The sequence below is a fragment of the Actinomycetes bacterium genome, from assembly GCA_022599915.1.
In the GTDB taxonomy this organism is placed as follows: Bacteria; Actinomycetota; Actinomycetes; order S36-B12.
Map to the genome: position 1 here is coordinate 1 of JAHZLH010000026.1, position 57,671 is coordinate 57,671.

A 57,671-nucleotide genomic window follows, 5' to 3' on the forward strand; every position below is an offset into this window, starting at 1 on the left:
CCCTCGCCCGGCTGAGGATCCCTACCGCTACCTGCCCACGCTGGGCGACGTTGACCTGCATCTACTCGGCGAGGGCCGTCACGAACAGCTATGGCAAGCGTTGGGTGCCCACACTCGGATCTACGGCAGCGACCACGGGCCCGTGACCGGTACATCGTTTGCGGTATGGGCACCGTCGGCACGGGGCGTGCGCGTCGTGGGTGACTTCAACTACTGGGACGGTGCCGGTCATCCGATGCGCTCACTGGGATCATCGGGCATTTGGGAGTTGTTCGTTCCCGACGTCGGCGATGGCACCCGCTACAAGTTCTCGATTCTGGGTGAGGACTATGTCTGGCGGGACAAAGCCGATCCCGTCGCCTTCGCCACCGAAGTACCGCCGCAATCAGCCAGTGTGGTGTTCACCTCCGACTACGACTGGGGAGATACTGCCTGGTTGGAACGCCGAGCGGCAGCGGATCCGTTGACGTCCCCGATGAGCATCTACGAGGTGCACCTGGGTTCTTGGCGGCGGGGCTTGAGCTACGAGCAACTCGCCGACGAACTGACCGACTACGTGCTCGCACAGGGCTTCACCCACGTGGAGTTGCTACCGGTGACCGAGCATCCATATGAACCATCTTGGGGGTATCAGGTCACTTCCTATTTCGCTCCCACCAGCAGATTCGGCAACCCTGATCAGTTCCGGCATCTCGTGGACCGGCTCCATCGCGCTGGCATCGGCGTGATCATGGACTGGGTGCCCGGTCACTTCCCGAAAGACGATTGGGCACTGGGCCGCTTTGATGGCACGCCGTTGTACGAGCACCCGGACCCCCGCCGAGGTGAGCAACTCGACTGGGGCACCTTTGTGTTCAATTTTGGTCGCCGTGAGGTCCGAAACTTCTTGGTAGCCAACGCGGTCTATTGGTTGGAGGAGTTCCACATCGACGGCCTGCGCGTTGATGCCGTCGCTTCGATGCTCTACCTGGACTACTCCCGCGAAGAGGGGGAATGGCTACCGAACGAATACGGTGGTCGAGAAAATCTGGAAGCAGTGGGGTTCCTGCAGGAGATGAATGCCACCGTCTACAAGCGGGTGCCAGGCATCGTGACTATTGCCGAGGAGTCCACCACCTGGCCCGGGGTCACGCGCCCCACACATCTGGGTGGTCTAGGTTTCGGCTTCAAGTGGAATATGGGTTGGATGAACGACTCGCTCGGCTACATCGGTCGAGATGCGATCTACCGGCAGTATCACCACTCGGAGATGACCTTCTCGCTGGTCTACGCCTACGACGAACACTTTGTGCTGCCGATCAGCCATGACGAAGTGGTCTACGGCAAAGGCTCCCTGGTGGGCAAAATGCCCGGCGACCGCTGGCAACAACTCGCTGGTACACGCGCTTTCCTGGGGTATATGTGGGGGCATCCCGGCAAGCAACTGCTGTTCATGGGCGCAGAGATCGCGCAGTCGTCGGAGTGGAATGAGCAACACTCACTGGACTGGTGGCTGCTGGAATACGACGAGCATCGCGGCGTGCAGCAGTGTGTGGCAGACATGAATCGCGCGTACACCGACAGCCCGGCATTGTGGCAGTTGGACGGTGATCCCACCGGCTTCGAATGGATCGACGCCAACGACGCGGTGAACAACGTCTTCTCGTGGGTGCGTTTTGGTGCTGACGGATCGATGGTCGCCTGCGTTGCCAACCTAGCCCCCGTGGTGCGAGATGCCTACCGGCTGGGGCTGCCCCGATCGGGTCGGTGGACCGAGATCCTCAACACTGACGCGGGTGACTACGGCGGTTCCGGGGCTGGGAATCTCGGCGGTGTTGAGGCCGTCGCTGGACCGTGGCACGGCCGGGAACATTCAGCCGAAGTTGTCTTGCCGCCGCTGGCCACCATTTGGCTGCGCTGGGACGGCTAGCAACGTAGTGACCGCTTTTCCCAGCCGCCTAACCAGATGTGAACTACTCCCGGGCGAACCACGCTTGCAGCAAAGCGGTGATCGCCTCCGGTTGTTCCACCATGGCAAGGTGACCGCTGGCAGGCACTACCGTCAGGTGGGCTCCAGGGATTGACTGCTGGATGAATTTCGCTGATCCCAGATTGAAGAAGCCGTCTTGCGCAGCATGCACTATCAAAGTTGGGCAACCGATCTGTGGCAGGGCAGCGGTTTGATCCATGTTGTCGGCGATGAAATGACATTGCGCAACGAGGTTCTCGTCATTGACTTGCCGTTGACAGGCAGTGACCTCATCGACCAGCTCTTGTTGATTAGGGTGCCCGGAACCCAGTGCCTGACTTAGCAGACCGCGGCGGGCGGCGTCGATCTCACCAGACTGTACTTGCTCGATAAGAGTGGACATGAACTCTTTGATCGGCGGCATGAGCTTTGCCATGGAACCTTGCGAAACCAACCCAGTCACTCGATCGCCAAACTCCGCCGCGGCGGCGAATCCAGCAAGGGTTCCTCCCGAGTGGGTGCCGAGGTAGAACCGGTCGCCGCCCGCCTGGTCGATCTGTTCCAGCACCTTCGCCATATCGCGATTATCGGGAACGACCACCACAATGTCGGCGACATCGGCAAGGTGCTTGTGCTGGTAGGACCACAGGTCAGCGCCGTAGCTGAGACCAGGGATAAGGACGAGACATGGTCGAGCCATAGCGACTCCTCAGACAGCCGGGCTTAGGGCCCAACCTATCCACTCCCCGACCGGCAAGTCTTCGCCAGTGAAGTCTTGCGTCTACGGAAGTGACTTAACTGCGCTCTGCCCAGGCGATCATGCCTTCAATATTCTGCTTCAACACATCACTGGCCATGGCATCTGCACCCTTGGTCATGGCCATGTACTTCAAGGTACCGACGTCCTTCTTCACTGGCGCCGACGACAGCGCATAGGCGATCGCGTCGTCGCGCAGCAGCCAGGCCCCGAGGTTATAGGCAGTCCGAGCGCCCTGCTTCTTGTCCAACTCCTCAGTACCGGCATCGTTTTGATCCCAAGCAATGATCCGCCAACCATCTCGGGACGGGATTTCAGCGAGATCGATCTGCACCTGCATCTTCCCCAGTACCGGCAGACTCATCCGCTGGATGTAGCTAACGTCAGTGGGAGAGCGACGATCGACGATCTCGACTGACTCCACATACTTCACGTTCTCTGGATAGTGCTCCGCATCCAAAATGCAACTGGCCATAATGTCGAGATTCACCTGCGCAGGCAAGATTCCGACACCCTCACTAGTTGGTCGGTTCTCGTAGCGCCACGACGTGTGATTGAACTTGTCGGTGGGCAGTTTAGTTAAATGCGGCATGACCCGGTCAAGGAAGTCGGCTGCTCCCATATCAGTACTCCGTTAGTCCAGGGACAGAATGCCTAGCAGTCTAGGAAACCGCAGCAGTACTTTGCCTCCCGGGTGGCAAGTTGGGCACGTATGCTGATCTGGCCCAGGTTGCGACCGAACTCACCGTCTCTACGCTGAAGCCATCGTCGACCACCAAGGAGGGTGCTATGGCGCCACCCACACGTCTCGCTGTCATCCTGGGTAGCACCCGCAGCAATCGCCAGGGCGAACGAGTCGCGCGCTGGTTTCGCGAGCAGGTTGAAGATAGCGGGCTGTTTGATCTCGACTACATTGATTTGGCTGAGCAGGCCCTAGACGACCGGCAAAGTCAGCACCATCCCCGCAGCGGCAGGTATTCACCAGGTGTACAGGCTTTCGCCGATCGCATCGCCGCCGCCGATGCCTTCGCATTGCTCACGCCGGAATACAACCACGGCTATCCCGCTGCCCTGAAACACGCGCTGGACTCCTGCTACGCGGAGTGGAACGGCAAGCCCGCAACAATCGTTGCCTACGGTGGCGTGTCTGGTGGGGTACGCGCCATCGAACAGTTGCGGCCAGTGCTGGCCAGTTTGGCGGTGGCTACCATCCGCGATGCGATTGCGATTCCCATGGTTGGCAAGAAATTCCCCGCCGATAGTCCGCCGGTTGACCTCGCAGGCACCGAAACAGCGACTGCGGCAATGCTGACCGAATTGGATTGGTGGTCGCAAGCACTTGCTGCCCGTCGTCAGCAACAACCATTCCCCTAGTGAGGCGCTCAGTACTGGATCCGGCTCAACACGGTGAGGAGATAGCCGACTAGAACAGGGCGTTGGCCAGTGCGATCCGGGCCTGAGCGACCTGGGGATCCTCCGGCCCGACTACTTCGAACAGTTCCAACAATCGGTTGCGCAGCTGAGCACGGTCGTCGCCGGCAGTGCGGCGAACCCCGTCGATTAGCCGAGCGAAGGCACTAGCGAAGTCGCCACCTGCTGCCTGCAAATCTGCTGCCGCAAGCGCATTGGTCACATCGGTGGGATCAGCGTCAGCGGCCGCCACCGTCGCAACTGGATCAGTTGTTCCAGCCCGCTGATACAACTGAGCTGATGCCAGTCCGACTTTTGCTGCGGCATCGGCCGGGTCCTTTTGTAGCAGTCGTTGGAAAGCCTCGACCGCCACATCCCACTGCGCGCTCTCCATCGCCTGATAGGCCGATTCCTGGTCCGGGTCAATCGGCTCCGGCTCAGGTTCGCTTTCGGCCACCGGTTCGGCCGACACGCTGCCGGTCACGCCGGCTTTCTCAGCCTCAGCCAGGACGGCATCCAGATACTGTTTCACCTGTTGCTCCGGCAATGCTTCTTGAAACAGTGGCAGCGGTTGCCCTTTGATCACCGCAAAGACGGCCGGGATCGACTGCACCTGAAATGCTGCGCCGATCCGCTGCTCTGCTTCCACATCGATCTTCGCCAGCACGATGCGGCCGCCGTACTCACTCGCTAGCTTTTCCAGAATCGGCGACAAGGTCTTGCAGGGTTCACACCAGTCTGCCCACAAGTCGATGATCACGGGCACCGTCATCGAACGTTCGATGATCTCGGTCTGGAAAGTAGCCTCCGTGACGTCGACGACGACACCGGCAGGGGCTGTGGTAGCCGCAGTGGCTGCTTCCCGTTGGGCGCTCAGCGCACCTAGGTCAACGGCGCCGCGCAGGGACATGGGATCACTCATGGCCCCATTGTGGCAAACGAGCATTGACTGCCTCACCAGTGGACATGAGCCGCCACCGACCCTTCATCGGACAGAGCGTGTCGTTCACGATGTTTGAGCCGGCCTGATTGCGGGAACTAATATGGCGCTATGAAAGATGCAGCCGGTAAGCCACAGGCCCCGCTGACAGTTGTTCCCACTGCTGGTCCGTGGCTGCAGCCAGGCGGTGTACTTCTGCATGTTGGCCCACCAAAAACTGGCACAACGGCATTGCAGACCGCCCAGTTTGCTGCGCGCCGCGAACTCGCCGAGCAGGGTTTCCGCTATCCGGTACGCAAGGATCGCGGCCGATTGGTCAATCAACATGGCTATGCCGGGGCTGCTCTGATGGGCCGGCAACGGCAAGGAGTTGACTCGGTAGAGCCCATAGCTGTGTGGGAGGCCCTAGTTCGCAAGGTGCAGCGCCGAGATGACCGGGCGCTGTTGAGTTCCGAGTTCTTTGCGGAGTTTGAGCCGGAACACATTGCCCGCGCTATCGAAGACTTCGGTTCGGAAGATTTGCAGGTGCTGATCACGCTGCGACCGTTAGCGAGTCTGCTTGCGAGTACTTGGCAGCAGGATTTGAAAGGTGGCCAGCCGCAGAGCTTCGACCAATGGCTCACCGAACGATTGGAAGGGTCTGAAGATCAAGTCTTTTGGTATCGGCACGCTCACGACGAACTCGTCGAACGATGGGTCTCGCAGTTGGGCGCGGACCGAGTGGCGGTGTTGGGCGTTGATCCCTCACAACCAACTGAGTTATTGCGCAATTTTGAGCAGTTGACTGGAATCACCAGCGGAACGCTGCAACCCAAGCGGGGTAATCGTTCGCTTACGCAACCAGAAACTGAGTTGATCCGGGAGATCTACCGACTGCTCGATGACGAGATCGACGAACAACAGTTTCATCTGCTCGTACGGTGGGGCGGTTTCACGGGTCTCGTGGAGCGACGTGATGCTCCCGCCGCAGAGCAGCGGATTATCGCCCCGGACTGGGCGATACGTCGGGCCAGTGAAATTCATGGTCCGATGCTGGATCGGATCGTCGAGCTCGACGTGACACGATTCGGCGACTTCGACGCGTTGCGGATCCCCCCGACTCCTACAGATGCCAAAGCCATAGTGGGTCTCCGCGATGAAGCAACCTCCCAAGTTCCGGTAGATGCGGCCGCGCAACTGGCGCTGGGTATCTATCGGGCAGCACTACGACAGCAGATGGCTAATCGACCTACAGACACTGGTTCCGCCAAGCCTAGGTCTTGGTGGCGCCGTCGATCTCGATCCGGCTAACGTGCCCGGGATCACTGCAAGCTGCTGACCTCGAACTCGCTAGCGCCACCACTCTGTTTGCACCCCAGCAGCTGCGGACACCCGCTGTGCGATGGCGTGCATGCTGCGGTAGCGGCGGCGTTGCCCACCAGCGGAAAAGGCCAACTGCAACTGTCCGCCATCACCCATTAGCAGCATGTTGTTCCAATCTGGGGTGACGGCGAGATAGCTGATATCGCTGTAGGGGATCCGCCACAACGGTGATTTGCCAGCGCGATCGCGGCTGATCACGACTGCGTCTTCTCGCACGGCCGCCTCATACTGCAGCGCGTTCACCGTGATCTTGCCGAGTCGCCGCGGCGGCAAGGCGCTGTCACCGAGTTCGGTGCGCTCGTACGGAGTTAGCGAATCCGGACCCGGCCAGTTGCGCTTGACGTACAACACGATGAACGGCGAAGCGACAGCCATCAGGATCAGACCGACGACGATTTGCGCAACGAAATCGGCAGCCGTATTCGGGGCTGGGGTCTCTTGCGCAGCATCACCAGCGGTCAACACCACCAGCAACACCAGACCGTTGTTCAACGCGTGCATGACAATCGGCGGCCACAGCGACCGAGAACGCAAGTAGACCAACGCCAGTACCAAGCCGAAAACGCCGGCACCAATCGGGTCGACATGCAAGATTCCGAAGAAGACCGCCTGCACGATTACGGCCGTTCCCACCCGCCAAGCAGCAGCCCACCGTTCCAGCAGCAGACCCCGGAAGATCAACTCCTCCACAACTGGTGGGATGACCGCCACGGTCAGGGCTAGGGCCAACGCGTTGGTGCCGGTGTCGATTTCCGCGTTCTCCACGTAACTGGGGAAGAAACTGGCAGTGAGAATGCTGGCACCCAACGAAAAGACCAACAGCACCGGGACCATCCCCAGCACAACCCACCAGTACTTCCCGATCCGAGGTAGCGCAAACAGGGTGCGCAGCCGAACCTTGTTACGCCACTGCACAAAGAAAGCCCACAACACCAGCGGCAGGTAAAACAGTGCCGCAAAGATCGGTCCAGCAGATGGATCGTCACCGAAGATGAGCGATAGCAGCGCGCCCATCAGAAACAGCAGAGCTAGGCCACCAACGGCGAAGAGCACGAGCCAGCGAGCGCGCACTGCAGCAAACACTGATGGACCAGTGACGTGGGGAACCTGCCAGGTTGTCGTTGGCTGCGGCTCGGGTTGCTGCGGTGGAATGACCTCGGTGGCATGTACCGGCGGTGACACGGCTTCGGTGGGCTGGGCTGCCGGATCACTGACCGGCTCAGTCCATTGCTGGTCTTGCCCGTCCGACTCCGGCTCGACTGGCTCATCCGTTGGCTGCTCATCGGGGTGGTGCGGTTCGTTCATCGGCCCTCTCCAGTCACGCCAATGTCAGCTAGCAACTGATCGGCGGCCGCGTACGGATCTAGCTCCCCCGACAGCACTTGGGCCGACAGTCCGGCGAGATCACCGCGACGGTCAGCAATCCGTTGTGCAACCGACTCCTCCGCGAGTGACGTGATTTCCGCCGAGGTTCGGGCCGCCCGCCGCACCGCCAGCTGACCGCTGTCCATCGCGGTCTGATGATGGTCCGCCAATGCTGTCGCTAGTTTGTCGATTCCGACACCTTCGGCAGCGGTAATCCCCAGCACCGGCGGTCGCCACTCCCCCTCATGCAGAGGCTTAGCGCTGATCATGGCCCGCAGTTCCCGGCGGGTGGCGTCGGCACCGGGGCGATCGGACTTGTTCACCGCGATCACATCTCCGATCTCCAACAACCCAGCCTTGTTCGCCTGAATCCGATCCCCCATTCCTGGGGCCATCGCTATCAGCACGGTATCGGCGAATCGCACTACATCGACCTCGTTTTGCCCGACTCCTACGGTTTCCACCACCACAATGTCAAAGCCACAGGCATCCAGCACTCTGATCGCACCCGGAGTGGCCGCCGACAGGCCACCGAGTTGGCCGCGAGCGGCCATGGAACGAATAAAGACTTCCGGATCAGTGCTGTGTTCAGTCATCCGGATTCGGTCACCCAGCAGGGCACCGCCAGTGAACGGCGACGAAGGGTCAATCGCCACTACCGCGACCCGATGACCCCGCGAACGCCACAGCGATACCAACGCTGATGTCGTGGTGGATTTCCCCACGCCCGGCGCACCCGTAATTCCCACTACGTGAGCAGTGCCGGCAAGTGGTGCCAGTCGGCGCCCGATCGCCACTGCGGCATCGGAACGTTCTTCAACCGCGCTGATGAGTCGCGCCAGGCTGCGCCGATCCCCAGTCAGCGCACGATCCAGCGTCTCCCGCGGGTCTACAACCCGCGAGGAGCGTGCCGTGGGGGTTTGCTCCACTCGATCAGGAAGCGGGAACTCGCACGATCAGGGCGTCGCCCTGGCCGCCGCCGCCACACAGCGCGGCCGCACCGGTACCGCCACCGCGGCGCTGCAGCTCCAGCGCCAGATGCAGCACGATCCGAGCGCCGGACATGCCGACCGGATGACCCATGGCGATCGCACCACCATTGACGTTGACCTTGTCGTCTGACATCCCCAGTTTGTCCGCCGACACCAGGCCGACAGCGGCGAAGGCCTCGTTCAGCTCCACCAGATCCAGATCGGCCGGAGTGATGCCCTCCTTGTCGCACGCCTTCAGCACTGCGTTGGCGGGCTGCTCCTGCAACGAAGCATCCGGGCCAGCCACGACGCCGTGGGCGCCGATCTCAGCGAGCCATGCCAGGCCCAACTCTTCGGCTTTTTCTTTGCTCATCACAACTACCGCGGCGGCACCATCACTGATCTGGCTCGCGGAGCCGGCGGTGATAGTGCCGTCTTTGGCGAATGCCGGGCGCAGTCGGCCCAAGGTCTCCGTGGTGGTGTCGGCGCGCACGCCCTCATCCACGGCGAACACGATGGGATCGCCCTTACGCTGCGGAATCTCCACCGGAATGATCTCGTCGTCGAACAGACCGTTCTTCTGCGCTTCAGCGGCCTTCTGATGGGAGCGGGCCGCGAAGGCGTCCTGCTGCTCACGAGTCAAGTCGTACTTGCTGTTGTAGCCCTCGGTGGACTGCCCCATGGCCATCTGATCAAAGGCACAGGTGAGTGCGTCGAAGGAGGTGGAGTCCTTCAGCGTGGTGTCGCCGTACTTGAAACCGGCCCGACTGTTGGGTAACAGGTGCGGCCCTTGGGTCATCGACTCCATGCCACCGGCAACCACAACGTCGTACTCACCGGCACGAATCAACTGGTCGGCCAACGCGATGGCGTTGATGCCGGACAGACACACCTTGTTGATGGTGAGCGCTGGCACCTCCATGCCGATACCGGCCGAGGCGGCCGCCTGCCGAGCAGGGTTCTGACCAGCGCCTGCCTGGATAACTTGACCCATGATCACGTAGTCCACCACGTCGGGGTTAACTGCGGCGCGCTCCAGCGCACCCTCGATGGCAATGCCACCTAGGTCAGCGGCGGAGAAACCTTTGAGTGATCCGGTCAACCGACCCATGGGGGTACGGGCACCAGCAACGATCACGGTTGACGTCATGAGAGCCTCCAGGCAATTCGATCCGGGCGGCCGTTGCTACGGCTGAGCGCCCGACAGTTCCTCCAGAGTATCCCCACCAGTTGCTCCACCCAAACCCCCGCATTGGCAACACGCGGTCAGAAGATGAACTGCCAATCATTCATCCGGGCATTCAGTAGGACGATGCCCACACCAAAAAGCAGCGAGGCAACGATTGCGACCTTCGCGAGTTGTTTGATGATGCCCACGATGAAGAGCAGCGCAATTCCGGCTGCGATTGCCCATCCCAGCGGCGTCATCGCCGAGATCATGTCCCCAGCGGTGGCCACAATGCGGTCGAGCTCCATGCCACCAGTGTGTGACATCTAACAGGTCTGGCTGGCTGCGACACGCGCCGGTATCCGGCGCGGCCAGCCGGCAGCATTTAGCGGCCGAGCACGTCGCTGTATCGGCGACACGACCTCACTACCGTGACTCCCGTTAGAACAGCGCCGAATGCCGCGTTATCGGTCAGTGCAGGTCGCCGCTGGACTCAACCAGTTCAACCAGCACCCCACCGCAATCCTTTGGGTGCACAAAGTTGACCCGGGAGCCGCCAGTGCCGGTCTTGGGGACGTCGTACAACACCCGCACGCCGGCGGCGCGCAGATGTTCACCGGCCGCATCAATGTCTTCCACACCGAACGCCACCTGCTGAATACCCGGGCCGCTGCGAGCCAGGAACTTCCCGATTGGCGAATCGTCACTCAGCGGGGCGAGCAGTTGGATGTAGCCGTCGCCGATGCGCAACATCGCTTCGCGAACGCCCTGCTCCTCATTCACCTCTTCGTGCACTGACTCCAGACCGAAGGCATTGCGGTACATGGCAATCGCCTCATCGAGGTCCGGGACGGCGATCCCGACGTGATCTATTCGGGTGGCTATGGCAGCAACAGCACTATTCATGGCCTCTATTGTGCGTCGCGAGCTCTCGCATATTGCGCTGAGGTCCAGTCTGGCGGGCAACCGGTGCACGTGCGCTTCGCTCGCTAGGGTTGCGCTATGGCCGATCCTCGCCTCTTCGTACCGCCTGCGCGCGGCGCGAAAGTGCGCTCGCTGGGTGAGAAGTTACCGCTCAGCAAACTGCTGCCGCAGCCAGTCCACTTCGTGCTGGCCGGCGGCGGCTCGCGAGGTGCGGTGCAGTGGGGACTGCTACAGGCACTATCGGAAACCGACCTGATTCCCGACTCACTGATCGGGACCTCGGCCGGAGCCTTGACCGGCGTGGTCGTTGCCGAGGATCCGGGTTCGGGAATGAACCGGCTTTCCTACGTCTGGGCGCAACTGGATACCCGCAACGTCATTGGTGACGGCTGGTGGGGCAGTCTCGGAAACGCTCGACAAAACGCACTTATGGACAACGCCGCAATTCGAGAGACTTTGGAAAGTGTCATCGGTGCACAAACTTTCGCCGACCTCGCGCTGCCCTTCGCGACCGTATCCACCGATCTGGCCACCGGGCTGCCGGTCGTTATCGATAACGGACCACTGATCCCGGCGCTGCTAGCTTCCGCAGCCATCCCGGGCCTGCTGCCACCCGTTGAAATCGATAGCCGGCAACTGATCGACGGGCTCGCCAGCGCAAACCTGCCAGCAGTTCAGGCAGTAGAGCGCGGAGCTGGCTCCATCGTGGTGCTGGATACCGGCGCACGTGAGTTGGGTGAGGTCAATCCATCAGGACGACGAGTACTGGCCCGGCTGGCAGCATCGCTCTCGATGACGCAGCGGCGTCACCAACTCTCGCAGGCAGCCGGAGACGTCCCACTCCTACTACTACCCACGCCACACAACTTGGGTGGGGTACTGGACTTTGGTGCGACTATGTCGGCCGCCAGTGAAACCTACGCAATGGCCCGGTCGTTCCTGCTGGACCTGGTGGCCGACCACAGCGGGCGGCTGCGGCCTGGGTTGTATTCCCGACCGGGTGCCCCAGAGATCGCGACCATCGAACCACAACTGTGGCATCGGGTGGGCCCATGACACCACGGATTCTCGATGCGCTTCCTCGACCGGTGGCTTGGGTGCTGACTAGTGGTGGCGGCCGAGCCGCCGCCCAAGTGGGTATGGCTGAGGTCCTGTTGGAACAGGAATACCAGCCCGATCTCATCGTGGGCTCGTCGTTTGGCGCCATCAATGCCGCAGCCCTACCCGGTCCCGACCCAGATCTGGGTCGGCTGCGGGTGTTTTGGGAGAAACTCCCCGAACAATCGGTGTTTTCGTCACTGGGCACCGCAGCAGTCCGCGGGCTGGGTCCGCGAACCAGCAAGCACGCCCGCGAGTTTCGTTCGCTGATTGCTTCAGCACTCGCCGCCAGCAACGACACCCAGATTCCAGCCGAACTCGTTTTGGTAGCCAGCGACTTGGAGACGGGCCGACCGGTAATGCTGCGCCAAGGCCAACTCGTGGAAGCAGTGGCGGCCGCCTGCACGCTGCCAGTGGTGCTTCCGCCGGTGGAAATCAATGGGCGACTCCTGATCGATGGCGGCATGAGCGCCTCTGCCCCACTGCAGCAGGCTGTCGACGCCGGTGCCAAGTCGATCGTGCTGCTGGACACTGCCACTTCGGCTGTTCCGGAAGCGGAGCTGAAGGACATTCGCTGGTGGCAGATCGCCGCGTTGTCCTACAACCACCAGATCCGCTCCCAGATCGGGTTGGCGCTGCCCAACGTCGCTGGTCAGGTACCAGTTGCGCTGATCTCCGCCGATGAGGGCCGAATCCTGGAATTCACTGAGCCGCAGGAACTGTTTCAGGCGGGTCGTCGAGCAGCTGCTCGGGCCTTGGCGAGTGAACTTCGGGACCAGAATCTGGCTCGACCGGGCGTTCATGGTGTGCTGGCGCGGGAGCGATTGGCCCAGTAGTCACAACTGAGTCTCGCGTCCCACAGTGTGACTGAAGTCGCCTCTGATCACCCCGAGGACATCCGGCCAGTAAGGCTTGTCTTACCGTTGCAGGGCATATCCCTTGATCTTTTGGAGGCACCCGTGCAGGAAATCCGCGACGCAATCATGGCTGGGGACACCCCTGCTGAGGAGTTCGCCAATATTGAGCTTCCGGATTCGTACCGGGCAATCACCTTGCATAAAGAGGACGAGGAAATGTTCGTTGGGATGGACTCCCGCGACAAGGATCCCCGCCAGGCGCTCCATCTCGACGATGTGCCGCTGCCGGAACTGGGCCCAGGCGAGGCCCTCGTGGCCGTAATGGCGACTGCGATCAACTACAACACCGTGTGGTCAGCCCTGTTCGAGCCGGTGTCGACGTTCGGGTTCTTGAATCGCTACGGCAAGCTGAGCCCGCTGGCTGCCCGCCACGACCTGCCCTACCACATCCTGGGTTCCGACTTGGCGGGCGTCGTGCTGCGCACTGGCCCCGGCGTTCACCTGTGGAACCCAGGCGACGAGGTGGTGGCACACTGCCTCAGCGTGGAACTGGAAGACAGCGCCGGCCACAACGACACCATGCTGGATCCGGAGCAGCGGATCTGGGGCTTCGAGACCAACTTCGGTGGACTCGCCGAGGTGGCGCTGGTGAAGAGCAACCAGCTGCTACCGAAGCCCAAGCACCTCACCTGGGAAGAGGCCGCCTCCCCCGGTCTGGTGAACTCCACCGCCTACCGGCAGTTGGTTTCTCGCAACGGCGCCGGCATGAAGCAGGGCGACACCGTGCTGATCTGGGGCGCTTCCGGCGGTCTGGGTTCCTACGCCACGCAGTACGCGCTGAACGGCGGCGCGGTACCGATCTGTGTCGTCTCCAGCGAAGAGAAGGCGGAAATCTGCCGCAAGATGGGCGCGAAGCTGATCATTGATCGCCGGGCGGAGGGCTACAAGTTCTGGAAGGACGAGACCACCCAGGACCCCAAGGAATGGCTGCGGTTCGGCAAGCGCATCCGCGAGCTCACCGGTGGCGAGGACCCGGATATCGTGTTCGAGCACCCCGGTCGCGAGACGTTCGGCGCTTCAGTATTCGCCACTCGCAAGGGCGGCACCATCGTGACCTGTGCCTCCACCTCCGGTTACATGCACGAGTACGACAACCGCTACCTGTGGATGAACCTGAAGCGGATCATTGGCTCCCACTTCGCCAACTACCGGGAGGCCTTCGAGGCCAACCGGCTGGTGGACAAGGGCATGATCCATCCAACGGTGTCACAGGTGTTCCCGCTGGAAGAGGCGGGAGAGGCCGCCTCGCAGGTGCACCGCAACCTGCATCAGGGCAAAGTGGGCGTGTTGGCGCTTGCCCCCGAGGAAGGTCTGGGTGTTTCGGACACCGACAAGCGCGACAAATACATCGATGGGATCAATCGCTTCCGCGGCGTGTGAGCCACGACCGACCTGTCAACAGCACAACAATCGGCCCCGCCCTCCGGAATTCTCCGGCTTGGCGGGGCCGATGTCATTGCTACTTGGGCAGAGCGCCGGCAGCACCGCAGCCAACTACTCAACTCGCATCATTTCCACATCTGCCTCCAGCCCCGACAGTCCGTCATGAGCGCCAGGGGCGAGTAGACCGCCGGTGTAGTAGCCCATATCCCATTCCAGACCAGGGATCTCGGTTTCGAAGTAGGCACTCCCTTGGCCCTGCCGAGTGTTGAAGGGCAACTCGATACCGAACTCAATATTGGGCCCGAACCGATCGACCCACTCGACCGGATAGGCCTTGGTGCTAGTCACGCCATCACTGTTGCGGTAGAGCAGCTTGATTTCGCCAGAGTCGGTGGCAAAGTCAAAGTACCCACCACGGATCCGCAGGTGAGTGAGAGTTTCTCGACCCTGCTCATCTTCCGCCTCAATCAAAATGGCACCGGAAGCAGCGATATCCGCCCGGTTGGCGACCGCAGTTTCTTGGTACTGCGTGGTGTGTGCCTGCTCACCGTTGCCACTGCCAGTAGCGGTTGATGCCTGCGCTGGGCTGGCGGTGGCACCGATCAACGGCAGCGCCAGCGCGAGTGCCCCAGCGGCAATGGCCCACCGTAGTGTCGTCTTGCCACCGGCGTTGGTCGTGATGACTTCTTGCATGTTCTTCATGGGTTTCTCCAAGGTCGTGGCCAACTCTTTGTTGACGCAACGAGTTCATCCCCGAGATCTGCTGGCTCACACCGCCCTACGCTGCCGAATCGTTTCGGCAGTTTTGCCACCCACATCGTCGGCTCAAGACGATCGTCACCGTCACCGATGACTAGATATGGCGGCAACAAGTGGTGGGAGCGGTATCGGTATGAGCAAGGTGCAACTGAAGGGTCTGGCGGCGGTCGCCGCGGTCGTCACGCTCGCTACGCCCGCAGTTCCCGCCGTGGCTGCCGAGAGCGAATCCAGCTGGCGAACCAAACCAAACGGCGCTGTGGCAGCAGCCGCAGTAGTGAACAGCAAGCAACGCAGCATGCTGCTCTTGCGTGGCCCACGCGAGGTTACTGAAGGCGCGGCAATCCCATTACGAGGCAAACTCCGCGGCGCGAAGGGCCAACGCCTTCGAGTCAAAATTCAACTGCTGGCGTCAACTGGTTGGCAGCCGATTGCAAACACTCGTACCAAATCCCGCGGAAAATTCCGCAGCGACGTCACCGTGGCTGCGGCCGACAGTGCCACGGTGCGAGCGGTAGCGAAAGCCCAGCGCCGAAAGCAACGAGCAGTCAGCAAGCGTGTAACCGTCACCTTCACGCAGTCATCAGCACCAGCGAGTTCACCCGCACCCGCTCCGCAGCCGGCCACCAGCCCCGGTCCCGCTAGCCCGACTCCCGATTCGGCGATGGCCGAAAAGGAACTGCAAATGGTCACGTTGGTGAACGAGGCGAGGGCTACCGGTTACACCTGCGGGCAGTACGGCTACTTCCCGCCGGCGCCACCGTTGGGACCACAGGATCTGCTAGCAGCAGCGGCACAGGCACATTCTGACGATATGGTCGCCAACGACTTCTTCTCCCACACAGGCTCTGACGGCTCCGAGCCCTGGGACCGCATGAGCGAACAGGGATACCGCTGGTCTCGAGCGGGGGAAAATATCGCTGCTGGATATTCTGATGCTGCCGCAGCAACTCGTGGTCTGCTGGATTCTCCCGGCCACTGCCAGAACATCATGAATCCCGCGTTCACCGAAATCGGAGTGGGAGTCGCCACCGGCGATTCTGACTACGGCATCTATTGGACGCAAAAATTCGGCACCCCGCGCATTTCATAACGCCAGCCACCGGTGATTGGCGTTGCCACGATGTGGTCTGACGGGATTGCACCTCACCGCTGTCGAGTAGCTCATCACTGCGAAAGCCGGACTCGTGGCGCACTCTCGCACCCGGCTGAGCTCCGCGACCACCACATATGGTGGATCTGGGATTTATCAACCACAACTGCAGCGTGTCGCGGCAGCGTAGTCGGACGCCGGATCTAGACTTCCCGGGACTGGCATTGCACGAGTGAAGATCAGCTATTCGCAGCGACCTGACGGGTCGTCTCACAAGTGCTGACCCAACTGCGACCGGGAGGATTGGAGGAGCAGTGGCGACAATCGACGCGACGCGGGATCCCGCCGCCAATGTCGCTGCGCCTCACTCGTCTGACACCGGAACCAGGGCTGGCGCCGCCGGCGCACCTGGGACCCGCGGCCTGTCCTACATCCCCGGCCTCGACGGGATCCGCGCGCTAGCAGTCCTAGCCGTCCTGCTCTATCACGCGGACGTCAGTTGGATGCCGGGTGGCTTCCTCGGCGTGGACATGTTCTTCGTGCTCAGCGGTTTCCTGATCACTTCGATCGTGTTGACCGAACTTGAACGTAATGGCCGGCTGAACTTCAAACAGTTCTACGTGCGCCGGGCTCGCAGGCTCCTGCCCGCACTGTTTTTGGTACTCGCCCTCGCCGCCGTCCTCGCGGCGTTCCTGGCCACGGACGCAGCCGCCAATGTGCGCCGAGACATTTTGGGTGCGCTGACATACACCACCAACTGGGTCTATATCTTCACAGACCAGTCCTACTTCGAGGCCACCGGCCGACCACCCATGCTGCAGCACCTGTGGTCGCTAGCGGTCGAGGAGCAGTTCTATCTGATCTGGCCAGCAATCGCGGTTTTGGCCTGGCGGAGGGGCGGTCGTCACCGAGTCCGAGATTGGGCGCTCATCGGTGCGCTCGTCTCGACGCTGATCATGGTGGTGCTGTCGCTTATGAACGGCTACCCGGAGACCAGCGACGGCAGCCGGGTGTACTTCGGCACCGATTCTCACGCGATGGGCCTGCTGATCGGGGCGGCACTTGCCGCGGTTTACCTGCCGAACCGACTCAAGACCGACCTGATGAGCGGGGCTAAAGCCATCCTCAATGCCAGCGGCTTCGTTGCCCTCGGGCTCGTGGTGCTCATCATGATGAACACCCACTCCAACGCCTCCTGGCTCTACTGGGGTGGATTCCTGATCTTCTCCATCCTGGTGGCTGTGGTCATTGCCGTGGCCTCGCATCCAGCCTCGATTTTGGGCAACGTACTGGGCGCCCAGCCGCTGAAATACATTGGGCAACGCTCATACGGGCTGTATCTGTTCCATTGGCCGGTCTTCCTGGTGCTTCGACCAGAACTCGACGTGCCATTCGAGGGACTGTCGAACTTCCTGCTGCGGATGGGAATCACCTTCGGTCTCGCCGAACTCTCCTACCGCTACGTGGAGATGCCGGTGCGCCGCGGCGCCATTGGCCAGGCCTGGCGCAACTACCGCGCCCTGCCAGCCGAACATCGTCAGCCAATCCGGAAACGGGCAACCATCATCGGAGGCGTCGCGCTGGCATTGACGGCACTGATCGGGTTGCGACTGGTCACGATCGACGAAGAGGTACCGGACTATCTCGGTGGAGTTACCGAAGTTTCCGCGCTCGATGCCCAAACAGGTTCGGCGCAAGACCCTGCTCCCGAACCACAACCCGGAGATCCAGAGCTTTCTGGGACAGTGACCAACCCCGGCAGCACAGTAGAACTCAAGCCCGGGGTGTTGGCAGTCGGTGAATCCGTGATGCTGGGCGCCCAAAGCGGACTGCGCTCAACCTTCAAGAAGGTGTCAATCGACGCAGCAGTAGGCCGCCAAGCGGTAGACATGGTGGCTCGGTTGCGGCAACTGCGCGACGCAGGCGCCTTCCGAGAGACGGTGATCCTGCATACCGGATCCAACGGCTACGTCACCGAACAGCAGCTGCGAACCATGCTGGACGTCCTGTCGGAGGTGCCCCGGGTAGTAGTGGTCAACGTGGACGTCCCCCGGGAATGGCAAAACCCCAATAATGAACTTATTCGCGAACTAGTCGCGGAAACTCCCAATACGGTGCTGGCTGATTGGCATGGCTACGCCGAAGCCAACTCCGGACTGCATGTCAAAGACGGCATCCACCTGACGACTAAAGGCGTCAATCGGTACTCCCAAGTCTTGGAAGGCGCAGTCGATGCGCTCGCTGAAGCGCAAGATCAGCAACCAGCGCCCGTTCCCACGACCGAACCGGAACTACAAGACCAGTAGTTCGGCTCACTATCGGCTATCGGCCGAAACTCCGGCAACCATCGCTATCCGGGCCGCCCCGGTGCTGGCGACATTTCGTAGGTCACTACCGCTTTGACTGGTCCTGTGCGGCCAGAAACTGCAATAGCGCTTCAGACACCGCAGTGGGGCGCTCCACCGCCGACAGATGACCAGCGGAAGGAATTCGGATCAAGACGCTGTTGGGAAGTACTGCAACCATCGCCTCTTGCTCACCTAGCGGACTCAGTACGGTGTCTTCCTCCCCGTAGATCACCGCTGCTGGCCGATTGAACTGCGACAAGCTGGCTAGCGAGTCCGGTCGTTGCGCCATGGCTCGTTGGTACCAGGCCACTGTGGCCGGGGCTGCTGCTCGAATCCATGCCGCAGTCCGATCGACGACCTCCGGGCGCTCCGAACGAGTGGTCTCCCCCAACAGTCCTGGAATCATGGCCTCGACGAGGAACTCGGTGTTGCCGTCAGCCTCGGCTCGCTCGGCTACTGCCAGTCGATTGGCCAGTGCTGGTGGGGGGTCCGCTGTTGCCTTGGTATCCACCAGCATCAGCGCGGTGATCCGTTCTGGGGCCTGGCGCAACAGCGCCATGGCGGTGTAGCCACCCAGGGACAATCCGGCTACGGCGCACTGCGTGACTTGCTGCTCGTCCAACCACTCGATGAGTTGGCCGGCAACGACGTCGAGGTCTGGTGCCACCGCAGGCAGGGCAGCGCCGCCAAAGCCTGGCAGATCTGGTGCGAGCACTCGGTATCCGGCGTCGGTCAACTGATCCGCTTGCGCGGACCACATGGTGTGGTCGCAGGGAAAGGCGTGCAGGAGCAGTACCACCGGCGCTACTGCGCTAGCTGTCGCGGACATCAGGGCATGACCGCCAAACCACCGTCAACGACCAGGCTTTGCCCGGTCATAAACGACGACTCATCACTGACGAGGAATAGGGCCGCGGCGGCGATCTCTTCTGGGCGACCCCATCGATGCATCGGAACCCGATTCAAGACCGCTTCTTCGGTTTCGGCCTCGTTGCGCAAGAAGTCAGTCAGGTCAGTTTCGATCCAGCCCGGCAGCAGCGCGTTTACTCGGATGCCACTGGTGGCGCACTCGACGGCGAGACTTTCCGTGAGCGAGATGATCGCTGCCTTCGCTGCCGCGTAGTGCGCCATCAACGGAGCTCCACGCAGCGCAGCGATGCTGGACAGGTTCACCACCGAACCAGACTGCTGTTGCAGCATCACCGGCAGCACCACCTGACAGGCATGCACCACGGAGTCTAGGTTCAACTGCTGGGTCTTCTGCCAGCCAGAGAACCGGGTGGCGACCAACGGCATCGAGAACGAGTTGCCACCGGCGTTGTTGATCAGGATGTCCACACCACCCAGTTCGGAGACTGCGGAATCGAGCACCCCGCGAAATGCCTCCGGATCCATCACATCGGCTGGGCGGACAATGCAGTCGCCGCCCTCTCGACCGATACCGGCAGCAACTTCCGACAGCATCTGTTCGTTGCGAGCCAGGATCGCCACCGATGCCCCTTCTCGGGCCAATCGTTCAGCAATGGCGCGGCCGATGCCGCGGGATGCTCCGGTGATGACTGCTCGACGACCCGCAAGGCTGCTCATAAATCACTCCATCTCACCATCGGTCCGTCCCACTCAGTGGCAAGCGGATGGGCCGCAGGTGTCACTACCCTAGCGACCTCGTCCAGCACCTCCCGGACAGCCCGTTCTCCCACCCACAGATGACCAGCCTCCGCTACCGGGATCAGTTCCGCTTGCGGCACCGGCGCGAAACGCTCACGTGCGGCATCGGGTCGCAAATAGTCATCAAACTCCGGAACCAACACCACCATCCGCCGACCGGACCTGGCCCAGCGTTGCAGGTCGGAGTCTTCGGTAAACCGCACTGGTGGCGACAGCAAAATCGCCCCTTCGACGGGGTCACGATCGCCGTGCTTCAAGATCACATCAGTGCCGAAGGACCACCCCACCAGCCACGGCTCTGGGAGTTCCCGCCTCGACACCCAGGCCAACGCTGCGCCGAGGTCCAGTCCTTCCCCGCCGCAAAAATCGAACTCGCCTTCACTACGGTCAGCCCCCTCCCCGGCTCCGCGGAGATTGAATCGCATCACCGCCAGCCCGGTCAGGGCCGGCAGCCGCCACGACAGTTTGCGAAAGACGTGGGACTCCATCGAGCCACCCTCGGTGGTAAGTGGGTGGACACAAACCAGTGTGGCCACTGGGTCGCACCAATCTGGCAGCGTCAACTCGCCGCGCAGTCGCAACCCGTCGGCAGTGGTCATCGCGAACTTTTCTCGCCGCGCCGGTAACACGCTGTTGGCGCGAATCTTGCTCATCGCTGACCTCGCCGCCAGCAGCGGGTGTGCCAGTGCCGCCGTTGACCTACCCCGTCATCTTCATCCGCAGGCCACACCACCAGGTGTGGCTCACTCACCGCAATCCGGTCAAGACACTGCGGGCAGGTGTAGGGCTTGGTTGCGTTCTGGCCCGGAATTGCTCGGACAAAGTACTCCTGGCCATCTCGCTCTTCCAGTTGTTGCGGCCCGGAAACCCCGCCCAGTGGTCGCTGGGCGGGTCGGTTGTGCTTGCGGTGGGCCATAGCGCGAATCCAAGCATCTAGGCTACGGGTGTGCCAACTGTTGCCGATGATCTCCGTGCTCTCATGGCGAGCCGCCATAGTCTGTTGGTGGTAGACACCCGGGATGAGCAGACCCTGATCGCCACCGCTACTGAAGCAGCGCAAGCGACTGGCGGGCAGCTATGGCTGTGGACCCCTGCCGATGGATTGCGGGTCAGCGGCGGCCAGCCGCAGTCCGGCACCCGTGATCCGGAGCATGCGCTGGCTTTTCTTTCCGACCTGACCCAACGCCACATCACGCTGCTCCTTGACGCTGGCCAGATCCTCGATGATCCGGCCGCTGCTCGGCAGCTCAAGGAACTGGGCCAAGCCGGTAGCTCCGGCAGCATGGTGATCATCACCGGAATCGGAAGTGACGTGCCCGACTCACTTGCCGGTGCTGCAATTCGTTGGGATTTGCCGCCGCCTAATCGGGAACAGATGACGGCCCTAGTGAAAAGGACCGTCGCGGGTCTACCTCGACAGGGCTGGCATGTGGCGGTTAAAGATCTTGAGCCGCTGGTTGATGCGGTGATGGGTCTGACTCCTACGGAAGCAGAACGCATCATCCTCAAGCAGGCGGCAGTCGACGGTCGGCTGGATGCCGCTGACGCTGAGGCAGCCACCAAGGCTCGAGCTGAACTGCTCAGCGACGGCCCACTGGACTTGATTGACACTGACAGCGACTTTGACGATGTGGCCGGCCTGGAATCACTGAAGTCCTGGCTGCAACTGCGCGGTCGTGGCTTCGCCCCCGAAGCACGCGAGTTCGGCCTGGAAGCACCGCGGGGCATCATGCTGGTGGGTGTTCCCGGTTGCGGTAAGTCGTTGATCGCGCGAGCGTTGGCGGGTAGTTGGGGAATGACGTTGGCCGCCCTAGACGCCGGCCGGCTCCACGGCTCCTACGTCGGTCAGTCAGAGAAACAACTGCGGGAGGCTTTACTGGCGGCAGAGGCCATGAGTCCGGTGGTGCTTTGGATCGACGAGATCGAAAAAGCGTTCGCGGGCGCCGGCGACAATGACAGCGGCGCCTCCCGTCGCGTACTTGGGGTGCTGCTGCGCTGGCTGCAGGAACGGCCTGATGGCATCTTTGTCGTCGCCACCAGCAATGACGTCACCTCATTGCCACCAGAGCTGGCTCGCCGGGGTCGATTCGATGAGCTGTTCTTCGTGGATCTGCCCGATCCGTTGGAGCGCAGCGCCATCTTGGCCTACCACCTACAGCAGCGGGACCGCGATCCGCGCCAGTTTGATGTGAATGCGCTGGCGACTGCCACCGACGGGTTCTCCGGCTCGGAGATCGAGTCCATGATTGTTGCCTCGCTCTACACCGCATTCGCCGCCAACTCACCGCTGACCACCGACCACCTGCTGGCGGAGACGCACAGCACGATCCCGTTATCGGTCACTCGCTCCGAAGACATCACCGCGTTGCGGAACTGGTCGGTGGGGCGAACCCGACCGGCGGGTGGCCATCCACCACCCACGCCCGTCCGCTGACCCCACCGGTGCTCGATCACCGGATGACCCCAACCTAGGAGAACAATGTCGGAGACCGCAGCTGAACCGGTAGTGCTCTACACCGATGGCGCCTGCAAAGGAAACCCCGGCCCTGGCGGTTGGGGGGTGCTGCTGGAGTGGGGTGACCACCGCAAAGAACTATGCGGCGGTGAAAGCGACACGACCAACAATCGTATGGAGATTACCGCCGTGATCGAGGGACTGCGGGCGCTTTCTCGGTCGTGTCAGGTATTGGTGGTGACCGACTCCATCTACGTCCGAGACGGCGTCACCAAATGGATGGCGGGCTGGAAGCGAAACGGCTGGCGTACCGCAGCCAAGAAACCGGTAAAGAACCGAGATCTCTGGGAAGTCCTCGACGAAGAACTGTCCAGCCACACCGTGGACTGGGAATGGGTGAAAGGCCATGCTGGCCACCCCGGCAACGAACGAGCGGATGAACTCGCCAACGCCGGGGTCCCCAACTAACCGTCAGCTGTAGTCGTAAAACCCGCGGCCGGTCTTGCGACCGAGGAACCCAGCCGCCACCACATCATTGAGTGACTTCGCCGGGGTGAATCCTGGGTTGTTGAACTCTGCGAGCAGCACTTCCTGGATCGCCAGCGACACGTCATTGCCGACCACATCGAGCAGTGCAAACGGACCCATCGGGAAGCCGGTGGCAGCCTTGATCGCCTCGTCGATCTGCTCCTTATCGGCGTAGTGAGCATCCAGCAGCCGCACTGCATCGTTCAAGTAGGGGAACAGCAGGGCGTTGACGATGAATCCACCCCGGTCACCGCATTCGACCGCTACCTTCTTGGTGCTGGCGCAGATCTGCCGGGAAGTGGCAATGACGTCGGGCGCGGTTTCCACCGTGGACACGATCTCCACCAGTTTCATGATGGGTGCCGGGTTGAAAAAGTGCAGGCCAACAACGTCCTGGGGTCGCGAGGTGACTGCGGCCATCTCAATCACCGGCAGGCTGGACGTAGTGGTGGCCAACACCGCTCCGGGCTTGCAGATTCGATCCAGATTGCGGAACAACTCAACCTTGATGTCGAGGTCCTCGGCGATCGCCTCCACCACGAGATCGACCTGATCCAGCGCGGACACGTCAATGGCACCAGTGACCCGGCCGAGCACCGCATCGCGATCCTCTTCCGACAGTCGACCCTTGGCTACCTGCTTCTCCAGTGACTTGGTCAAACTTGCGATGACGCGAGCGACTTTCTCCTCACCTCGAGCGATGAAGGTGACGGCGTAGCCGGACTTGGCAAACACCTCGATGATCCCGGTGGCCATGGTGCCCGAACCCACCACACCGACTGTCTCCACGACGCGACCGGCATCGGTATCGTCTGCGGCATCAGCATCAGCCACGATCTCCGCCGACCCGGGGGCGGCGTAGGTGTAGAAACCGCGACCGGTGCTCTGCCCCAGATGACCGGCGGCCACCAGTTGCTTCAGCACCGGGGACGGCGCATGCACTCGCTCGCCAGTCTCGGCATACAGGGCGGTCAGGGTGTCGGTGAAACGGTCCAGACCAATCGCGTCGATGGCTGCGATCGGACCCACCGGGTAGCCGCAACCGAACCGCATCGCGGCATCAACGTCGTCGGCAGTCGCGTAGCCACCTTCCACCATGCTCACGGCGTGGTTCAGGTAGCCGTAGAGCAACCGAGTAGTGATCAGGCCGGGTCGGTCGCCCACCCGAGCGACGGTGCGTCCGGCTGCTTCAGCGAAGTCCGCCACCGCTGCGACTGCAGCAGGTGCGGCCAGTGGGGTTTCCACCACTTCTGCCAAGGTGCGCGAGGCCACCGGTAGGGCCAAGTTCAGGCCAACCAGGCGACTGGGAATACTGGCTGCCAGTGCTAGATCGGCAACACCGAGTACCGAAGTGGTGGTCACCAACACCGCATCTTCTGGTGCAGCCTTAGCAAGCTCGGTCAGGGTGTCCTGCTTGGCGCCGAACCGCTCGGCCACTGCCTCGATGACGAGACCGGAACCATCAAGGGCGGGCAGGTCACCGGTGGAGGGGGCCGACACCACCTCGACACCAGCCTGACCGGCTAGTTCCACAATCTGAGTGGCGAGGTTACCGTCGCCGACGACGGCAATTTTGGTGACTGAAGACATGAGTCGCTCCGTTTCGATGTCGATTCGTACCGCTGCTCGATGCGCGACGGGGTGAAACCCCGGAATCCCAACCCAATAAGTGTGGCAGATGCAGCTGATCTGCCGTCGGTGAGGTCGCAGGAGACGACATCTCGCGGCCTGGCAGCTGGAATGCGACTTATACCGCTAGGTCCGCTCTAGGGCTTACTCGACTCGGGAAGCCCGAATCTCATGGCCGGCGCTAGTCAGACAACGACCTGAGGGCAGATCGAATTTCCAGCCATGCAGCAAACATTGCAGCGTGTCGCCTTCGATCTCGCCGAACCGTGATAGGTCAGCCTTGAGATGGGGGCAGCGACGCTGCACGACCCAATCGCCCAACTCGATGTCTTCGGCGTCAGGCTGCTGTTCGGCATACCAACCCTCGACGTAGTTGACTCGTTCGTCGGTGAGGCATTTGAAGAAGGTGTAAACAAACTCGTTGTACTGACCAATCCGCTTGGCACTGAATCGGGCCGACAGGAACAGGTGGTTCACCCAATCCTCTTCTTCCGTGTACAGCAGATGTTCGATCAAGCGTCGCTGAGTCCGGAACCGATAACGCGGCTTGTCCTCAGGTAGCGGCCGGCGAACTTTACGAGTGGTGAAGTCGAAGACCACCTCTTCAAGCACCGGCGGATCCTCACCCTCCTCTGGCAAGGGGGCGGTCAGTTCGAACAGGACGGGGCCGCCGATGCCGTGGGCAATCTGTTCGGCCTGTTCCATGATTGGCTCAAACCGCTCTTGCAGCACTGCCAGCACGTCGATCTCCGGGTGTGACCAGGAGGCCCGTTCCTCGGCGATAACGATGCGCTGCCGATCGCGGTAGGCCTCTAAGTGCTTGCGCTTGCTTTCGGTGCTGAAGAAATCACGCACGTTCTCGACTGGGTGTTCCACCGCAACTGCCTCGGTGTTCAACTCTGCCACCGATCCGGGGAGCAGAATGATGCCGTTGTCGTGGCCCTGATCCACCATGAAGTCGGTGAATACCTGCTGGTCGGGGAAGATATTTCCCTCGTCCTCGAAGATGTCGTTGAACTGCCACAACTCGTCATCCAGGAAGCAGGGCGGACCGGCCATTGGGAACACCCAACTAGCCCGCAGATCCTCTACGTAGCGCAGTGAGCGGTCTAGTTGCCGCTCTCGCTTTTGCTTGCCGAACGCCTGCTTCGCAGCGGGCGGTAGGTCGTAGACCATCGGGTACCAAATGGCGCCGGAGAATTGCAGGAAGTGCGCGTGCACGTGACCCAGTTCCGCGAACATGGCGAGTTCGGCGGGCCGAGCATCGTTTTGGTTCAGCACTCGCAGGCCGTTGTCATCGATCCAGATCGACGAGTCACCCAGCGGCCCGTCGGTGGGGGCGGTCATGGCCTGAATCATCAGACGAACACCACTGCCGACATCGACAACTTCTTCGTTGGGCAGCCGTTCCAGGTTGTTGAAGCCCAGTTCGCGCAGTTCGTCTTCCATCGAACTGGTCGGGAAGTCCGGGAACAGCACCGTGGTGTCTTTGCGGATGTTCTCGGCCAGATTCTTGGCGTCGAAGTGATCCCGATGCAGGTGCGAAACGTACAGGTAATCGCACTGCCCGAGTTGTTGCCAATCCAACTGTGAGTTGTCGGGAAACGGGAACCACGAAGCGAAATAGGCCGGGTTCACCCACGGGTCGCACAGGATGCTGCCTGCGGAGGTCTCCATGTACAGGCTGGCGTGACCGGTACCAGTGATGCGCACTCTGCCTCCCCAAGTTCGACGCTAGCGAATACGCTCGGAAATTCGCTGCTGCCCGCCCAGTATCCCCCCTCTGCAAACTATCGCTCAAATTACCGCAGCCCTACGCTCCGGAAGTCGGCCCACCACGAGACGCAAAATGTCGCCGTCGATATTCACGGAAACACAACCATCGGTGATTATTCGCCTACGGTGGGGGAAACACCAAGCACTGGAGCGTCATGCCGACGACTGACCACACTTTTGCTAGCACATCACCCGCCGATAACCGGGTTATCGGGAACTACCGGCTGATGAATAGCGAGGAGGTCGCCGAGGTCGTCGATCGGGCACGTATCGCGGGGAACTGGTGGCGCGAGTTGGGATTTGCCGAGCGGCGCAAGCGAATCCTGCGATTCAAATCGCTACTTGTTCGCCGAGCGGAGGAGATCGCTGAACTCGTTCACGCCGAGAACGGCAAACCTCGCGAAGATGCACTGCTGGAAGTTGTGCTCACCGTCGATCACTTGAACTGGGCAGCCAACAACGCTGAGGGCACCTTGCGCCGCCGATCGGTGCGACCAGGCCTGCTGACCTTGAATCAGGCCGCCACCGTGGCGTACCAACCGCTGGGCGTCGTGGGAGTCATCGGCCCGTGGAACTACCCGGTGTTCACGCCCATGGGCTCCATCATCTACGCCCTCGCCGCTGGCAACGCCGTGGTCTTCAAACCTTCGGAATACACCACCGCTGTTGGCGAGTGGCTTGTCCAAGCTTTCGGCGAAGTCGTCACCGAACAACCAGTCCTGCAGCTTGCCACTGGGCGCGGTGACACCGGTGCAGCGCTCTGCCAAACAGGCACCGACAAGATCTCCTTCACCGGCTCGACGGCTACCGGCAAAAAGGTTATGGCCGAATGCGCCGATTCGTTAACACCGATCGTGTTGGAATGCGGTGGCAAAGACGCGGTGTTGGTGGACTACGACGCAAACCTGGCCAAGGCAGCAGATGTAGTCGCCTTCGGCGCCTTTTCTAACGCTGGTCAGACCTGCGCTGGCGTGGAACTGGTCTATGTCCACGAAAAAGTGGCAGACGAGTTCATCCAACTGCTCGCGGAGCGGACCGCATCGGTACGACCGGGCACTGCAGCGGATGCCGACTTCGGCCCCATGACGATGCCAAGACAGATTGATGTGGTGCACCGGCATCTGGACGCGGCCCTCGCTGACGGCGGCAAGGCCGTCGTTGGTGGCACGGGCAGCATCCACGGCTCATTGATTTCTCCGGTATTGCTCACGGAAGTCCCCGAAGACAGCGCGGCGGTGCGGGAGGAAACCTTCGGTCCGGTGGTAGTCGTCAATCGGGTACGCGATCTCGACGAAGCCGTTGACCGGGCTAACGGCTCCGAATATGGACTAGGCGCCTCGATCTTTTCCGGTTCACGCGAGCGCATGGAACAAGCTGCCAGTCGTCTGCAGGTCGGCATGGTCAGCATGAATGCGTGGCTGATGTACGCCGGTGCCCCGGCCTTGCCCTGGGGTGGCGTCAAGCAATCTGGCTTCGGCCGACTGCATGGCGTCGATGGTCTACGTGAGTTTGCCCGCGCTAAATCAACCACCCGCGAGCGGTTCCCTATCCCGTTGAAACTGACCAGCTTCGCTCGCCACCCCCGCACCACCAACGTGCTGTTGCAGATCAGCCAACTGCTGCACGGCCGCCGCAGCTAGTGCCGGTCTCGCTAGTCGAAGCAACAGCAGACAAAACGCTCCAAGTCGGCGCGGCACTCCTCTGACCGAGCCACTTGTGGGCGGAACGTGACGAAAGTTTCAGAAAGTCATCGATTGGCCTTAATTCGTGTAAGTCACCGTCCGATGGAAGGGGTGTTAGTACCCACGGGGTCCCGAAAGGTACATCGGCGATGCAGTCAATACTCGTCCGAGTTGCCCTACCGCTATTCGCGGCGGTCAGCCTGATCTTCTCAGTCACTGCGGCACCGGCGGGAGCTACCGCTCTGGTACCGCCGTCACCGAATCTCTACGACGAAGCGGAGGTGGGGCTGGGTGAATTCACGGCCGTGTGTGACTACACCGGCCTGCGCGACACTATCGACCCCATCGTGGCACCGGGCAGCACCGCATTTGCTCATGCTCATGACTTCTTCGGCAACACCGAAGTCGCCGCCGATTCCACAACTGCCAGTCTGCGGGAAAACTCCGCCACCAACTGCGATCCAGTCGAAGACGCCTCGTCGTACTGGATCCCGAGCCTGTTACAAAACGGGCAACCATTGGACGCTACATCGCTGACGGCCTATTACTTCGTCAAGCAGCCGATGGATCCAGCGCAGTTGCAGGACATGCCGGCGGGTATGAAGTTGATCGCGGGCAACGCCAAAGCGCAGTCACCGCAGCCGCTGGATCGAGTTGCTTGGACGTGTTTGGGGCAGTCGGAAATGCACCGCACTATTCCCGATTGCGGCGGTCGCACCTTGCAGTTGGCAGTGTTCTTCCCGCAGTGTTGGGACGGCGTCAACACTGACTCGGCCGATCACGTCAGTCATGTCGCCTACGCACAACCTGCAGTCGGCTGCCCGGACTCGCACCCTTACCTGATCCCACAACTGGAACTGCAGTTCCGTTGGCAGCCAGAGCCGGGTGCACAGTTGGACGTCGCGAGCGACGTCATGATGGGTCAAAGTAACGGCATCACCGCGCACGCCGACTTCATGAACGGCTGGGAACTGGCCACCCTCAAGGACCGCACTGACAACTGCCTGCGCTGGCCAGTGGTGTGCTTGACCAACGGTGAGGATCGCCGGATCAGTCAAGGCACGATGCCACCCGATCTGGTGCAACCGCCCACGCCGGTACCACCGCCGCTACCCGGTGACGAACCAACACCAACACCAACACCAACGCCGGAACCCAGCGAGGAGCCCGTCCGTTCAGCCTTTGACCGCGTTGAAGCGGAATCCTTCGATGATCAGACGGGCGTGCTGACCGAAGGCACGAGCGACGCCGGTGGCGGTGAAAATATCGGGTGGTTGGCCAACGGCGACTGGGCTCGCTACGACCGAGTTGACTTTGGTGACGGCGCCGACGAGCTGCGGGCTCGGCTAGCTAGTGCGGCAGCTAGTGACGGTCGACTAGAGGTGCGATTGGACGCCGTCGACGGCCCCGTGGTGGCCTCGGTCCCGATGGTCAATACCGGCGGGTGGCAGTCCTGGGAATCGGTTGATGCGCCGCTGACCGAGACCGTCACCGGCGTTCACGACGTCTACCTGCTGGTAGTCAATGAGCCTGCCTGGCAGGAGATCGGCAACGTCAACTGGCTGAAGTTCGGCGCCGTTGCACCGGAACCGGAACCAACCCCAACCCCAACCCCAACTCAGGAGCCAACCCCGGAGCCTTCACCCACTCAAGAACCCACACCCACGCCAACGCCGGAACCGACCCAGGAACCGACGCGCTCGGCGTTTGAGCGGATCGAAGCGGAGTCCTTTGCCGACCAAGCCGGTATCCAGACCGAGGGCACCAGCGACGACGGTGGCGGTGACAACGTCGGTTGGTTGGCCAATGGCGACTGGACGCGGTACGACCGCATCGACTTCGGTGAAGGTGCCGCCGAGGTAGACCTACGCGTAGCGAGTGCCGTCACCACTAACGGTCGACTGGAGGTACGTCTCGACACCTTGGACAGCCCCTCGGTAGCGAGCGTGGCGATGCCCAACACCGGTGGCTGGCAGTCCTGGCGCACGGTGACCGCGCAACTCTCCGAATCGGTGTCTGGCAGCCACGACGTCTACCTGGTCGTCGTAAACGATCCGGCGTGGCAGGACGTCGGCAACGTCAACTGGATCACCTTCACCGCCACTCAACCACCGGAGTACGGCCTGTTTTACGGCGAGGGCCGAGTGGATAATCGCGACTTCTGGGACTCCCAGCGCGGCATCGGGTTCTCAGTGGCATCCCAAGGCGCCCACCCTGGCCAGCAACGGCTGGAAGATGCACTACAACGGGTATCGGATCTTGGGTACACCACCATCCGCACCTGGGGAGCTGGCGGATACACCGAGCGGATTCTGCAGGCAATCGAGGATCTGAATCTTAACTTGAAAGTGCAGGTGGGGGTGTGGATCAGCACCGACAGCGGTTCGCGTGACCTGCTTGATCGAGCGCTAACCACGGTCGAGGGCCACGAAGAACACGTACTGTCGTTGTCCTTGGGTAATGAGCAACTGGCTGACTGGAACACCTCGGATATGACGCCAGCTCAGCTAGCAGATCAGATCGAGTACATCCGGCAACGCTCGACGGTTCCGCTGACCTACAACTTCTCCGACGCTACCTTCCGCTCCGGCAGTAGTTTCTGGTCCCGGGGCGGGGCAGACGTGCTTCCCCTTCTCGACTACGTGAATGTGCATGACTACGGCGCAACCTTCGCCTACGACAACCGCTGGAACCCGAGTTACACCCCGGCGGTACAACTGCAGATCATCCGATCGGACTCGGATTGGGTTGCGGGTCTATTCGACTCACTGGGGCTGGCAGCAATGCCAGTCGTGCTGGGTGAGACCGGCTGGCAAAGTGCCGGCTATTCTCCGCAAGTCACCAGCGCCGCTAACGCCGCTGCCTACGCCGAGGGGGTAGCGCGTTACTTGTACGCCGAGGACAGCCGATTTGACTCGATGTACTACTTCAACTTGTCCGATGAGTCCTGGAAGGGTGGCGACGATCACTGGGGGCTGTATCGGGAAGGAATCGACGAGTCACTCGGTGAGGCGAAGTTCGACTTGGCTGAACTGCGTGCGATCAACCGTGGCTCGATGAACTAGGCGGCCGGCAAACCACTAGGGCGGAGCAGGGAGCGTGGCGAGCCAGCGAACTGGCAATAGCACCGACTTGTAGACCCCGTAATTCGGATAGCCCGCGGGAGCCGTGCACCACGAGGTCGGCTTCTCGGGCCCGCACTTCAGCGAAGATCAAATCGCGCACGTGGTAGAAGACTTGATCTGAATCGGGTTCCAGTATCACCGGATCGACCGATCGGGCCAGCGGCCGCAACTGCGCTACTGCCGGGGCGATAGCGCTCTCCGGATCGAGATCAGGTTCGACCGCGGTCACGACGGCGACATCGCATTGGGCAAGCCAGGGCATCGACGCGAGTAGCGCTATCGCGGCGGTGGCAGACTCCGAGCCGTCAGTGCAGGCCACGACTTGCCGGATTGGGCGCGGGTGGCGGATCACGAAGAGAGGTCGCGGCATGGTGTGCAGCAGATGTTCGGATGTACTGCCTAGCGTGAGAGCTCGGCATCGCCCATGTCCGCGGGGTCCGACCGCCAGTGCGGTCCCACCGACCGAAGGCAGTACTTCCCGCGGATCACCCACACCGACTAGGTGCTGTACCTCCGCAAGCTCCGACCCAGGCAGCGCCGGTCGCGGATGTGGTGGGTGCCATTCGCAAACATCGTCGGCATTGGCCGCACTCACCTCAGCCGGCAGTCGGTCGGTCGCGGTCACCACCTTGACCGACCATCCCGGCCACTGCTGCTCAGATAGCCACAGCCACACCGCATCAGCACCCGGCGAGCCGTCATCAGCCACCACTAGCACCTGGTTGTTGGCCTGCATTGTGCCTCCTACTACGCTGTCATGAACGTCCCATACTTGGACGCCAGCGCACAGCCCTTGCTGCCGGCGTTGCTCCGTTTGGCGTTACCGGCCAGTAGGAGTTGGTCGCTCTCCAGAGCTCGTGGACACAGTGGGGCAAAGGACGGTGATGTACGTGCCCATTTCTCCACTACTGAACGCCCATTGCTGTGATCACTTTGACCTCGGAGTGGATCATCTGGCCTCACCGGATGAGATAAGTGACATGAGTGATCCGTGGACCTCGGCGATTCCACCCCAGCAACGCAGCGCGGAGTCGGCACCTATGCAAGTTCCCCCGGGGGAACTGGGGGTTTGGGCCCGCGACTTGGATCTGCCGGGTACCGGTGGCTAGCGGCTGGGCTGCTCAGACCCGCTAGAACAGTTTCATCCCGCCGGAATCGAGGCCGCGCATCTCGTCGTAGTCCAAAACGACGCACTCGATATCTCGATCCTCGGCTAGCGTGCGCGCTTGCGGCTTAATCTCTTGGGCGGCAAACACACCTCGCACCGGCGATAACAGCGGGTCGCGATTGAGCAGATCTAGATAGCGGGTCAGTTGCTCCACCCCATCAATTTCACCTCGCCGTTTGATTTCGACGGCCACGCTGGCCCCGGTGTGGTCTTGGCAGAGCAGATCAACCGGACCAATGGCCGTGGGGTATTCCCGCCGAACCAACGACCAATCGGAGCCCAACGGGTCTAGCCGGTCAGCGAGCAACTGCTGCAGGTGAGCTTCCACGCCATCCTTTTGCAGCCCCGGATCCTCACCGAGTTCATGGCTACTGTCGTGCAGTACCTCAACCACTTCAATGACTAGCTGCTCGTCACCCTTGCGATTGACCACCCGCCATTGCCCGACGCCGCCTTCCGGTTCGGCCACCGTGCAGGGCGGGTTCATCCAGTTCAGCGGCTTATAGGAACCGGATTCGCTGTGGATCAGCACGGAGCCGTCGCCTTTCAGCAACAACAGCCGGGTGGCTTGCGGTAGATGAGCAGACAGCTTTCCGGCATAGTCCACCGAGCAACGAGCGATCAGCATACGCACTCGGTCAGGGTAACTCTGACCGAACTGGCCATCGCCACGGGTGCTGCGACACGAGGGCTGGCAGCCCTGCCAGGCGATCAGCTAGGCCGCTGCCGGGTCCATTCCGTGGGCGGCTCGGATTGTATCGACAATGCGACCCATGATCTCGGTGGCGTCATAGTCCTTGGGGGTGAACACCGCCGCAACACCGTCGGCCAGCAGCCCAGCACCGTCGCTGTCCGGAATGATGCCGCCGACGACCACCGGCACATCATCTAGCCCAGCTGCTTTCAGGCCCGCCACCACGTCGGGCACGAGTTCCATGTGCGAACCGGACAGGATCGACAAACCCACGACATGAACATCCTCAGCAACTGCCGCTGCCACGATCTGCTCCGGAGTCAGCCGAATGCCCTGATAGACCACCTCGAAACCAGCGTCTCGGGCACGTACTGCGATCTGCTCGGCTCCGTTGGAGTGACCATCTAGCCCGGGCTTGCCGACCAACATACGCAGTCGGCCGCCCAACGCGTCACCGGTGGCCTGCACCGACTCACGGACCGCTGCCAACTCATCAGTGGCCTCTTGCACGCCCACGACGCCGCTGACTCCGGTGGGAGCGCGGTACTCACCGAACGCCTCGCGCAGGGCAGCACCCCACTCACCAGTGGTGACGCCGGCTCGCGCGCAGGCGAGACTGGCAGCCATCAGGTTCTCGTCGGTGGCCGCAACTCGCCGCAACTCGGCCAGCGACTCCTGAGCCGCGTCTTCGTCTCGATCTGCCCGCCACTGCCGTACTGCTTCCTGAGCAGCTTCTTCCACCGCCGGGTCCACGGTTTGGATGGCCGCGTCCAGATCCGCCAGCAGCGGATTCTCCTCGGTGGTGTCGAACTTATTCACGCCAACGACGACATCGTCGCCAGCCTCAACTCGAGCGCGCCTAGCCGCGTGCGATCCGACGAGTTGCTGCTTCATGTAGCCGGATTCCACCGCGGCGACCGCGCCGCCCATCTCCTGCACCTGGTCAATTTCGGCGCGGGCGGCGGCAACCAACTCGGCCACCTTGCCCTCCACCACGGTGCTGCCCGCGAAGAGGTCGTCGTATTCCAACAAGTCGGACTCGTAGGCCAACACTTGCTGGATCCGCAGGCTCCACTGCTGATCCCACGGGCGAGGTAAGCCCAGCGCTTCGTTCCACGCGGGCAACTGGATCGCACGAGCGCGGGCGTCTTTGCTCAAGGTCACCGCGAGCATTTCCAGCACGATCCGCTGAATGTTGTTCTCCGGTTGGGCTTCAGTCAAGCCCAACGAGTTCACCTGAACGCCGTAGCGGAAGCGGCGCTGCTTGGGGTCGGTGACGCCGTAGCGCTCTTGGGTGATCTCGTCCCACAGTTGGACGAAGGCGCGCATCTTGCACATTTCCTCCACGAAACGCACCCCGGCGTTGACGAAGAAGGAAATTCGAGCGACGACTTTGCCGAACTCCTCCTCCGGGACCTGGCCGGAGTCGCGGACCGAATCCAGTACCGCCATGGCAGTGCTCATGGAGTAGGCAATCTCTTGCACCGGCGTCGCACCCGCCTCCTGCAGGTGATACGAGCAGATATTGATCGGATTCCACTTGGGAATGTTGTTGACCGTGTAGGAGATCATGTCGGTGATCAACCGCAGGCTGGGTCCTGGTGGGAAGACGTAGGTCCCCCTCGACAGGTACTCCTTGATGATGTCGTTCTGGGTGGTGCCCTGCAGTTGCTCCGGTGATGCTCCCTGCTCATCGGCCACGCTCTGGTAAAGCGCCAGCAGCCACATCGCCGTGGCGTTGATGGTCATGGAGGTGTTCATTTCCCCCAGTGGGATGTCAGTGAACAGCGCCCGCATATCGCCAATGTGGGATACCGGGACGCCGACCTTGCCGACCTCACCGCGGGCGAGCAGACTGTCCGGGTCGTAGCCGGTCTGCGTGGGCAGATCAAAGGCGACCGACAATCCGGTCTGACCCTTCGCCAGGTTGCGCCGATAGAGCTTGTTGGACTCCACCGCTGAGGAGTGGCCCGCGTAGGTCCGCATCATCCACGGGCGATCCTTGGGCCTGCGATCTGCGGCCTGCCCTGCGCTGTCCGACATCATTCCCTCCCGGGTCTGCTGGGTAATGCGGGTTCAGGGAGCCGCCGTTGTGGGGGATCACAGCTGTACCCGCCTTCCCAGAGTACTGGGAACCGCGTCAGTGTCCGCCCGGGTGTGGGCTTGGACGAGTGCTACTGGTCACATCGGCAGCCTTCTGGCACGGTAGGCAAATGCACTCAGCCCGCGCGGTGGAATGCCGCTTTGCTGCCAGCGGCACCGCCGCAGACTCGATATTCGACCACGAGACCACCGTGCCGGACCCCGGCGGACGGGACCTGCTGGTGCAGATCACGGCGGTGTCGGTAAACCCGATCGATACCAAGGTGCGCCGGCGGATGACTCCAGACAGCGAGCCACGCGTGTTGGGCTGGGACGCTGCCGGCACCGTCGTTGCCACCGGCCCGGCAGCAGAGTTCTTCTCCCCCGGGGATCAGGTCTACTACGCCGGAACCCTGGTGCGGCCCGGCAGCAACTGCGAACTGCAGATCGTGGACGAGCGACTAGTGGGCCGGATGCCTAACTCGTTGGATGCAGCCGCAGCGGCAGCGGTACCACTCACTGCCATCACCGCCTGGGAGTTACTCGTTGACCGCATGGGGGTCACGGCGGACAGCACCGTGCTGATCGTGGGAGCGGCTGGCGGCGTCGGTTCGATGGCCGTGCAGTTGGCTAAAGACTGCGGTGCCTACGTGGTCGGTACCGCCTCTCGGATGGAGAGTCAGGAGTGGGTTACCTCACTCGGGGCCGATCTGGTGATCGACCATCATCAGTCGCTAGCAGATCAGCTGGCGGATGATGATGCTCCCGAAGTGAGCCACGTTGCGCTGCTGACCCACTCTGAGCAGTACTTCACGACTGCTGCGGAGTTATTGGCGCCGCAGGGAGCGCTGGGAATGATCGACGATCCTGCCGAGCCGGTGGATGTGACGCTACTCAAACCCAAGAGCCTGTCGCTGCATTGGGAGTCCATGTTTACCCGGTCGGTCTACCTCACCCCGGATATGGTTCGGCAGCACGAAATCCTGAATCGAGTCGCCGACCTGATCGATGCCGGCCAACTCCGCAGCACGCTGACACAACAGTTGGGCCCGATCAGCGCCGCGAGCCTGATTGCTGGCCACGAGCAGCTGGAATCCCACGGCACCATCGGAAAACTGGTGGTGTCGGGCTGGCCGCAGTAACGTGCCAGCAGGTCAGGCTCTTGACCACTTAGTTAGACAACCGATCAGTTGTAATCGTAGAAACCGCGACCGGACTTTCGACCCAAGTCACCAGCGACCACCATGCGACGCAGCAACTCCGGCGGAGCAAACTTTTCATCCTGGCTGTCGTGGTAGATGTTCAAGGCCGCATTGGTCAGAATGTCCACGCCGGTCAGGTCAGCGGTTTGCAGCGGTCCCATGGCGTGACCGAAGCCTAACTTGCAGGCGGTATCGACATCTTCAGCCGACGCGACTCCGGACTCGACTAGGTTCACCGCCTCCATCGCCAGCGCAGCAATCAGCCGAGTGGTAACGAAACCGGCCACATCCCGGTTCACCACGACACAGGTTTTGCCGATCCCCTCAGCGAAGTCTCGGGCGCGCTGCAGCGTTTCGTTGCTGGTCTTGTAGCCCCGCACCAGTTCGCACAGTTTCATCATCGGCACCGGTGAAAAGAAGTGCGTACCTACTACGTCTTCTGGGCGGGAAGTCGCCGCGGCGATTCGAGTGATCGGAATCGCGGAGGTGTTCGTGGCCAAAACCGCACCCAGTGGCGCCACTGTGTCCAGTTCAGCGAACAGTTCCTCTTTGATCTCCAGTTTTTCAAACACTGCCTCAACGATGATCTCGGCATCGGCGGCCGCATCCGCCAGCGAGGTGGTGCCGGAAATCCGGGCGCGAGTAGCGCTGGCATCTTCGGCGCTGATGCGCTCCTTGGCCACAAACCGGGCCAGCGACTCATCGATGCCAGTGAGGCCGCGCGCTACCGCGTGATCGTCAATGTCACGCAACCGGACCTGATGTCCTGCTTGCGCGGCTACCTGGGCAATGCCTGAGCCCATAAGTCCTGCACCGACGACTGCCACTACGGCCATTGCTGCCTCCTTGCGACTGCTCCGGAAGATCCGGTCTGCAATGAGGGTAAGCCGAACGTGCTCTAGCCAAACCGGGCAGGGGGTTGACGGGCTGACCTCATGGGCGCGTCACTTCTTCGGCGGCGGGTTGGCAACTGCGCCCTGGCGGTTGCACTCCCGCTGTCCGCATGCGGTGGCGCGGCCACCGCCGGGCCGAAACCGTCAGATCAGTGTCGTGCAGCGGGATCGACCGCTAGTTCCGGTCGGCTCGGTCGGCTACCGCTAGGACAGTTGCTGAAGCGGATCATCAGCCAAGAAATCAGCGACCCAGTCATCGGCAGGCTCCGCTAGCAGCTGCCGACCCGGCGCCACCTGAACCAGCCGCCCCGAGCGCATCACCGCCACCCGGTGACCTAGTTGCAGCGCTTCATCCCGATCGTGAGTGACCAAGAGTGCGGTGGCACCAGTTTCGGCCAGCGATGCGGCCAGCATCTCCCGTAGTTCGCGCCGCAGCGCCCGGTCCAGTGAACTCATCGGCTCGTCCAACAGCACCACCTCCGGTCGTGGTGCCAACGTGCGCGCCAGCGCCACCCGCTGCTGCTGCCCACCGGACAGTTCCGCAATCGGCGACGATGCCCGATCCGCCAACCCCACCAGCGCGAGCATCTCGGCCACTCGTTGCTCTTGCTGCTGCCGAGGCCATCGGGCCATCCGCAGTCCGAAAGCGACATTGCCAGCAACATCAAGATGAGAGAACAGCGCGTGGTCGGCGAACATCAACCCGACCCCGCGTTTGTGGACCGGCACACCAGCCAGATCTCGGCCGGCCAAGGTAATGGCGCCACCCGAGAGCGGTTCTAGCCCCGCCACGGCTCGCAGCAGTGACGACTTGCCGCAACCGCTCGGACCTAGCACGGCGACGACTTCGCCGGCCGCGACCTGCAACGACACCCCATCGATAGCGACAAAGTCGCCGTACTGCAGCCGAACATCCTGCAGCAACAGTTCAGACATGTCGCTCGCCCGCCATTCGCCACCGGTCGGTCAGCAGCACCACAGCTGCTGTCATCGCAATCAGAATGGCAGCAAGCGCCATCGCCTGCCCCTGATTGGCTTCACCAGGCGTGCCGAGCAGCCGATAGATCGCGATCGGCAACGTCGGTCGGTCGCCGCGCGCTACGAACAAGGTGGCACCGAACTCACCTAGGGAAATGGCCAGTGAGAAGCCCACCGCTACCAGCGCTGCGCGACCGATCAGTGGCAACTGCACAAATCGGAAAACCTGCCGCGGCGCCGCCCCTAACAGTGCGGCGGCTTCCAGCACCCGCGGGTTAATGGCTCGCAGCGCTGGCACTAGCGATCGCACCACGAACGGAATCGCCACCAGCGCTTGGGCGATCGGCACCATTACGAAGGACGCACGCCAGTTGATTGGGTCGGAGTCAAAAGTAATCAGCAACCCGAAGCCGAGCGTGACCGCTGAAACCCCCAGTGGCAGCAGCCAGATGCCCTCCCAAACACTGGCCTGCGTTCGAGCAATCGCCAGCGCCATCAGTCCGCCGATGACTACGGCAATCAGGGTGGCGACCGCCGCGTACAGCAACGAGTTCCCGATCGCGGTGACCGGTGGCACGCTCAGGACGGTACCCGGATCCTCATTGACGAGGGAGGAGAAGTTGCGCCACCCCCAGCCATTCGCCGTCTGCAATGCCCGGGACAGTACGGCCAACGGCGGACCCGCAAAGATCAACAAGGACAGGACCAGAAAGAGCAGGACCGCGCCGCGCTCTCGGGCCGTGCGGGGCGACCGCAACTGCACCGCAGTACCACCGCCAGCCGCAAGCCGACGGGACAGCACGATCTGGGCCGCCAAAATGGCTAGCACCACCACGATCTGCAGCACCGATAGCGCAGCCCCGGCCGGCACATTGAACAGATAGAGCACCTGCCGTTGAATCTCCACTTCGATAGTGGCCTGCCCGGGTCCACCCAGCAGCAACACGATCCCGAACGAGGTGAAAGTAAACAGGAAGACGATTGAACCGGCTGCCAGAATCGCTGGCCGGAGTCGCGGCAACGTGACCGACCACCACAGTCGCCACGGTGATGCTCCCAGCACCGCGGCCGCCTCACTCGGCCGAGGATCCAGCTGACTCCAGTAGGTACCGACAACCCGCAGCACTACCGCCAGATTGAAATAGACATGTGCGGCCAGAATGGCGCCCAGTCCGCGATCGGCTCCTTCGGGGAGTAGCCAGGCCAACGGTCCGTCATCGGCAAGTACCGCGCCAATGGCTGTCGCCACCACCACGGTGGGCATCACGAAGGCGACGACCGATAGCGCTGACACTAGACCCCGTCCGCTAAATCGATACCGCGAGAGCACCCAACAGCCGGGCAAGGCCACGATGACGGTCAGCAGGGTGGACAGTACTGCCTGCCAAGCGGTGAACCACAGCACGCCCGCCACCCGATCGTTTCCCAATGCCGACCAGATGCGGCTGAAGGAGTCTTCTTGGACCAGCGCAACACCGATGAGATGTACCACCGGATAGCCGAAGAAGAGCAGCAGAAATCCCACTGGCACCAGAAGTGCCAGCCAGCGAGCCAGGCGATGCCCTACGGCTGCACCACCGCGGTCCACTGTTCTACCCAACCTTCACGATTGGCATCCACCTCCGCTGCTGGCAGCTGGGCAGGCGCGGTCGGCTTGGGGGCGTATTTGTCGAACTCGGCCGGCACCTCGGCAGTGGGAAGTACCGGGTAGACAAAGTTGTTCAGCGGCAAATCATCCTGGTAGGTCGGCGTCAACATGAAGTCCAGCAAAGCCTGGCCACCGGCTGGATTGGCCGCACCTGCCAACAACCCGGCGTATTCGACCTGCCGATAGCAGGAGTCCAGCAACGCCGTGGTGGGTGCGGTCTTCGGCGGTTTCTCCGCAAAGATGACCTCAGCGGCAGGTGAAGATGCGTAGCTGACGACTAGTGGCAATTTGCCCTCGCCGCTGCCGCCAGAGAATCGCTGGTAATAGGCGCTATCCCAACTGTTTTCGACCACGACCTCGTTATCGGCCAGCTTCTGCCAATAGTCCGTGAAGCCGTCGGCACCGTAGCGATCCACCGTGGTCAGCAAGAACGCCAGCCCCGGCGTTGAGGTGGCGGGGTTCTCCACGACCAGCAAGCCTCGGTAGGCCGGGTCGGTCAGATCATCCAACGATTGCGGTGGGTCCAGATCTCGCTGTGCTAACCCGGCCTTGTCGATGTTGATGCACACATCACCGGTATCGATCGGCGTCACCACGCCATCGGTGCCATCCACAAACTCCTGCGGAACCTCCGAGATCGCCGCTGGCTGATACGGCTGGAACAGATCGTTGCTTAACGCCCGAGACAACAAATTGTTGTCTACGCCAAACAGCACATCGCCTTCCGGATTGTCCTTGGTCAGAATTGCTCGATTGACTATCTGACCGCCATCACCGGCGCGAACAACATCGACGTTTACCCCGGTCTGCTCGGTGAAGGCGGCCAACGTCTCATCCGAGATCAGGTAGGAGTCGTAGGTGACCAGCGTGACCGTACTCCCCGGTGACGGTGAAGCCGTCGGCTGGGAGTCCGTACTGGTGCAACCGGTGATCACGAGGGTGGCAGCGGCGAGCGCCGCCACTACCGACAACCTTGACCGCCGGTTTTGGTGCGAACGAATAAAGCGAGGTGTCATGAACACATTCCCTCCGCTGGCATAATCCAGATCAGGTGCGGCGGGTTGGTTGCGCGGCAGTGGCAACCCTCTCAGTCCGGCTGGCCCGGACACCCCGAGTGCATCTCTAGGTTAGCCCAATAACGGGGAACTGCATTGACCTAGGGTTAGTGCTGCTGCTCGACGTTATCCTCGCGGCTGACTCGCTCGATGGTGGCGCCTAGCGCTCGCAGATCCTGCTCGAAGGAGTCGTAGCCGCGATCAATGTGGTGGATGTGGTTCACCAAGGTCTCACCATTCGCCACCAACCCTGCTAGTACCAGACTGGCACCCGCCCTGATATCCGTGGCTTCTACTTCCGCGCCCGAGAGTCGTTCCCGGCCCCGGATCAGTGCGTGATGGCCTTCGATCCGGACATCTGCACCCAGTCGGACGAGTTCATTGACGAACTTGAAGCGACTCTCGAAGAGGTTCTCGGTGACCATAGCGACCCCGGTGGACATCGCGTTCATTGCGATGAACTGCGGCTGCAAATCAGTGGCGAAGCCGGGATACGGCAATGTCACGACATCGACCGGCTCCGGCCGATCCGAGGCCCGGACTCGGAAACTATTTGCGTCAGCGGTGACCTCAGCGCCGGTCAAGGCCAACTTCGTGAGCGGCAACTCCAAACATCCGGGATCAACCCCGCGAACCGTGACATCGCCGCCGGTGATGACTGCCGCCGTCGCCCAAGTCCCGGCGACGATCCGATCCCCCACCGTCACATGCTGCGTCGGTGTCAGGTCCTCGGTTCCGGTGATTACGAGGGTCGAGGTACCGATGCCCTCAATCTGTGCGCCCATTCCGACCAGCATGCGACAGATATCGACAATTTCTGGCTCTCGGGCAGCATTGTCGATCACGCTGGTGCCCCGCGCCCGCACCGATGCCATGAGCAACGTCTCGGTAGCGCCGACGCTGGGGAAGTCCAGCCAATGCGCGGCACCACGCAGTCCTTCCGGGGCCGAGGCGATGAGGTAGCCATGCTCACTCGTCGTCTTGGCGCCCATCCGTTCCAAGCCAGCCAAATGTATGTCCAGGCCACGGGATCCGATCGCGTCACCGCCAGGAAGCGCAATGTCAGCCATCCCCAACCGAGACATCAGCGGGCCCAACACGGACACGGATGCTCGCATCTGCCGAACCAGGTCGTAGTCGGCGCGGTGCTCCAACAACTCGGGAACATCAATGGTGAGCCGGCGCTCCTGGGGGAACAGTTCCACCTGGCAGCCCAGCCGGGTGATCAGTTCCGCCATGATCTCGACGTCCAGAATCTGCGGAACGTTCCGAATTTCCGAGCGGCCCTCGGTTAGCAGTGTGGCCGCCATCAACTTGAGTACCGAGTTCTTCGCCCCCACGACGGTGACCTCACCATTCAAGACTGATCCGCCTTGAATTCGGAATGCGTCCACGGCTGGCATCCTAGGCGCTCCCTCCCCCTCAATGTGCTATTTATCGCATCTAGCGACCGCAATAGCCGGCTTGTGAGGAACAGTACCTCGCAAAACCCCCAAAACCCGACAGCCGTACATCGTGCGCCGCAGGTTGCAGGGTTTACCCTTACTAGGTGGTCAACCTCACTCGAATTTATACCCGCACCGGCGATGACGGAACAACGTCGCTTGGTGATATGTCTCGCACCGGCAAAAACGACTTGCGGCTCATCGCCTACGCGGACGTAGATGAAGCTAACGCCCAGATAGGCGCAGCTGTTGCGCTCGGCGACCTGAAGCCGGATGTTGCTGAGGTCTTGGTCGGCATTCAAAATGACCTCTTCGACGTCGGCGCTGACCTTTGCACCCCACTGGCCGCCGAGGACAACCGGCTGCGCATCACCCAGGAGTACTTGGATCGACTCGAGGGATACTGCGACACCTATAACGAGGAACTGCAGCCGCTCAGATCATTCGTGCTCCCCGGCGGCACCGCTGGCGCCGGGTTGCTGCACGTGGCTCGGACGGTCACCCGGCGGGCAGAGCGTGCGACCTGGGCCGCCCTGGATGAGTTTGGCGACAGCATGAACTCGCTGACTGCTCGATACCTGAATCGACTCTCAGACCTGCTGTTCATTTTGGCTCGTGTAGCCAACAGCGGCGATGACGTATTGTGGCAACCCGGTGGCTAGTCACCGGCGGTGAGCAATCGACACCGCACGCCAAAGCCATATCGGATCGGGGCACTAGCGGCCCAGGAAAAAGCTAACTGTATTCCTCGATGATGCGGATCCGAGTGGTGGCTCGCTGTAGCGACTCCATCGCTTCGATGTCTTCTTCATCGGCCCTAATGGCCGCCTCTGCACGCTGCTTGGCGTCTTGGGCTCGAGCTAGATCGATTTCGCCGAATGACTCGGCGATATCAGCCAACACGATCACCCGATCCTCATCGAGTGAGAAGAACCCGCCGTGCACCGCGAAGTAGAGCGGGTCACCCTCCACTGGGTCGATTCGGATCGGGGCGTCCACCAGGGTAGCTAGCACGGGTTCGTGACCCGGCAAGATTCCCATCTCCCCCTCGACCGTTTTCAGCACGATCTGGCTGGCAGCACCCTCCCATTCAGGGTGCTCCAGTGAGACAACGCTGACCGCGAGCTCCGCCATGAGGTCAGTCCTTCTTCATTTCGGCGGCCTTGCGTTCCACGTCCTCGATGCCGCCGCACATGAAGAACGCCTGTTCCGGAATGTGGTCGTAGTCGCCGTCTGCCAACGCCTTGAAGGAGGCGACGGTCTCGGTGACTGGGACGAAGGAGCCGGGCTGACCGGTGAAGGCCTCCGCCACGAACATGTTCTGCGACAAGAAACGCTGAATCCGGCGAGCCCGGTTCACCAGAATCTTGTCCTCTTCGGAAAGCTCGTCGATTCCGAGGATCGCGATGATGTCCTGCAGGTCCTTGTACCGCTGCAGAATCTCCTTAACCCGGGCAGCGACTGCGTAGTGCTCGTCGCCGATGTAGGTGGCGTCCAGGATCCGCGAGGTGGAATCCAGCGGATCCACCGCCGGGTAGATACCCAACTCCGAAATCGGTCGCGACAACACCGTAGTCGCATCAAGGTGAGCGAAGGTAGTGGCTGGTGCCGGGTCGGTCAGGTCGTCAGCAGGCACGTAGATCGCTTGCAGCGAGGTAATGGAGTTACCACGGGTTGAGGTGATTCGTTCCTGCAACTGACCCATCTCATCAGCCAGCGTCGGCTGGTAACCCACCGCTGAAGGCATGCGGCCCAGCAACGTGGAGACCTCTGAACCGGCCTGGGTGAAACGGAAGATGTTGTCGATGAACAGCAGCACGTCCTGGTTCTGCACGTCACGGAAGTACTCCGCCATGGTCAGCGCAGCCAGCGCCACTCGCAGACGAGTGCCCGGCGGCTCATCCATCTGACCGAAGACCAGTGCAGTCTTATTGATAACGCCCGACTCGGTCATTTCCAGGAAGAGGTCGTTACCCTCACGGGTTCGCTCACCGACTCCGGCGAACACCGACACACCACCGAAGTTCTCAGCGACTCGGTAGATCATCTCCTGGATCAGCACCGTCTTACCGACACCGGCACCACCGAACAGGCCAATCTTGCCGCCCTTGACGTAGGGGGTAAGCAGGTCGATGACCTTGATGCCAGTCTCGAAGACCTCGGTCTTGGATTCCAACTGGTCAAATGGCGGCGCGGAGCGGTGAATACCCCAGCGATCGCTGATGTCCAGCGTGCTGGACTTGACGTCCAACGATTCGCCCAAGGTGTTCCATACGTGGCCGAGGGTCGCGTCACCCACCGGCACGGTGATCGAGTCGCCGGTGTCACGCACCTCAGTGCCGCGCACTAGCCCATCCGTGGGCTGCATCGAGATCGCGCGAACCATGTTGTCGCCGATGTGCTGTGCAACCTCAAGTGTCAACTCGTGGACCTCAGCACCCTCGATGTCCTCGCTGCCGCCACCGAAATCTACGGTGACTTTCAGCGCATTGTTCAACGCCGGCATGGCCTCGACCGGGAACTCCACGTCCACAACCGGTCCGGTAACACGCGCGACTCGGCCGACGCCGCCTTCCTGTGCGACGACTTCCTCGATGACGGCAGACATATGCCCTCCCTCAGCTTCCTGCGTTGGCGGAGGCCAGCGCGTCGGCTCCGCCGACGATCTCGCTGATCTCCTGGGTGATTTCGGCCTGGCGGGCCTGGTTTGCGAGTCTGGTGTAGGTCTTGATCAAATCTTCCGCGTTGTCAGTCGCAGACTTGCAGGCCCGTCGCCGAGCAGCATGCTCGGACGCGGCCGACATCAGCAGCGCGGTGTAGACCGCGCTTTCGACGTAGCGCGGCAACAACTCATCCAGCACGGCGTTGGCAGATGGTTCGAAGTCGTACAGCGGCAGGTAGGGCTTGTCCTCGCCCGGCTCGTTGTCCGCTCGTCCGATATGCCCGGTGGAAACATCCACCTCTTCTTCGATGACCTCGACTGGCAGCAACCGGCGAACTCGCACTTCTTGCGTGACCATGTTGACGAAATGGGTATAGACGACGTGAAGCTCGTCCGCTCCGCCGTCTTCGGTAGGCATCAGGAACCGCTCCAGCAGATCTTTGGAGATGCGCTTGGCGTCTTTCAGAGTCGGCTGATCCGAGAAGCCCGTCCACTGCGCACCCATTTCGCGCTCTCGGAACTTGTAGAAGCCCACGCCCTTGCGGCCTACGACATAGGGAATCGCCTCGTCAAAGCCGCGCTCGTCGATGAGGTAGCGGGTCAGCGCCTCACCTTCACGAATGGCATTAATGGAATAAGCGCCAGCCAAACCGCGGTCAGCGGTGACCACCAAGAAGATGGCGCGCTTCTCCAACCGAGCCTCGGCAGTCAGCGGGTGCTTCTCCACACCAGTTGCGTGCGAAGCGGCGGCGCTAATGGCCGCAAACAGTTCCCGGGTGTAGGGAGCTGAGGCCTCTAACTTCTTCGTCGCCTTCATGATGCGAGATGACGAAATCATCTCCATCGCTTTGGTGATTTTCTTCGTGGATTGCACCGACCGGATTTTCCGGCGGTAGATCCTCTGTTGGCCGCCCATGCTGAATCAGCCCTTGCGAACCTTCTTTGTGATCGCCATCCGATCGATTTCTTCTTCGGCGATTGCTTCCTCCTCGGCCTCTTGGCCCAGGATGGTTCCTTCACTGGTGCGGAACTGATTCTTGAAGGTGGCAAGGGCGCTCTCCAACGTTGCCACGGTCTCGTCGGACAACTCGCTGGTGTCGTGAATCGTGACCAGCACATCCGCATGATCGCGGCCCAGGAAGTCTAAGAACTCCTTTTCGAACCGGCGGATGTCGGGCAACGGCACATCGTCCATGCCACCAGACGTACCCGCCCACACCGACACGGAAGCGTTCTCCATCGCGTACGGCTGGTACTGCGGCTGCTTGAGTAGCTCAACCAGTCGTTCACCACGGGCCAACTGCGCCTTGGATGCTGCGTCCAAGTCCGAACCGAACGCCGCGAAGGCCTCCAACTCACGGAACTGGGCGAGGTCCAGCCGGAGGCTACCGGCGACCTTCTTCATGGCCTTAGGCTGCGCGGCACCACCGACACGAGAAACCGAAATACCTACGTTGATCGCGGGGCGAACACCGGAGTTGAACAGGTCAGATTCCAAGAACACCTGTCCGTCGGTAATCGAGATGACGTTGGTTGGGATGTAGGCCGACACGTCGTTTGCCTTGGTCTCGATGATCGGCAGACCGGTCATGGAACCGCCACCGAGTTCGTCGCTGAGCTTCGCGCAGCGCTCTAGCAGCCGGGAGTGCAAGTAGAAGACGTCACCGGGGTAGGCCTCGCGACCTGGCGGGCGACGCAGTAGCAGCGATACTGCTCGGTAGGCCTCAGCCTGCTTGGACAGATCGTCGAACACGATCAGCACATGCTTGCCCTCGTACATCCAGTGCTGCCCAATGGCGGAACCGGTGTAGGGCGCTAGGTACTTGAAGCCGGCCGGGTCAGACGCCGGGGCGGCGACGATGGTGGTGTAATCCATGGCGCCGTGCTCTTCGAGCGCACCGCGCACACCGGCGATGGTGGAGCCCTTTTGGCCAATCGCGACGTAGATGCACCGCACCTGCTTCTTGGGATCGCCAGATTCCCAGTTCTTGCGCTGGTTGATGATCGCGTCGATGCACACCGCAGTCTTGCCGGTCTGCCGGTCACCAATGATCAACTGCCGCTGGCCACGACCGATAGCCGTCATCGCGTCCACCGACTTGATACCAGTTAGCAGTGGCTCGGTCACCGGTTGCCGTTCCACAACCGTGGGCGCCTGGACCTCAAGCGGGCGGCGATGTTCGGTCTCAATCTCGCCTAGACCGTCAATCGGCTCACCGAGCGGGTTCACCACACGACCTAAGAAATTGTCGCCCACCGGGACGCTGAGCACCTCACCGGTGCGACGGACTTCCTGACCTTCTTCGATCTCATCACCGTTGCCGAGCAGTACCGCACCGATCTCGCGAACATCCAAGTTCAACGCCAGGCCCATCAGCCCACCCTTGAACTCGAGTAGTTCGTTGGTCATAGCGGAATGCAGGCCTTCGACCCGGGCGATGCCGTCACCGGTTTCGAGAACCCGGCCTACCTCGTCGCGGGGATTACCCGTATCGAACGCGTCCAGGTTCCGCTGGATGGCGTCGCGGATTTCATCCGGCTGGATCGTCAGCTCAGTCATGGTGACTCGCTTTCTTTCTCGGCGCTTAGCGCGCTAGGTCAACCGGCAAGCCGGCGTCGTGCTGTCTCAATACGATTGGCGATGCTGCCGTCAATGACTTCATCACCAATCTTCACGGTGATCCCACCAACCAAAGTGGGATCGATATTCATGTTCAGGTTCACGGCATGGCCGTAGAGCCGCTGCAGCCCGGCAGCGAGCCGTTGCTGCTGCTCGGCGCTCATCGGCTTCGCCACAGTCACCAAGGCGACCAGCTGATCGCGTCGTTCCGCTGCCAGATCGGAGAGAACGTCAATCGACTGCTCCAGTCGGCGACCCCGCAGATGACCTGCCACAAAGCCGAGCAATTCCACGGTTACCGGGTCAGCTTTGCCGTCCAGTAGATCAGTCAAAATGCTTTGCTTCACTGCCGCCGTTAGCGCTGGCGAAGAAAGCACCAACTGCAGTTCGCCATCAGCTACCAAGGCTCGACCAAACCGGAAGAGTTCTTCCTCTACTTGGTCGAGGCGACCGGCGCTCTCCGCGGAGGCCAGCAGTGCTTGCGCTCCGGCGACCTCGAACGCATCGACGAGGTCACTTTCGGACGACCACCGCTGTGCCACCAGGAACCCAGCGAGGTCCTTGGTGAGCGCATCAGTGCGATCTCCCAAAAGCGTGGTGATCACCGAGGTGCGGTCGCTGCTGGAGCGTCCCGAATCACCCAACGCGCTACGCAGTTGCCGCTCCCTGGTGAGGAGATCGGCGACCGCAAGCAGTTCACGACCGGCGTCAGCGAGCGCAGCATTGCCGTACTCGCCGTTGAGCTTGTCGCGAACCAGCGCAATCGAGGTGCGGGAACTACCAATCATCAGCCGCGCTCCTCTGCGGGTGCGGATTCCAGATCGGTGATGAACCGGTCAACAACAGCCGTGGAACGGGCGTCGTCGGCGAGCGACTCACCCACAATGCGGCTGGCCAGTTCAACGGCCATCCCACCCACGTCCTGTCGCAGCGCGGCCAGCGTTTGGGAGCGCTCGGCTTCCAACTGTGCCTCACCGCGAGCAGCGATCGCTGAGCGTTCGACTTCAGCTTGCTGACGCGCCTCCGCCACTATGGCTCTGCCGTCCTCTTCGGCCTTCGCTCTGATGCCGGCGGCCTCGTCGTGAGCACCCGAGATCTGCTCCCGGTAGCGCTCCGCCAACGCCTGCGCCTCGGCCTCAGCCTGGGCAGCGCGTTCGATGCCGCCTTCGATCGCATCGGTGCGATCGGCCAACGTCTGCTTGATCTTGGGCAAGGCGAGCTTCCCCAACAACCCGAAGACGATGAAGAACGAGAGCAGGCCGAGGATGAACTCGTCCATCGGCACTCCCAGCACGAACGGGGTGTCGCCACCCTCTGATGCTGCTACGAGTCGTTCGACTGTGTTCATCGGCGCTCCTTTCTTACGTCGCTAACGTCGTTAGGTTGGTGTACTACGGCCCAAAGACGAACGGTGCTACGAAGCCAATCAGCGCCAGCGCTTCCGCGAGGGCGAAGCCCAGCAGCATGTTCTGACGGATAACGCCGTAGGCCTCGGGCTGACGAGCAATCGCCTGCACGCCCTGACCGAAGATGATGCCGATACCGATACCGGGGCCAATGGCAGCGAGGCCATAGCCGACCGAGCCGATACTTCCTGTTAGCTCTGCGAGCAGAGTCATGGTCGTTGTCCTTCCTATTGGCCGACAGCCTGTCCGCCGGTCCGAGAAGATTGTGGGCTATTTAGTTGTGGTCACCGTTAATGCTCCCCGCTCAAAGCGTCGGAGAGATATACGGCAGTCAAAAGGGTGAAGATATAGGCCTGCAGGCCTTGGATCAACAATTCAAGTCCGGTCATCGCGGTCAGCACGGTAAAGGAGAGCGCTGAGGCGAGAATCCAGACCGATGCAGACAGCATCCACCAGGTGAGGGCACCGAAAGTCACCAACAGCAGGTGGCCGGCGAACATGTTGGCGAAAAGCCGGACGCAGTGGGTGAATGGCCGGACCACGATGTTGGAGATCAACTCAATGGGTGCCAGCAAGACGTAGAGCGGCTTGGGCAAACCGGGCGGGAACATGATGTTCTTGAAGAAGCCCCACGGCCCCTGATTTATGATGCCCAGCGGAACCCAGGTGAAGAACACAATGGCGGCGAACGCTACCGGGATCGCGAACAAGGACGTCACTGGGTACTGCAGCCCAGGTACCACGCCCATGAAGTTCAGGATCCAGATGAAGAAAAACAACGAGAACAACAGTGGTACGAACTTTTCGCCGCCCTTACCAATGTTCTCCCGCACAATGCCGTCACGGATGAAGGTATAGCCCAACTCTCCAACATTCTGCGCGCCCTTAGGAACAATCTTGGGGTTCCGGAAGGCGTACATGAAGAAGCCCACCACCACGATGACGCCCAGGAACAGCAAAACCATCGGCTTGTCGAAGACAAACTCGACACCGAAAAGGGTGAAGGAGAACGTCGGGTCAAAACCAAAGAAAATATCGACGCCTGGCGCCGGGAAATCGCATCCGTCAGCGGCGCTGCAGCCCCACGATGAAGCGGGAGTAGTGATCACGGTGTCTGCCCCTCACTAGCCCGTTGGATACGTGCACGTGACATCTTGGCCGACCAGCTGTTGGCACTGCCACGCAACTCCAACGCCTGATTCGCGCCACCGAGCCGACCAATGATCGCTGATGTAAGCAGCAAACCAAGCGCGACGCCAACAATAACGCCCACCGCTAGTCCCGCTTGCGGGTTACCCAGCCAAGATCCGATGGCAAAACCCAACGCACCGTACAGGACCATGCCCGCAATGATTCGGCTCATGCTGGACCACGCCTGATTCCCGGTAACTCGGGCTGCATCTGCAGTCTGCGAGGTGTGGGTCGTGACGTTCACGGCCCGAAAACTATCAGGTAGCGGGTTGTATCGTCCTGCCCGGGGGTCGCAGGTCGTGATATTCCCCGGCCTTTCAGCCATCCTGCTCCCCGGGTGGGCACATTGCCGGTCGGAATCTAATGAGCACGAAGCCATGAAATCCGGTACGCAGCCTCTCTTCAGTCACGGATTCCTGCGATAATGTTGATGCCAGATTTGGATTCCACTCCAGTAGGGCGTCATGCACTACGGTTCCCCTTCCAGAAGTTTGGTACTGGGAAGCAAAAGTTGGAATTCGAGAAGCCGGCCAGGGAGAAAGCATGTTGATCGGGGTTCCCAAAGAGATCAAGATTCATGAATATCGGATCGGGCTCACTCCTAGCTCGGTCCGAGAACTTGTCCGGCATGGTCACGAGGTCATCGTGCAACACGACGGAGCCCGGACGATCGGCATTAGCGATGAGATGTACCAACGAGCTGGTGCCAGCATCGTGGCAACGGCAGCCGAGATCTTTGAGCGGGCGGACATGATCGTCAAAGTGAAGGAACCGCAGCCAGAAGAAACCGCCATGCTGCGACCCGATCAAATTCTGTTCACCTACCTGCACTTGGCGCCCGATCCGGTGCAGACCCAAGGGCTGATCGATTCCGATTGCGTGGCCATTGCCTACGAGACGGTGACCGATCACTACGGTGGACTCCCGCTCCTGGCGCCGATGTCTGAGGTCGCGGGCCGCATGTCAATCCAAGCGGGAGCACACTGTCTCGAAGTACACCAGGGTGGCCGTGGGCAACTACTCGGAGGTGTGCCGGGGGTTCCGGCAGCCAAGGTGGTCGTTGTTGGCGGCGGCGTCGTGGGGGCGAACGCGGCACGGATGGCTATGGGTCTCGAAGCTTGGGTCACGGTCATCGACAAGAATCTGCATCGATTGGCCGAGTTGGACCAACAGTTCGGTTCGATGCTGCAAACCATCTACTCCACGACGGACGCCATCGAACACCAGGTCATGGACGCTGATCTGGTGATTGGCGCGGTACTGGTCCCCGGCGCCGGCGCACCCAAACTCATCTCCGCCGATATGGTGGCCAAGATGCGCAACGGCTCAGTGATTGTTGACGTCGCTATCGACCAGGGAGGCTGCGCGGAGACCTCGCACCCCACTACCCACGCTGACCCCACCTTCGTAGTCGACGGCGTGGTGCACTATTGCGTCGCTAACATGCCGGGCGCCGTTGCGCGCACCTCCACCTTCGCGCTCAACAACGCCACCCTCCCGTTCGCCTTGGCCCTAGCGGACAAGGGCTACCGGCAAGCGCTGCTGGATGATCCGCATTTGCGGGCCGGCCTGAATGTTCATCAGGGGCAGATCACGTACGAAGCTGTGGCGACCGCACAAGAGCTGTCCTGGGTCACCGCTGAAGAGGTGCTGGCGGCCAACTAGCCGCTAAACCGTGGCAGCGGTCGGGTAGCGATTCAGCAGGGCGGCACGTGCGTGATCAAATGCGACCGCCGCTTCCCCGATCATGTCGGTGACTGCTTGTTCCCGTTCTGCGGCCTTCTCCACGGCTTTCGCCGATCCAGACAGTTCGCCGGCACCGAGAAAAGCGGAACTGCCCTTTAACGAGTGTGCTGCGAGTCGTAGTTCCGCAAAGTCGCCCGCGGCTGCCGCTGTAGTCATCCGCTGCAACAACTTCGGCGTCTCACCCAGGAACGTCCCCACCAGACGTGCCATTCGATCGGCCGGGAGCCGATCTGCCAGTTTCGCCAAGGCAGTGTCGTCGATCGGGTCGTCGCCATTCCCGATCTTGCTGATCGCATCTGCCGCACCGGCAGACTCCCATCGATCTGACTGATCGGGCAGATCGACATCGGGCCTGGAGATTCCAGGCAACCAGTTCCGCAATTGCTCAGCTAGTTGGTCGAGGTCGAAGGGCTTCGGCAAATAGCCATCCATGCCAGCGGCTTGGCAGCGCATGGGGTCTTCATCACTGACGCCAGCCGACATGCCAATAATCGGCAGTTGCGACACACTGCCGGGCAAAGTTCGCAGTAGCCGAGTTGCGGCATAACCATCCATTCCGGGCATCATGCAGTCCATCAGTACTGCATCGAACTCCCGCTGTTGCGCGGCTGCCAGGCCAGCCCGACCGTTGCCGGCAACCTGACATTCGATTCCAAGTTCGGCCAACATGCTGCCAGCAAGCCGCTGACTCACCAGGTCGTCCTCAACCAACAACACCATGCCGACCGGATGTTCCGCTGTCGATGGTGACTCCTCGGGATCGGGCAGCGAGATTCCCGCCAGTAGGCGAACCATCTGGACTACCTGAGCCAAATTGAGGATGCTCGGCACCACCGCATCGACGGCCACTTCACGTTCATCGGCCGATGGCGGCTCTTCAGCGATCAGCAGAATCTTTGTCCCCTCGGTCCCCGAGACAGACTTGATCCGGGTGGGTAGACCGGCCAGCTGCGCTGCTGCCACCAAAACCAATCGGTAAGGCCGTGCCCGGCTAACTGCCGCCCGGACAAGTCGCTCGGCTTCCTCGGGGCCAACAGCGAGTTCGGCGCCCGCACGTTCGACAAAGTACGAGGTGATCTCATTCACCGCGGCGTCGGCCGCGCGAACGATCAGGACTGTGCTTCCGCCACCACGACGGCGAGGGCCCTCGGCAGCAGTATGCATCGGGCCTCCAGTCGCTCGCCCATCAACAGGCCAACGTCGCTAGCACGATTATTGCTGCTGATTGGTCTGCGAGGTGTCTTTCGCGAACTCTTGCACTCCAGCTGGCACATCATCCGGTGTCACTAGGAGGACCTTGCTCTTGGCCAATACCCAGGCTTCAGCAGCCGTCCATACCAGTGTGCACACCAGAATAGTGAAAGCAAAGACGCGGGTATCGAAGGCGGTAACCCCTTGCAACAGCAGGAGCAGCACCAACAGGAACCCGATTTTGAGTAGGTACAACAGCATGGCCATCGATGTGGCCATTGCCGGGTTATTGCGCAGCACTGAGGCAAGAACAAACTGCCCCGCGAGGAAGAAACCCAGCACGATGGCCGTTCCCAACGCAGCACCTACGACTGCGGGTACTCCGCCCACGAACCAGGCAACGATGGTTGCGCCAAGACCGGCGATCAGGGTGGGCAGCGCGGCCCCCCGAAGAATCGACTGGTTGAATTCGTCCACCAGCCAAGGTTATCAGCGGAATTGAGCCGATCAGGACGCCTCGACTTTGGGCTGATCCTGCGACAACCGCTGTCCGGGTGGGCTGCGCAACACCAACATCACCAACGCGAGCAGCAATAGACCGCCGCCGAGAGCTACACCGACTGGCAGGAAAACCAGCGCCACCACAGTGCTGGTGAGCACTATCGCCCAGCCGTACAGCAGCAAAACTGCGCCGCGATGGCTGTGCCCCATTTCCATGATGCGATGGTGAAGATGCTCTTTGTCAGGCGCGAAGGGAGACCGGCCGGCCCAGGTGCGGCGCAGCACTGCCATCAGCAGGTCCAGCCAGGGCAGCGCCAGCACGACGAGGGGAAGCAGTAGTGGCAACAGAGCTGGGGCCAAGGTGGCCGAACCGACGGCGGTGGGGTCTACTCGGCCCACGAGCGTGACGGTGCTGGTCGCGAGCAGCAGTCCCAGCAGCATCGATCCCGTGTCGCCCATGAAGACCCGAGCTCGGAAAAAGTTATGCGGCAAGAAACCCAGACACGCTCCCACCAGTGCAGCGGACGTCAACGTAGCCAAGGCGGCCCGGTCGAACCCGTTTTCCACACTCAACAGGTAGGAGTAAGCGAAGAACCCCGCGGCGGCAATGCCGGCAATGCCGGCAGCCAAGCCGTCGAGGCCGTCGACGAAGTTGATCGCGTTGATCGTCAACACGACCACGAACACGGTGATCAGCACACTGCTCAGCGGATCGAGCACGAAAATACCGCCGATCGGCAACCAGGAGATCGCAATACCGCCGTAGGCGATGATGCCGCCAGCCAGTACTTGGCCGGCGAACTTCGTAAGCGGGTCGAGCGTCCATCTATCGTCCACCATGCCCACGACAAGCAGCACCACTGCGGCCCCGAGTAGCGCCGCTATCTCGGTGCCACCGCCCTCAAAGACCTGCCCAATCAGGGTGAGCTGGCTGGCCACGAGGATGGCCGCGCACAGGCCAGCAAAGATGGCCAGTCCGCCCAGCCGTGGCGTAGGCATGGAGTGAACGTCTCGATCCCGAACCTCCGCCATGGCACCCCACTTGACCGCGATCTCCCTAGCTATTGGAGTCGCGAAGTAGGTGATGGCTGCTGCTGCGACTAGGCACAGCAGGTATTCGCGCATGGATCAGCCGAGTGGGTAGGCAGGGAACGCTCGGACCAGTTCACCCACTTCTGCCCGGATTTGGGCGGCTTGGCTGCCATCAGCGTCACGCACTGCGCGTCCGATCAGCGAGGCAACCCCCTTCATCTCCGCTGAGCCCATGCCTTGTGTGGTCAGGCACGGGGTACCGACCCTGATTCCACTGGCCACGGCTGGCGGCTGCGGATCGTAGGGAATCGCATTCTTATTTAGGGTGATGCCGGCGGCACCACAGCGTTCCTCTGCCTCAGCACCGGTGACGTCCAACTCTCGAAGATCGATGAGTGCCAGATGGGTGTCGGTGCCACCGGAAACTGCCCGCATCCCCTCCGCAGCCAAGTTGTCGGCCAACGCTTGCGCGTTGCTGATGACCTGAGTGGCGTAGTTCTGGAAATTTGAACTAGACGCTTCGCGCAGGGCCACCGCCTTGGCGGCAACCGCGTGCATCAGCGGGCCACCCTGCATCATCGGAAAGACCGCCTTGTCGATGGCCTTGGCGTGTTCTTCGCGACACAGAATCATGCCGCCCCGCGGACCGCGCAGCACCTTGTGCGTGGTGAAGGTAACGACGTCGGCGTAGGGAACCGGACTGGCGATCGCCTTGCCGGCCACCAGACCCACGAAGTGCGCTGCATCCACCATCAGTACCGCGCCCACCTCGTCGGCAATCTCCCGGAACGCCGCGAAATCAATCAGCCGGGGGTAGGCGGTGGCGCCACAAATGATCAACTTGGGCCGGTGTTCACGCGCCAGTTCGCGGACTTGGTCGTAGTCGATGAGTTCGTCGTCCTCACGGACACCGTAGGAGATGACGTCGAACCACTTACCGGAGAAGTTGACCTTGGAACCATGCGTCAGGTGACCACCGTGCGGCAGACTCATAGCCAGCACCTTCTCGCCTGGTTTCACGAAGGCACCGTAGGCGGCCAGGTTGGCGCTAGCGCCGGAGTGCGGCTGCAGATTTGCATGCTCGGCACCGAAGAGTTCCTTGGCGCGATCGATGCCGATCAGTTCCGCGCGGTCTACCTCTTCGCAGCCACCGTAGTAGCGACGACCGGGGTAGCCCTCGGCGTACTTGTTCGACAACGTCGACCCCAAAGCGGCAAGAACCGCAGGTGAGGTGAGATTCTCGCTGGCGATCAACTGCAGACCGCCACGAAGTCGGTCTAGTTCGTCGATCAGCACACCAGCGATCTCGGGATCCTCTGATTGCAGGGCGGTGAAATCCGGTCCCCAGAACGGGGGCTGCTGTTGCGTCATGCATTAAGTCTACGGCGGATACCGATCTGGTGGGATTTGCCGTGCCCGCGCGGCGTAATCACGAGCCTTCCGGCATCACTTCCGCACAGACCTCCGTGACGGCGCTAGGGCTGATATTCCCCTCGCGACGCACGACCGGGAACTGGCCGGTGGCGTCAACAACGGTGCTGCGGCCAGAGTCGTTGAGCGGACCGCAGTCCAAGAAAACATCCACCTCTCCTGCGAGCTGCTGCTCGAATTCTGCCGGAGTACGCACCGGGGGAAAACCCGGGTTATTGGCGGAGGTAGCCGCCGTGGGACCAAGTTCTCGCACTAGATCCAACATGACTGGGTGCAGTGGCATCCGAACTGCTACACCCGGGGAACTGAGCGGCCAGGCGAGGCTCGGCTGCTGCCGCAACAGCAGCGTCAGCGGCCCCGGCCAGAAGGCCGACATGAGATCGCGGGCGTACTTCGGAATGTTGGAAGCCACGCCATCGGTAGTAACTGGTTTGCCCACCAAGATCGACAGTGGGTGGCTGCTGTTGCCCTTCAGAGCGCGGATGGCATCGACTCCGGTGCGGGAAAAGGCATCACACACCAGGGTGTACATCGATTGGTCGGGGATCACGCCGATGTCACCCCGGCGTAGTGCCGCGGCCGCGCTGCGGATCCGCTGCGGCCGATCATCGAGTTCGGTGCAATCTAGGATCCGGCTCATGGCCCGATTGTGCCTGAGACTGCTCAGTCAGTCGGCCAAGACCGCCGTAGTAAATCGAGGTCGACCCGCCAGATCCGGGTAATCCACCACGTCAGTGAACCCGCCGGCCGCCTTGATCAGACCGGGGAGACCGTGGTCGTCGCCCTGCAGATCGCCGTGCTCCATCGCCAGTCGACCACCGGGCCGCAACAGTCGCCGCACCACCGGCAACATCTTCCGCACCACAGCCAGACCGTCCGGACCGCCATACAGCGCCAGCTCCGGATCGTAGTCACGCACTTCCGGGTCCCGCGGAATCGCCTCATTGGGGATATATGGCGGATTGCACACGACTAAATCGACGTTGCTGGACAGCATTGGCAGTAGTTGTGGGTCAGTGGCATCACCGGCGCGGAACTCCAATTCAGCCGTGCCGAGCCGGTCCAGATAGCGCTGCAGGTTTCTTTCCGCATAGGACAGCGCCGCGGCTGACAACTCCACTCCCGTCACCCGAGCACCCGGAACCCGAGTGGCTAAGGCGAACGCCAACGCACCACTACCGCTGCACAGATCGACTGCGATCGGAGCGTCGCCGCAGGTTGCCAGCCAATCAATCGCCCACACCGCCAGCACTTCGGTCTCCGGCCGAGGCACAAAGACCCCCGGGCCCACGATGAGTTCCAGATCCAAGAACGGCGCGGTACCCACAATGTGTTGCAGCGGCTCCCGCTTTGCTCGTCGCCGGACCAACTCGTCGATCCGAGCCCGATCAGCGTCCGATAAGTCTGGCCGTAGCGCCACCGC

General features: G+C 61.7%; 54 protein-coding genes and 1 riboswitch (1 of these 55 running past the window's edge). Of the genes, 16 read left to right on the forward strand and 38 right to left on the reverse strand.

Translation table 11 applies throughout. The features are described from left to right. Positions 1 to 1,909: 1,4-alpha-glucan branching protein GlgB (gene glgB, locus K0U62_04335; GenBank protein MCH9800749.1), on the forward strand; the 1,909-nt coding region annotated here is incomplete at its 5' end. A 43-nt stretch (positions 1,910 to 1,952) separates the two neighbouring features. Here glgB and K0U62_04340 read toward each other — a convergent pair. Then, the gene (locus tag K0U62_04340; protein ID MCH9800750.1) at positions 1,953 to 2,648 is read right to left on the reverse strand and encodes an alpha/beta hydrolase; all 696 of its coding nucleotides are present in this window, start codon (positions 2,646 to 2,648) and stop codon (positions 1,953 to 1,955) included. Between the two features lie 94 nt (positions 2,649 to 2,742). Then, positions 2,743 to 3,327: a hypothetical protein gene (locus tag K0U62_04345; GenBank protein MCH9800751.1), complete on the reverse strand. Its 585-nt coding sequence runs from the start codon at positions 3,325 to 3,327 to the stop codon at positions 2,743 to 2,745. Positions 3,328 to 3,494: 167 nt separating this feature from the next. Here K0U62_04345 and K0U62_04350 point away from each other — a divergent pair, with 167 nt between their 5' ends. After that, positions 3,495 to 4,079 (forward strand): NAD(P)H-dependent oxidoreductase, encoded by a 585-nt coding sequence (locus tag K0U62_04350; GenBank protein MCH9800752.1) that lies wholly within the window; start codon positions 3,495 to 3,497, stop codon positions 4,077 to 4,079. A gap of 49 nt (positions 4,080 to 4,128) precedes the next feature. Here the strand turns inward: K0U62_04350 and K0U62_04355 are convergent, their stop codons facing one another. After that, entirely contained in the window at positions 4,129 to 5,025 is an 897-nt protein-coding gene (locus tag K0U62_04355; GenBank protein MCH9800753.1) for a tetratricopeptide repeat protein, read from the reverse strand. A gap of 141 nt (positions 5,026 to 5,166) precedes the next feature. Here K0U62_04355 and K0U62_04360 point away from each other — a divergent pair, with 141 nt between their 5' ends. Further along, entirely contained in the window at positions 5,167 to 6,345 is a 1,179-nt protein-coding gene (locus K0U62_04360) for a hypothetical protein (protein MCH9800754.1), read from the forward strand. A gap of 39 nt (positions 6,346 to 6,384) precedes the next feature. On the opposite strand, the gene K0U62_04365 is transcribed toward K0U62_04360, so the two are convergent. From K0U62_04365 to mce, 5 genes are all read right to left on the reverse strand, one after another. Then, positions 6,385 to 7,722 carry a CPBP family intramembrane metalloprotease gene (locus K0U62_04365; protein ID MCH9800755.1) on the reverse strand — a complete coding sequence of 446 codons (1,338 nt, stop codon included), beginning with the start codon at positions 7,720 to 7,722 and terminating at the stop codon, positions 6,385 to 6,387. Further along, the gene (meaB, locus tag K0U62_04370; protein MCH9800756.1) at positions 7,719 to 8,711 is read right to left on the reverse strand and encodes a methylmalonyl Co-A mutase-associated GTPase MeaB; all 993 of its coding nucleotides are present in this window, start codon (positions 8,709 to 8,711) and stop codon (positions 7,719 to 7,721) included. Before meaB ends, K0U62_04365 begins: the two co-directional genes overlap by 4 nt. A 4-nt stretch (positions 8,712 to 8,715) precedes the next feature. Then, entirely contained in the window at positions 8,716 to 9,903 is a 1,188-nt protein-coding gene (locus K0U62_04375) for an acetyl-CoA C-acetyltransferase (GenBank protein MCH9800757.1), read from the reverse strand. Positions 9,904 to 10,019: 116 nt separating this feature from the next. Beyond that, entirely contained in the window at positions 10,020 to 10,229 is a 210-nt protein-coding gene (locus K0U62_04380) for a hypothetical protein (protein MCH9800758.1), read from the reverse strand. A 163-nt stretch (positions 10,230 to 10,392) separates the two neighbouring features. Next, positions 10,393 to 10,827, reverse strand: a complete 435-nt coding sequence (mce, locus tag K0U62_04385; protein ID MCH9800759.1) for a methylmalonyl-CoA epimerase — start codon at positions 10,825 to 10,827, stop codon at positions 10,393 to 10,395. Between the two features lie 96 nt (positions 10,828 to 10,923). Between mce and K0U62_04390 the strand changes: the two genes are divergently transcribed. From K0U62_04390 to ccrA, 3 genes are all read left to right on the forward strand, one after another. Beyond that, positions 10,924 to 11,901 carry a patatin-like phospholipase family protein gene (locus tag K0U62_04390; protein ID MCH9800760.1) on the forward strand — a complete coding sequence of 326 codons (978 nt, stop codon included), beginning with the start codon at positions 10,924 to 10,926 and terminating at the stop codon, positions 11,899 to 11,901. Then, positions 11,898 to 12,779 (forward strand): patatin-like phospholipase family protein, encoded by an 882-nt coding sequence (locus K0U62_04395; GenBank protein ID MCH9800761.1) that lies wholly within the window; start codon positions 11,898 to 11,900, stop codon positions 12,777 to 12,779. Before K0U62_04390 ends, K0U62_04395 begins: the two co-directional genes overlap by 4 nt. Before the next feature lie 123 nt (positions 12,780 to 12,902). After that, positions 12,903 to 14,240 carry a crotonyl-CoA carboxylase/reductase gene (gene ccrA, locus K0U62_04400; protein MCH9800762.1) on the forward strand — a complete coding sequence of 446 codons (1,338 nt, stop codon included), beginning with the start codon at positions 12,903 to 12,905 and terminating at the stop codon, positions 14,238 to 14,240. A gap of 114 nt (positions 14,241 to 14,354) precedes the next feature. Here ccrA and K0U62_04405 read toward each other — a convergent pair whose 3' ends face one another. Continuing rightward, the gene (locus K0U62_04405) at positions 14,355 to 14,945 is read right to left on the reverse strand and encodes a hypothetical protein (protein MCH9800763.1); all 591 of its coding nucleotides are present in this window, start codon (positions 14,943 to 14,945) and stop codon (positions 14,355 to 14,357) included. 190 nt (positions 14,946 to 15,135) lie between these two features. Here K0U62_04405 and K0U62_04410 point away from each other — a divergent pair, with 190 nt between their 5' ends. Further along, positions 15,136 to 16,092 carry a CAP domain-containing protein gene (locus K0U62_04410; protein ID MCH9800764.1) on the forward strand — a complete coding sequence of 319 codons (957 nt, stop codon included), beginning with the start codon at positions 15,136 to 15,138 and terminating at the stop codon, positions 16,090 to 16,092. Between the two features lie 314 nt (positions 16,093 to 16,406). Then, entirely contained in the window at positions 16,407 to 18,398 is a 1,992-nt protein-coding gene (locus K0U62_04415) for an acyltransferase (protein ID MCH9800765.1), read from the forward strand. 85 nt (positions 18,399 to 18,483) lie between these two features. Here the strand turns inward: K0U62_04415 and K0U62_04420 are convergent, their stop codons facing one another. From K0U62_04420 to K0U62_04435, 4 genes are read right to left on the reverse strand one after another with little or no spacing between them, the layout of a single operon-like run. Further along, positions 18,484 to 19,269, reverse strand: coding sequence for an alpha/beta hydrolase (locus K0U62_04420; GenBank protein ID MCH9800766.1), 786 nt, complete (start codon positions 19,267 to 19,269; stop codon positions 18,484 to 18,486). Then, positions 19,269 to 20,027, reverse strand: a complete 759-nt coding sequence (locus K0U62_04425; protein ID MCH9800767.1) for an SDR family oxidoreductase — start codon at positions 20,025 to 20,027, stop codon at positions 19,269 to 19,271. Before K0U62_04425 ends, K0U62_04420 begins: the two co-directional genes overlap by 1 nt. Next, positions 20,024 to 20,761 carry an alpha/beta hydrolase gene (locus K0U62_04430; protein MCH9800768.1) on the reverse strand — a complete coding sequence of 246 codons (738 nt, stop codon included), beginning with the start codon at positions 20,759 to 20,761 and terminating at the stop codon, positions 20,024 to 20,026. Before K0U62_04430 ends, K0U62_04425 begins: the two co-directional genes overlap by 4 nt. Further along, a complete protein-coding gene (locus K0U62_04435) occupies positions 20,758 to 21,024 on the reverse strand; it encodes a hypothetical protein (GenBank protein ID MCH9800769.1) in 267 nt (88 codons plus the stop codon). The genes K0U62_04430 and K0U62_04435 overlap by 4 nt, the downstream gene beginning before the upstream one ends. Positions 21,025 to 21,111: 87 nt before the next feature. Here K0U62_04435 and K0U62_04440 point away from each other — a divergent pair, with 87 nt between their 5' ends. After that, complete coding sequence (locus K0U62_04440; protein MCH9800770.1) at positions 21,112 to 22,542, forward strand: AAA family ATPase; 1,431 nt, start codon at positions 21,112 to 21,114, stop codon at positions 22,540 to 22,542. Between the two features lie 45 nt (positions 22,543 to 22,587). Further along, the gene (rnhA, locus tag K0U62_04445; GenBank protein ID MCH9800771.1) at positions 22,588 to 23,031 is read left to right on the forward strand and encodes a ribonuclease HI; all 444 of its coding nucleotides are present in this window, start codon (positions 22,588 to 22,590) and stop codon (positions 23,029 to 23,031) included. A 3-nt stretch (positions 23,032 to 23,034) separates the two neighbouring features. Here rnhA and K0U62_04450 read toward each other — a convergent pair whose 3' ends face one another. Beyond that, the gene (locus K0U62_04450; GenBank protein MCH9800772.1) at positions 23,035 to 24,681 is read right to left on the reverse strand and encodes a 3-hydroxyacyl-CoA dehydrogenase family protein; all 1,647 of its coding nucleotides are present in this window, start codon (positions 24,679 to 24,681) and stop codon (positions 23,035 to 23,037) included. 183 nt (positions 24,682 to 24,864) lie between these two features. After that, the gene (locus K0U62_04455) at positions 24,865 to 26,433 is read right to left on the reverse strand and encodes a Rieske 2Fe-2S domain-containing protein (protein MCH9800773.1); all 1,569 of its coding nucleotides are present in this window, start codon (positions 26,431 to 26,433) and stop codon (positions 24,865 to 24,867) included. Positions 26,434 to 26,651: 218 nt separating this feature from the next. On the opposite strand from K0U62_04455, the gene K0U62_04460 reads away from it, so the two are divergent. After that, positions 26,652 to 28,136, forward strand: a complete 1,485-nt coding sequence (locus K0U62_04460) for an aldehyde dehydrogenase family protein (GenBank protein MCH9800774.1) — start codon at positions 26,652 to 26,654, stop codon at positions 28,134 to 28,136. Positions 28,137 to 28,327: 191 nt separating this feature from the next. Then, entirely contained in the window at positions 28,328 to 31,243 is a 2,916-nt protein-coding gene (locus K0U62_04465; GenBank protein MCH9800775.1) for a carbohydrate-binding protein, read from the forward strand. Here K0U62_04465 and K0U62_04470 read toward each other — a convergent pair. Further along, positions 31,221 to 32,039, reverse strand: coding sequence for a universal stress protein (locus tag K0U62_04470; protein MCH9800776.1), 819 nt, complete (start codon positions 32,037 to 32,039; stop codon positions 31,221 to 31,223). The two genes, K0U62_04465 and K0U62_04470, sit on opposite strands and share 23 nt — an antisense overlap. Before the next feature lie 154 nt (positions 32,040 to 32,193). Here K0U62_04470 and K0U62_04475 point away from each other — a divergent pair, with 154 nt between their 5' ends. Further along, positions 32,194 to 32,412, forward strand: coding sequence for a hypothetical protein (locus K0U62_04475; protein MCH9800777.1), 219 nt, complete (start codon positions 32,194 to 32,196; stop codon positions 32,410 to 32,412). Between the two features lie 21 nt (positions 32,413 to 32,433). Here K0U62_04475 and nucS read toward each other — a convergent pair whose 3' ends face one another. Both nucS and K0U62_04485 read right to left on the reverse strand, forming a co-directional pair. Then, on the reverse strand, positions 32,434 to 33,105 hold the full coding sequence (gene nucS, locus K0U62_04480) for an endonuclease NucS (GenBank protein ID MCH9800778.1): 672 nt from the start codon (positions 33,103 to 33,105) through the stop codon (positions 32,434 to 32,436). Positions 33,106 to 33,186: 81 nt separating this feature from the next. Further along, positions 33,187 to 35,208, reverse strand: coding sequence for a protein meaA (locus K0U62_04485; protein MCH9800779.1), 2,022 nt, complete (start codon positions 35,206 to 35,208; stop codon positions 33,187 to 33,189). Between the two features lie 170 nt (positions 35,209 to 35,378). On the opposite strand from K0U62_04485, the gene K0U62_04490 reads away from it, so the two are divergent. Then, positions 35,379 to 36,389: a zinc-binding alcohol dehydrogenase family protein gene (locus tag K0U62_04490; protein ID MCH9800780.1), complete on the forward strand. Its 1,011-nt coding sequence runs from the start codon at positions 35,379 to 35,381 to the stop codon at positions 36,387 to 36,389. A gap of 44 nt (positions 36,390 to 36,433) precedes the next feature. Here K0U62_04490 and K0U62_04495 read toward each other — a convergent pair whose 3' ends face one another. The 5 genes from K0U62_04495 to murA form a co-directional block, all read right to left on the reverse strand. Next, positions 36,434 to 37,285, reverse strand: a complete 852-nt coding sequence (locus K0U62_04495) for a 3-hydroxyacyl-CoA dehydrogenase family protein (GenBank protein MCH9800781.1) — start codon at positions 37,283 to 37,285, stop codon at positions 36,434 to 36,436. 261 nt (positions 37,286 to 37,546) lie between these two features. Beyond that, positions 37,547 to 38,278, reverse strand: coding sequence for an ABC transporter ATP-binding protein (locus K0U62_04500; GenBank protein ID MCH9800782.1), 732 nt, complete (start codon positions 38,276 to 38,278; stop codon positions 37,547 to 37,549). Then, the gene (locus K0U62_04505; protein ID MCH9800783.1) at positions 38,271 to 39,851 is read right to left on the reverse strand and encodes an iron ABC transporter permease; all 1,581 of its coding nucleotides are present in this window, start codon (positions 39,849 to 39,851) and stop codon (positions 38,271 to 38,273) included. The genes K0U62_04500 and K0U62_04505 overlap by 8 nt, the downstream gene beginning before the upstream one ends. A 32-nt stretch (positions 39,852 to 39,883) precedes the next feature. Then, a complete protein-coding gene (locus tag K0U62_04510; GenBank protein MCH9800784.1) occupies positions 39,884 to 40,984 on the reverse strand; it encodes a thiamine ABC transporter substrate-binding protein in 1,101 nt (366 codons plus the stop codon). Then, positions 40,975 to 41,091: riboswitch (TPP riboswitch) on the reverse strand. Its footprint overlaps the gene before it by 10 nt. A 39-nt stretch (positions 41,092 to 41,130) precedes the next feature. After that, positions 41,131 to 42,426: a UDP-N-acetylglucosamine 1-carboxyvinyltransferase gene (murA, locus tag K0U62_04515; protein MCH9800785.1), complete on the reverse strand. Its 1,296-nt coding sequence runs from the start codon at positions 42,424 to 42,426 to the stop codon at positions 41,131 to 41,133. Between the two features lie 146 nt (positions 42,427 to 42,572). Between murA and K0U62_04520 the strand changes: the two genes are divergently transcribed. Continuing rightward, positions 42,573 to 43,130 carry a cob(I)yrinic acid a,c-diamide adenosyltransferase gene (locus K0U62_04520; protein MCH9800786.1) on the forward strand — a complete coding sequence of 186 codons (558 nt, stop codon included), beginning with the start codon at positions 42,573 to 42,575 and terminating at the stop codon, positions 43,128 to 43,130. Positions 43,131 to 43,203: 73 nt separating this feature from the next. On the opposite strand, the gene K0U62_04525 is transcribed toward K0U62_04520, so the two are convergent. From K0U62_04525 to K0U62_04565, 9 genes are all read right to left on the reverse strand, one after another. After that, positions 43,204 to 43,602: a F0F1 ATP synthase subunit epsilon gene (locus K0U62_04525; GenBank protein ID MCH9800787.1), complete on the reverse strand. Its 399-nt coding sequence runs from the start codon at positions 43,600 to 43,602 to the stop codon at positions 43,204 to 43,206. Positions 43,603 to 43,606: 4 nt separating this feature from the next. Beyond that, entirely contained in the window at positions 43,607 to 45,076 is a 1,470-nt protein-coding gene (gene atpD, locus K0U62_04530; GenBank protein MCH9800788.1) for a F0F1 ATP synthase subunit beta, read from the reverse strand. 10 nt (positions 45,077 to 45,086) lie between these two features. Then, positions 45,087 to 46,046 (reverse strand): F0F1 ATP synthase subunit gamma, encoded by a 960-nt coding sequence (locus tag K0U62_04535; protein MCH9800789.1) that lies wholly within the window; start codon positions 46,044 to 46,046, stop codon positions 45,087 to 45,089. Positions 46,047 to 46,052: 6 nt separating this feature from the next. Beyond that, positions 46,053 to 47,690 carry a F0F1 ATP synthase subunit alpha gene (gene atpA / locus K0U62_04540; protein MCH9800790.1) on the reverse strand — a complete coding sequence of 546 codons (1,638 nt, stop codon included), beginning with the start codon at positions 47,688 to 47,690 and terminating at the stop codon, positions 46,053 to 46,055. Between the two features lie 38 nt (positions 47,691 to 47,728). Beyond that, positions 47,729 to 48,538, reverse strand: coding sequence for a F0F1 ATP synthase subunit delta (locus K0U62_04545; GenBank protein ID MCH9800791.1), 810 nt, complete (start codon positions 48,536 to 48,538; stop codon positions 47,729 to 47,731). Then, positions 48,538 to 49,098 carry a F0F1 ATP synthase subunit B gene (locus K0U62_04550; protein ID MCH9800792.1) on the reverse strand — a complete coding sequence of 187 codons (561 nt, stop codon included), beginning with the start codon at positions 49,096 to 49,098 and terminating at the stop codon, positions 48,538 to 48,540. The genes K0U62_04545 and K0U62_04550 overlap by 1 nt, the downstream gene beginning before the upstream one ends. A gap of 43 nt (positions 49,099 to 49,141) precedes the next feature. Further along, positions 49,142 to 49,369 (reverse strand): ATP synthase F0 subunit C, encoded by a 228-nt coding sequence (gene atpE / locus K0U62_04555; protein ID MCH9800793.1) that lies wholly within the window; start codon positions 49,367 to 49,369, stop codon positions 49,142 to 49,144. Positions 49,370 to 49,446: 77 nt separating this feature from the next. Beyond that, positions 49,447 to 50,262 carry a F0F1 ATP synthase subunit A gene (gene atpB / locus K0U62_04560; protein MCH9800794.1) on the reverse strand — a complete coding sequence of 272 codons (816 nt, stop codon included), beginning with the start codon at positions 50,260 to 50,262 and terminating at the stop codon, positions 49,447 to 49,449. Further along, positions 50,262 to 50,591, reverse strand: a complete 330-nt coding sequence (locus K0U62_04565; GenBank protein MCH9800795.1) for a hypothetical protein — start codon at positions 50,589 to 50,591, stop codon at positions 50,262 to 50,264. The genes atpB and K0U62_04565 overlap by 1 nt, the downstream gene beginning before the upstream one ends. Positions 50,592 to 50,890: 299 nt before the next feature. Between K0U62_04565 and ald the strand changes: the two genes are divergently transcribed. Then, positions 50,891 to 52,012 (forward strand): alanine dehydrogenase, encoded by a 1,122-nt coding sequence (gene ald / locus K0U62_04570; GenBank protein ID MCH9800796.1) that lies wholly within the window; start codon positions 50,891 to 50,893, stop codon positions 52,010 to 52,012. 3 nt (positions 52,013 to 52,015) lie between these two features. Here the strand turns inward: ald and K0U62_04575 are convergent, their stop codons facing one another. The 6 genes in view from K0U62_04575 to prmC are tightly spaced (at most 58 nt apart) and all read right to left on the reverse strand, a layout consistent with a single transcriptional unit that may run on beyond the window. Continuing rightward, positions 52,016 to 53,257 (reverse strand): response regulator, encoded by a 1,242-nt coding sequence (locus tag K0U62_04575; GenBank protein ID MCH9800797.1) that lies wholly within the window; start codon positions 53,255 to 53,257, stop codon positions 52,016 to 52,018. A 48-nt stretch (positions 53,258 to 53,305) separates the two neighbouring features. Beyond that, positions 53,306 to 53,761 (reverse strand): hypothetical protein, encoded by a 456-nt coding sequence (locus K0U62_04580; protein MCH9800798.1) that lies wholly within the window; start codon positions 53,759 to 53,761, stop codon positions 53,306 to 53,308. A 30-nt stretch (positions 53,762 to 53,791) separates the two neighbouring features. Next, entirely contained in the window at positions 53,792 to 54,910 is a 1,119-nt protein-coding gene (locus tag K0U62_04585; GenBank protein ID MCH9800799.1) for an undecaprenyl/decaprenyl-phosphate alpha-N-acetylglucosaminyl 1-phosphate transferase, read from the reverse strand. Positions 54,911 to 54,913: 3 nt separating this feature from the next. Continuing rightward, entirely contained in the window at positions 54,914 to 56,188 is a 1,275-nt protein-coding gene (locus K0U62_04590) for a serine hydroxymethyltransferase (GenBank protein MCH9800800.1), read from the reverse strand. A gap of 58 nt (positions 56,189 to 56,246) precedes the next feature. Then, complete coding sequence (locus tag K0U62_04595; GenBank protein MCH9800801.1) at positions 56,247 to 56,888, reverse strand: threonylcarbamoyl-AMP synthase; 642 nt, start codon at positions 56,886 to 56,888, stop codon at positions 56,247 to 56,249. Between the two features lie 27 nt (positions 56,889 to 56,915). Beyond that, positions 56,916 to 57,671, reverse strand: partial view of a peptide chain release factor N(5)-glutamine methyltransferase gene (gene prmC / locus K0U62_04600; protein MCH9800802.1) — the 3' portion only. Its footprint extends 123 nt past the window's final position; the window shows 756 of its 879 coding nt (coding positions 124-879); its start codon lies off the right edge, out of view — the gene reads right to left on this strand; it ends in the stop codon at positions 56,916 to 56,918.

Bases quoted from the DNA above. Each gene is read 5' to 3' on its own strand.
- K0U62_04340 (MCH9800750.1), bottom strand. From the start codon at position 2,648: ATGGCTCGACCATGTCTCGTCCTTATCCCTGGTCTCAGCTACGGCGCT.
- K0U62_04345 (MCH9800751.1), bottom strand. From the start codon at position 3,327: ATGGGAGCAGCCGACTTCCTTGACCGGGTCATGCCGCATTTAACTAAA.
- K0U62_04350 (MCH9800752.1), top strand. From the start codon at position 3,495: ATGGCGCCACCCACACGTCTCGCTGTCATCCTGGGTAGCACCCGCAGC.
- K0U62_04355 (MCH9800753.1), bottom strand. From the start codon at position 5,025: ATGTCCCTGCGCGGCGCCGTTGACCTAGGTGCGCTGAGCGCCCAACGG.
- K0U62_04360 (MCH9800754.1), top strand. From the start codon at position 5,167: ATGAAAGATGCAGCCGGTAAGCCACAGGCCCCGCTGACAGTTGTTCCC.
- K0U62_04365 (MCH9800755.1), bottom strand. From the start codon at position 7,722: ATGAACGAACCGCACCACCCCGATGAGCAGCCAACGGATGAGCCAGTC.
- K0U62_04375 (MCH9800757.1), bottom strand. From the start codon at position 9,903: ATGACGTCAACCGTGATCGTTGCTGGTGCCCGTACCCCCATGGGTCGG.
- K0U62_04380 (MCH9800758.1), bottom strand. From the start codon at position 10,229: ATGGAGCTCGACCGCATTGTGGCCACCGCTGGGGACATGATCTCGGCG.
- mce (MCH9800759.1), bottom strand. From the start codon at position 10,827: ATGAATAGTGCTGTTGCTGCCATAGCCACCCGAATAGATCACGTCGGG.
- K0U62_04390 (MCH9800760.1), top strand. From the start codon at position 10,924: ATGGCCGATCCTCGCCTCTTCGTACCGCCTGCGCGCGGCGCGAAAGTG.
- K0U62_04395 (MCH9800761.1), top strand. From the start codon at position 11,898: ATGACACCACGGATTCTCGATGCGCTTCCTCGACCGGTGGCTTGGGTG.
- K0U62_04405 (MCH9800763.1), bottom strand. From the start codon at position 14,945: ATGAAGAACATGCAAGAAGTCATCACGACCAACGCCGGTGGCAAGACG.
- K0U62_04410 (MCH9800764.1), top strand. From the start codon at position 15,136: ATGAGCAAGGTGCAACTGAAGGGTCTGGCGGCGGTCGCCGCGGTCGTC.
- K0U62_04420 (MCH9800766.1), bottom strand. From the start codon at position 19,269: ATGTCCGCGACAGCTAGCGCAGTAGCGCCGGTGGTACTGCTCCTGCAC.
- K0U62_04425 (MCH9800767.1), bottom strand. From the start codon at position 20,027: ATGAGCAGCCTTGCGGGTCGTCGAGCAGTCATCACCGGAGCATCCCGC.
- K0U62_04430 (MCH9800768.1), bottom strand. From the start codon at position 20,761: ATGAGCAAGATTCGCGCCAACAGCGTGTTACCGGCGCGGCGAGAAAAG.
- K0U62_04435 (MCH9800769.1), bottom strand. From the start codon at position 21,024: ATGGCCCACCGCAAGCACAACCGACCCGCCCAGCGACCACTGGGCGGG.
- rnhA (MCH9800771.1), top strand. From the start codon at position 22,588: ATGTCGGAGACCGCAGCTGAACCGGTAGTGCTCTACACCGATGGCGCC.
- K0U62_04450 (MCH9800772.1), bottom strand. From the start codon at position 24,681: ATGTCTTCAGTCACCAAAATTGCCGTCGTCGGCGACGGTAACCTCGCC.
- K0U62_04460 (MCH9800774.1), top strand. From the start codon at position 26,652: ATGCCGACGACTGACCACACTTTTGCTAGCACATCACCCGCCGATAAC.
- K0U62_04465 (MCH9800775.1), top strand. From the start codon at position 28,328: ATGCAGTCAATACTCGTCCGAGTTGCCCTACCGCTATTCGCGGCGGTC.
- K0U62_04470 (MCH9800776.1), bottom strand. From the start codon at position 32,039: ATGCAGGCCAACAACCAGGTGCTAGTGGTGGCTGATGACGGCTCGCCG.
- K0U62_04485 (MCH9800779.1), bottom strand. From the start codon at position 35,208: ATGTCGGACAGCGCAGGGCAGGCCGCAGATCGCAGGCCCAAGGATCGC.
- K0U62_04490 (MCH9800780.1), top strand. From the start codon at position 35,379: ATGCACTCAGCCCGCGCGGTGGAATGCCGCTTTGCTGCCAGCGGCACC.
- K0U62_04495 (MCH9800781.1), bottom strand. From the start codon at position 37,285: ATGGCCGTAGTGGCAGTCGTCGGTGCAGGACTTATGGGCTCAGGCATT.
- K0U62_04500 (MCH9800782.1), bottom strand. From the start codon at position 38,278: ATGTCTGAACTGTTGCTGCAGGATGTTCGGCTGCAGTACGGCGACTTT.
- K0U62_04510 (MCH9800784.1), bottom strand. From the start codon at position 40,984: ATGACACCTCGCTTTATTCGTTCGCACCAAAACCGGCGGTCAAGGTTG.
- murA (MCH9800785.1), bottom strand. From the start codon at position 42,426: ATGCCAGCCGTGGACGCATTCCGAATTCAAGGCGGATCAGTCTTGAAT.
- K0U62_04525 (MCH9800787.1), bottom strand. From the start codon at position 43,602: ATGGCGGAGCTCGCGGTCAGCGTTGTCTCACTGGAGCACCCTGAATGG.
- atpD (MCH9800788.1), bottom strand. From the start codon at position 45,076: ATGTCTGCCGTCATCGAGGAAGTCGTCGCACAGGAAGGCGGCGTCGGC.
- K0U62_04535 (MCH9800789.1), bottom strand. From the start codon at position 46,046: ATGGGCGGCCAACAGAGGATCTACCGCCGGAAAATCCGGTCGGTGCAA.
- atpA (MCH9800790.1), bottom strand. From the start codon at position 47,690: ATGACTGAGCTGACGATCCAGCCGGATGAAATCCGCGACGCCATCCAG.
- K0U62_04545 (MCH9800791.1), bottom strand. From the start codon at position 48,538: ATGATTGGTAGTTCCCGCACCTCGATTGCGCTGGTTCGCGACAAGCTC.
- K0U62_04550 (MCH9800792.1), bottom strand. From the start codon at position 49,098: ATGAACACAGTCGAACGACTCGTAGCAGCATCAGAGGGTGGCGACACC.
- atpE (MCH9800793.1), bottom strand. From the start codon at position 49,369: ATGACTCTGCTCGCAGAGCTAACAGGAAGTATCGGCTCGGTCGGCTAT.
- ald (MCH9800796.1), top strand. From the start codon at position 50,891: ATGTTGATCGGGGTTCCCAAAGAGATCAAGATTCATGAATATCGGATC.
- K0U62_04575 (MCH9800797.1), bottom strand. From the start codon at position 53,257: ATGCATACTGCTGCCGAGGGCCCTCGCCGTCGTGGTGGCGGAAGCACA.
- K0U62_04585 (MCH9800799.1), bottom strand. From the start codon at position 54,910: ATGCGCGAATACCTGCTGTGCCTAGTCGCAGCAGCAGCCATCACCTAC.
- K0U62_04590 (MCH9800800.1), bottom strand. From the start codon at position 56,188: ATGACGCAACAGCAGCCCCCGTTCTGGGGACCGGATTTCACCGCCCTG.
- K0U62_04595 (MCH9800801.1), bottom strand. From the start codon at position 56,888: ATGAGCCGGATCCTAGATTGCACCGAACTCGATGATCGGCCGCAGCGG.